54 protein-coding genes and 1 tRNA gene (2 of these 55 only partly in view) are annotated in these 57,671 nt (G+C 40.0%); 16 read left to right on the top strand and 39 right to left on the bottom strand.

The window, feature by feature from the left end:
• The 4 genes from IEY67_RS05575 to IEY67_RS05560 all read left to right on the top strand — a co-directional run.
• Positions 1 to 1,781: the 3' portion of a RagB/SusD family nutrient uptake outer membrane protein gene (locus IEY67_RS05575; RefSeq protein WP_122375696.1), read on the top strand. The gene continues 7 nt to the left of window position 1, outside the view; only the last 1,781 of its 1,788 coding nucleotides appear in the window; its start codon lies off the left edge, out of view; it ends in the stop codon at positions 1,779 to 1,781.
• 64 nt (positions 1,782 to 1,845) lie between these two features.
• Positions 1,846 to 4,278, top strand: a complete 2,433-nt coding sequence (locus IEY67_RS05570; protein WP_183669273.1) for a glycosyl hydrolase — start codon at positions 1,846 to 1,848, stop codon at positions 4,276 to 4,278.
• Positions 4,279 to 4,538: 260 nt separating this feature from the next.
• Positions 4,539 to 5,213, top strand: coding sequence for a DUF4136 domain-containing protein (locus IEY67_RS05565; RefSeq protein ID WP_122356244.1), 675 nt, complete (start codon positions 4,539 to 4,541; stop codon positions 5,211 to 5,213).
• A 30-nt stretch (positions 5,214 to 5,243) separates the two neighbouring features.
• The gene (locus tag IEY67_RS05560; protein ID WP_183669275.1) at positions 5,244 to 5,873 is read left to right on the top strand and encodes an outer membrane beta-barrel protein; all 630 of its coding nucleotides are present in this window, start codon (positions 5,244 to 5,246) and stop codon (positions 5,871 to 5,873) included.
• A 76-nt stretch (positions 5,874 to 5,949) separates the two neighbouring features.
• Here IEY67_RS05560 and IEY67_RS05555 read toward each other — a convergent pair whose 3' ends face one another.
• The 11 genes from IEY67_RS05555 to IEY67_RS05510 all read right to left on the bottom strand — a co-directional run bounded on the left by IEY67_RS05555 (position 5,950) and on the right by IEY67_RS05510 (position 18,467).
• Entirely contained in the window at positions 5,950 to 8,211 is a 2,262-nt protein-coding gene (locus IEY67_RS05555) for a Helicase associated domain protein (protein WP_183669277.1), read from the bottom strand.
• A 5-nt stretch (positions 8,212 to 8,216) separates the two neighbouring features.
• Complete coding sequence (locus tag IEY67_RS05550) at positions 8,217 to 9,323, bottom strand: Wzz/FepE/Etk N-terminal domain-containing protein (protein WP_183669991.1); 1,107 nt, start codon at positions 9,321 to 9,323, stop codon at positions 8,217 to 8,219.
• 15 nt (positions 9,324 to 9,338) lie between these two features.
• Positions 9,339 to 11,735, bottom strand: a complete 2,397-nt coding sequence (locus IEY67_RS05545; protein ID WP_183669279.1) for an SLBB domain-containing protein — start codon at positions 11,733 to 11,735, stop codon at positions 9,339 to 9,341.
• A gap of 24 nt (positions 11,736 to 11,759) precedes the next feature.
• Positions 11,760 to 12,149, bottom strand: coding sequence for a lipocalin-like domain-containing protein (locus tag IEY67_RS05540; protein ID WP_183669281.1), 390 nt, complete (start codon positions 12,147 to 12,149; stop codon positions 11,760 to 11,762).
• Complete coding sequence (locus IEY67_RS05535; RefSeq protein ID WP_183669283.1) at positions 12,137 to 13,600, bottom strand: capsule assembly Wzi family protein; 1,464 nt, start codon at positions 13,598 to 13,600, stop codon at positions 12,137 to 12,139. Before IEY67_RS05535 ends, IEY67_RS05540 begins: the two co-directional genes overlap by 13 nt.
• Positions 13,601 to 14,105: 505 nt before the next feature.
• Positions 14,106 to 15,632 (bottom strand): DNA primase, encoded by a 1,527-nt coding sequence (locus tag IEY67_RS05530; RefSeq protein ID WP_183669284.1) that lies wholly within the window; start codon positions 15,630 to 15,632, stop codon positions 14,106 to 14,108.
• Positions 15,629 to 16,801 carry a replicative DNA helicase gene (locus tag IEY67_RS05525; RefSeq protein ID WP_229800964.1) on the bottom strand — a complete coding sequence of 391 codons (1,173 nt, stop codon included), beginning with the start codon at positions 16,799 to 16,801 and terminating at the stop codon, positions 15,629 to 15,631. Before IEY67_RS05525 ends, IEY67_RS05530 begins: the two co-directional genes overlap by 4 nt.
• 13 nt (positions 16,802 to 16,814) lie before the next feature.
• Positions 16,815 to 16,952, bottom strand: a complete 138-nt coding sequence (locus IEY67_RS25120; protein ID WP_229800963.1) for a hypothetical protein — start codon at positions 16,950 to 16,952, stop codon at positions 16,815 to 16,817.
• 8 nt (positions 16,953 to 16,960) lie between these two features.
• Positions 16,961 to 17,257, bottom strand: coding sequence for a winged helix DNA-binding protein (locus tag IEY67_RS05520; protein ID WP_183669286.1), 297 nt, complete (start codon positions 17,255 to 17,257; stop codon positions 16,961 to 16,963).
• Complete coding sequence (locus tag IEY67_RS05515) at positions 17,185 to 17,460, bottom strand: hypothetical protein (RefSeq protein WP_183669289.1); 276 nt, start codon at positions 17,458 to 17,460, stop codon at positions 17,185 to 17,187. Before IEY67_RS05515 ends, IEY67_RS05520 begins: the two co-directional genes overlap by 73 nt.
• A 782-nt stretch (positions 17,461 to 18,242) precedes the next feature.
• Complete coding sequence (locus IEY67_RS05510) at positions 18,243 to 18,467, bottom strand: DUF4248 domain-containing protein (protein WP_183669291.1); 225 nt, start codon at positions 18,465 to 18,467, stop codon at positions 18,243 to 18,245.
• 222 nt (positions 18,468 to 18,689) lie between these two features.
• On the opposite strand from IEY67_RS05510, the gene IEY67_RS05505 reads away from it, so the two are divergent.
• The 3 genes from IEY67_RS05505 to IEY67_RS05495 are packed head-to-tail and all read left to right on the top strand — an operon-like array spanning position 18,690 to position 19,926.
• The gene (locus IEY67_RS05505) at positions 18,690 to 19,133 is read left to right on the top strand and encodes an HU family DNA-binding protein (RefSeq protein WP_122357375.1); all 444 of its coding nucleotides are present in this window, start codon (positions 18,690 to 18,692) and stop codon (positions 19,131 to 19,133) included.
• A 20-nt stretch (positions 19,134 to 19,153) separates the two neighbouring features.
• Complete coding sequence (locus IEY67_RS05500) at positions 19,154 to 19,615, top strand: glucosaminidase domain-containing protein (protein WP_183669293.1); 462 nt, start codon at positions 19,154 to 19,156, stop codon at positions 19,613 to 19,615.
• Positions 19,612 to 19,926 (top strand): hypothetical protein, encoded by a 315-nt coding sequence (locus tag IEY67_RS05495; RefSeq protein ID WP_122357373.1) that lies wholly within the window; start codon positions 19,612 to 19,614, stop codon positions 19,924 to 19,926. Before IEY67_RS05500 ends, IEY67_RS05495 begins: the two co-directional genes overlap by 4 nt.
• A 430-nt stretch (positions 19,927 to 20,356) precedes the next feature.
• On the opposite strand, the gene IEY67_RS05490 is transcribed toward IEY67_RS05495, so the two are convergent.
• The 19 genes from IEY67_RS05490 to IEY67_RS05400 form a co-directional block, all read right to left on the bottom strand.
• The gene (locus IEY67_RS05490; protein WP_183669295.1) at positions 20,357 to 21,493 is read right to left on the bottom strand and encodes a glycosyltransferase; all 1,137 of its coding nucleotides are present in this window, start codon (positions 21,491 to 21,493) and stop codon (positions 20,357 to 20,359) included.
• Between the two features lie 121 nt (positions 21,494 to 21,614).
• A complete protein-coding gene (gene wecB / locus IEY67_RS05485) occupies positions 21,615 to 22,766 on the bottom strand; it encodes a non-hydrolyzing UDP-N-acetylglucosamine 2-epimerase (RefSeq protein WP_183669297.1) in 1,152 nt (383 codons plus the stop codon).
• Between the two features lie 85 nt (positions 22,767 to 22,851).
• A complete protein-coding gene (locus IEY67_RS05480) occupies positions 22,852 to 23,934 on the bottom strand; it encodes a glycosyltransferase family 4 protein (protein WP_183669299.1) in 1,083 nt (360 codons plus the stop codon).
• Positions 23,934 to 25,085 carry an EpsG family protein gene (locus IEY67_RS25415; RefSeq protein ID WP_183669301.1) on the bottom strand — a complete coding sequence of 384 codons (1,152 nt, stop codon included), beginning with the start codon at positions 25,083 to 25,085 and terminating at the stop codon, positions 23,934 to 23,936. The genes IEY67_RS05480 and IEY67_RS25415 overlap by 1 nt, the downstream gene beginning before the upstream one ends.
• A 3-nt stretch (positions 25,086 to 25,088) precedes the next feature.
• The gene (locus IEY67_RS05470; protein WP_183669303.1) at positions 25,089 to 26,327 is read right to left on the bottom strand and encodes a glycosyltransferase family protein; all 1,239 of its coding nucleotides are present in this window, start codon (positions 26,325 to 26,327) and stop codon (positions 25,089 to 25,091) included.
• Between the two features lie 33 nt (positions 26,328 to 26,360).
• Positions 26,361 to 27,308, bottom strand: coding sequence for a glycosyltransferase family 8 protein (locus IEY67_RS05465; protein WP_183669305.1), 948 nt, complete (start codon positions 27,306 to 27,308; stop codon positions 26,361 to 26,363).
• Positions 27,309 to 27,316: 8 nt separating this feature from the next.
• The gene (locus IEY67_RS05460; protein WP_183669307.1) at positions 27,317 to 28,543 is read right to left on the bottom strand and encodes a glycosyltransferase family 4 protein; all 1,227 of its coding nucleotides are present in this window, start codon (positions 28,541 to 28,543) and stop codon (positions 27,317 to 27,319) included.
• 69 nt (positions 28,544 to 28,612) lie between these two features.
• Positions 28,613 to 29,680, bottom strand: coding sequence for a polysialyltransferase family glycosyltransferase (locus tag IEY67_RS05455; RefSeq protein ID WP_183669309.1), 1,068 nt, complete (start codon positions 29,678 to 29,680; stop codon positions 28,613 to 28,615).
• Positions 29,649 to 31,115 (bottom strand): lipopolysaccharide biosynthesis protein, encoded by a 1,467-nt coding sequence (locus tag IEY67_RS05450; RefSeq protein WP_183669311.1) that lies wholly within the window; start codon positions 31,113 to 31,115, stop codon positions 29,649 to 29,651. Before IEY67_RS05450 ends, IEY67_RS05455 begins: the two co-directional genes overlap by 32 nt.
• Positions 31,116 to 31,143: 28 nt before the next feature.
• Positions 31,144 to 31,830, bottom strand: coding sequence for an acylneuraminate cytidylyltransferase family protein (locus tag IEY67_RS05445; protein WP_183669313.1), 687 nt, complete (start codon positions 31,828 to 31,830; stop codon positions 31,144 to 31,146).
• A 2-nt stretch (positions 31,831 to 31,832) separates the two neighbouring features.
• Positions 31,833 to 33,365, bottom strand: a complete 1,533-nt coding sequence (locus tag IEY67_RS05440; RefSeq protein WP_221267767.1) for an aldolase catalytic domain-containing protein — start codon at positions 33,363 to 33,365, stop codon at positions 31,833 to 31,835.
• A 29-nt stretch (positions 33,366 to 33,394) separates the two neighbouring features.
• Positions 33,395 to 34,498, bottom strand: a complete 1,104-nt coding sequence (locus tag IEY67_RS05435) for an MraY family glycosyltransferase (RefSeq protein WP_183669315.1) — start codon at positions 34,496 to 34,498, stop codon at positions 33,395 to 33,397.
• Between the two features lie 391 nt (positions 34,499 to 34,889).
• Positions 34,890 to 35,564: a hypothetical protein gene (locus IEY67_RS05430; RefSeq protein WP_183669317.1), complete on the bottom strand. Its 675-nt coding sequence runs from the start codon at positions 35,562 to 35,564 to the stop codon at positions 34,890 to 34,892.
• The gene (locus IEY67_RS05425; RefSeq protein ID WP_122374204.1) at positions 35,545 to 36,375 is read right to left on the bottom strand and encodes a metallophosphoesterase family protein; all 831 of its coding nucleotides are present in this window, start codon (positions 36,373 to 36,375) and stop codon (positions 35,545 to 35,547) included. Before IEY67_RS05425 ends, IEY67_RS05430 begins: the two co-directional genes overlap by 20 nt.
• Positions 36,376 to 36,462: 87 nt before the next feature.
• Entirely contained in the window at positions 36,463 to 37,185 is a 723-nt protein-coding gene (locus IEY67_RS05420; protein WP_122355070.1) for an HAD family hydrolase, read from the bottom strand.
• Positions 37,186 to 37,189: 4 nt separating this feature from the next.
• Positions 37,190 to 38,107, bottom strand: a complete 918-nt coding sequence (locus IEY67_RS05415) for a CDP-alcohol phosphatidyltransferase family protein (protein ID WP_122355030.1) — start codon at positions 38,105 to 38,107, stop codon at positions 37,190 to 37,192.
• Positions 38,107 to 38,964: an ATP-grasp domain-containing protein gene (locus IEY67_RS05410; protein WP_183669319.1), complete on the bottom strand. Its 858-nt coding sequence runs from the start codon at positions 38,962 to 38,964 to the stop codon at positions 38,107 to 38,109. The genes IEY67_RS05415 and IEY67_RS05410 overlap by 1 nt, the downstream gene beginning before the upstream one ends.
• 89 nt (positions 38,965 to 39,053) lie before the next feature.
• On the bottom strand, positions 39,054 to 39,755 hold the full coding sequence (locus IEY67_RS05405; RefSeq protein ID WP_183669321.1) for a nucleotidyltransferase family protein: 702 nt from the start codon (positions 39,753 to 39,755) through the stop codon (positions 39,054 to 39,056).
• A 111-nt stretch (positions 39,756 to 39,866) separates the two neighbouring features.
• Positions 39,867 to 41,159 carry an inositol-3-phosphate synthase gene (locus tag IEY67_RS05400; protein ID WP_122355024.1) on the bottom strand — a complete coding sequence of 431 codons (1,293 nt, stop codon included), beginning with the start codon at positions 41,157 to 41,159 and terminating at the stop codon, positions 39,867 to 39,869.
• Between the two features lie 434 nt (positions 41,160 to 41,593).
• On the opposite strand from IEY67_RS05400, the gene rbp reads away from it, so the two are divergent.
• Both rbp and lpxZ read left to right on the top strand, forming a co-directional pair.
• Positions 41,594 to 41,839, top strand: coding sequence for an RNA-binding regulator (gene rbp, locus IEY67_RS05395; RefSeq protein ID WP_122355022.1), 246 nt, complete (start codon positions 41,594 to 41,596; stop codon positions 41,837 to 41,839).
• Between the two features lie 103 nt (positions 41,840 to 41,942).
• Positions 41,943 to 43,196 carry an LpxZ family protein gene (gene lpxZ / locus IEY67_RS05390; RefSeq protein WP_183669323.1) on the top strand — a complete coding sequence of 418 codons (1,254 nt, stop codon included), beginning with the start codon at positions 41,943 to 41,945 and terminating at the stop codon, positions 43,194 to 43,196.
• A 27-nt stretch (positions 43,197 to 43,223) separates the two neighbouring features.
• On the opposite strand, the gene IEY67_RS05385 is transcribed toward lpxZ, so the two are convergent.
• From IEY67_RS05385 to IEY67_RS05350, 8 genes are all read right to left on the bottom strand, one after another.
• Positions 43,224 to 43,598: a cyclic nucleotide-binding domain-containing protein gene (locus tag IEY67_RS05385; protein ID WP_183669325.1), complete on the bottom strand. Its 375-nt coding sequence runs from the start codon at positions 43,596 to 43,598 to the stop codon at positions 43,224 to 43,226.
• Positions 43,599 to 43,607: 9 nt separating this feature from the next.
• Entirely contained in the window at positions 43,608 to 44,633 is a 1,026-nt protein-coding gene (locus IEY67_RS05380; protein ID WP_122355016.1) for an FAD:protein FMN transferase, read from the bottom strand.
• 62 nt (positions 44,634 to 44,695) lie between these two features.
• Complete coding sequence (gene ilvD, locus IEY67_RS05375) at positions 44,696 to 46,423, bottom strand: dihydroxy-acid dehydratase (protein ID WP_183669327.1); 1,728 nt, start codon at positions 46,421 to 46,423, stop codon at positions 44,696 to 44,698.
• 12 nt (positions 46,424 to 46,435) lie between these two features.
• Complete coding sequence (locus tag IEY67_RS05370) at positions 46,436 to 46,999, bottom strand: manganese efflux pump MntP (protein ID WP_122355011.1); 564 nt, start codon at positions 46,997 to 46,999, stop codon at positions 46,436 to 46,438.
• 3 nt (positions 47,000 to 47,002) lie between these two features.
• Positions 47,003 to 47,527, bottom strand: coding sequence for a nitroreductase family protein (locus IEY67_RS05365; protein WP_122355009.1), 525 nt, complete (start codon positions 47,525 to 47,527; stop codon positions 47,003 to 47,005).
• Positions 47,524 to 48,474 carry a glycosyltransferase family 2 protein gene (locus IEY67_RS05360; RefSeq protein WP_122355007.1) on the bottom strand — a complete coding sequence of 317 codons (951 nt, stop codon included), beginning with the start codon at positions 48,472 to 48,474 and terminating at the stop codon, positions 47,524 to 47,526. The genes IEY67_RS05365 and IEY67_RS05360 overlap by 4 nt, the downstream gene beginning before the upstream one ends.
• A gap of 18 nt (positions 48,475 to 48,492) precedes the next feature.
• Positions 48,493 to 49,023, bottom strand: a complete 531-nt coding sequence (locus IEY67_RS05355; protein ID WP_122355005.1) for a DUF4199 domain-containing protein — start codon at positions 49,021 to 49,023, stop codon at positions 48,493 to 48,495.
• A gap of 112 nt (positions 49,024 to 49,135) precedes the next feature.
• A tRNA-Thr gene (locus tag IEY67_RS05350) sits at positions 49,136 to 49,209 on the bottom strand.
• 522 nt (positions 49,210 to 49,731) lie between these two features.
• Here IEY67_RS05350 and IEY67_RS05345 point away from each other — a divergent pair.
• From IEY67_RS05345 to IEY67_RS05315, 7 genes are all read left to right on the top strand, one after another.
• Positions 49,732 to 51,135, top strand: coding sequence for an amidophosphoribosyltransferase (locus IEY67_RS05345; RefSeq protein ID WP_183669329.1), 1,404 nt, complete (start codon positions 49,732 to 49,734; stop codon positions 51,133 to 51,135).
• Between the two features lie 174 nt (positions 51,136 to 51,309).
• Positions 51,310 to 52,530, top strand: a complete 1,221-nt coding sequence (pepT, locus tag IEY67_RS05340; RefSeq protein WP_183669331.1) for a peptidase T — start codon at positions 51,310 to 51,312, stop codon at positions 52,528 to 52,530.
• Positions 52,531 to 52,544: 14 nt separating this feature from the next.
• Positions 52,545 to 53,630, top strand: a complete 1,086-nt coding sequence (gene gcvT, locus IEY67_RS05335; RefSeq protein WP_183669333.1) for a glycine cleavage system aminomethyltransferase GcvT — start codon at positions 52,545 to 52,547, stop codon at positions 53,628 to 53,630.
• 77 nt (positions 53,631 to 53,707) lie between these two features.
• The gene (locus tag IEY67_RS05330) at positions 53,708 to 54,232 is read left to right on the top strand and encodes a GNAT family N-acetyltransferase (RefSeq protein WP_183669335.1); all 525 of its coding nucleotides are present in this window, start codon (positions 53,708 to 53,710) and stop codon (positions 54,230 to 54,232) included.
• A gap of 98 nt (positions 54,233 to 54,330) precedes the next feature.
• The gene (locus IEY67_RS05325; protein WP_183669337.1) at positions 54,331 to 55,293 is read left to right on the top strand and encodes a transporter; all 963 of its coding nucleotides are present in this window, start codon (positions 54,331 to 54,333) and stop codon (positions 55,291 to 55,293) included.
• 27 nt (positions 55,294 to 55,320) lie between these two features.
• Positions 55,321 to 56,055, top strand: coding sequence for a DUF5036 family protein (locus IEY67_RS05320; RefSeq protein ID WP_183669339.1), 735 nt, complete (start codon positions 55,321 to 55,323; stop codon positions 56,053 to 56,055).
• Positions 56,056 to 56,145: 90 nt separating this feature from the next.
• Entirely contained in the window at positions 56,146 to 56,583 is a 438-nt protein-coding gene (locus IEY67_RS05315; protein WP_183669341.1) for a DUF695 domain-containing protein, read from the top strand.
• On the opposite strand, the gene IEY67_RS05310 is transcribed toward IEY67_RS05315, so the two are convergent.
• Positions 56,580 to 57,671, bottom strand: the 3' portion of a protein-coding gene (locus tag IEY67_RS05310; RefSeq protein ID WP_183669343.1) for a MutS-related protein. The gene runs 222 nt beyond the window's last position; only the last 1,092 of its 1,314 coding nucleotides appear in the window; its start codon lies beyond the right edge, outside the window — the gene reads right to left on this strand; it ends in the stop codon at positions 56,580 to 56,582. The genes IEY67_RS05315 and IEY67_RS05310 overlap by 4 nt on opposite strands.

Raw genomic sequence — 57,671 nt, 5'->3', positions numbered from 1 at the left:
AAATATATAGTAAACATATCGCGTCGTCACTGTTGGCAATGTTTCTTTTCGTAGGTTGCGATGATGCAGGTTTTCTGAAAGAAGATCCGGAGACGTTTTATACAATCGACAATGTATTTTCTACCTCTGAACAGGTTGCCCAGGTTATAACGACCTGCTATCACCGGGTAAGTAATATCTACTGTCCTTATGATAATTCTTCCGAGTTAAATGTGTGGTCGTATAGTATGGGGAACGGCACCGATATCTTCGATGTTCCGACGATCCGTTTCAGCTACCGTTTCAATGATTACAGTATCATCAATTCGGAGAATGCCGTCTTCAAGGATACGTATGCCGCTTTCTATTACCTGATCAATTCTGCCAATACGGCATTGTATGCTGCAGACCGGGAAGACATCGTGTGGAATTCGGAGGCGGAAAGAGTGTATATCATCGCACAGGCCCGTTTCTTCAGGGCTTTTGCATACCGTAATTTAGGCGAATTATTCGGAGGTGTCCCGCTGGTTACCGAAAGGACGACCACTCCGCGATACGATTATGCCCGTTCTACCCGGATGGAAACATACCAGTACGCTATCGATGAGATGGAAGCCATATTGAATGACCTGCCTGTGACGACTGCCGATGCCGGACGTCTGGTGAAAGCGGCGGCACAGCATAACCTTTGCCAGTTATATATGGATAAAGGAGTCTTGCTGGAAGCCGAAGGAGGAGATGCCGCGACTGCCTATAATAAAGCGATCTCGTATGCCAATGATGTGATCGATTCAGGCACTTATAGCCTTATGACCGAACGGTTCGGATCGCGTAAGGATGAAAATCCTGAATTTTATTATGCTTCTTCCGTAGCCGACCAGACACCTGACCATACCTATACCTCTGCAGGCTATCCGATCGAAGGAAACCTGTATTGGGATTTGTTCCAGATCGGTAATCAGGATTATCAGGATGGAAACAAGGAGGCCATCTGGTGTGCCCAGTCTGACTATGAAGTCTATAAATCGGACGGAAATAAAGCCTGTCTGGATTATCCGGGTATTTACGGACCGGTATTCAGGGACCAGGGCGCTGCCCACATTACAGGCGACCGTGAAGATGTAGGAGGTTTCGGTATGTGCCAGATCACCCCGACACCCTATGCACGCGACCAGATCTATGCCGACAAATGGGGGGATGACTTGCGCAACTCGGAAGCGGTTTTGCACCGTACGTTCCTGGGAAATGTAAAGACCTCGGAATATTACGGAAAAAAAATCCCCTGGGATGTCCTGTACCGAATGGACGGAAGCGGCAAACCCGCCGATGCAGCCTATACGATGTTGTACCCTTTGTCTTGTAAGATCGGCCCTGACTTTTATACACTTGCTGCAGACGGAAGGACGTTACGCAGTATCTTCCGCGACGATTACCTGATCCGTCTGCCCGAAACAATTCTTTTACGGGCGGAAGCCAAGATGCGTGTCGGCAACAATGCCGGTGCGGCGTCTGATATAAACATGTTGCGCTCGCGGGCAAAATGTAGCTATCTGGTAACGGCTTCAGATGTGAGCATCGACCTTATATTGGACGAACGTGCCCGTGAACTGATCTACGAAGAAAGCCGTTGGAATACTTTATTACGTATGGGCGGAACGGTTGCCATCGACCGTATCAAGAAATATTCTTATTGGGATTATCCGCGTACGACATTGAACAAGGCGTTTAGCGTATGGCCTATTCCGCAATCCGTAATCGATACGAATAAAGATGTAGACCTGGAACAAAATCAAGGTTGGTAAATAATCGTATAAAGGGTAGTCATAACGGATTACCCTTTTTCATAATCAACAGAAAGAAGCACTTATGAATAAACTTATATATATACTATCAGTATCGTTCTTATTATCTTCCTGTTCCGCTTCCGGCAACCGGCAGCAGGAAAAGGACTTAACGATCAAAGAACTTGCCGGTATGTTCCGGCAGCCGCCTGTGGATTATCGCCCTTATGTCTGGTGGCACTGGATGGGCAGTAATTTCTCGAAGGAAGGAATAACCAAAGACCTGGAAGCCATGAAGGAGGCAGGTATCGGAGGCGCGACTATCTTCAACCTGACTTCTGCCGTCCAGGAATCGCAGGCCCCGATAGAGAATAATCCCTGGCCTGAACAGACATACCGTAGTGAAGCCTACTGGGAAGCCTTGGAACATGCCGCTTCAGAAGCAAAACGTCTGGGCTTGAAGCTGGGTATGCAGAATACCCCGGGATATTCGACGACCGGAGGTCCCTGGATCACCGAGGAAAGAGGCATGCAGACATTAGTCTCCAGCCAGACAAAGATAACAGGTGACCGGCTGGTCGAGCTCTCTTTGGAGAAACCTGAATTACCGGTGTATAAAGGGTGGGGGGCCAGTAACAAACAGGCCACCTATTACCGGGATATCGCCGTCATGGCTGTTCCGGATAAAAAGAATGCGGCGGTCGGTGAAGTGATAGACATATCCGGTTCCATGGATGCAAATGGTTTACTGAAATGGAATGCTCCGGCGGGAACATGGACCGTTTATCGTATCGGGCATGCCCCGACGATGGCGAACCCGCACCCGCTGCCGGACGACCTGATCGGAAAAGTTCTTGAAGCGGACAAGATGAGCAAAGAACAAAGCCTGTATCACTGGCAAAATATCCTGGACCCTCTGGTCGAACATCTGCACGATTATATAGGTACGACTTTCACCCATATCCTGATCGACAGTTATGAAGCGGGCGACCAGAACTGGACACCCGGATTCAGGGATGACTTTATCCGGCAGAAAGGATACGACCCGCTTCCGTGGATCGCCTTGAAACAATCCTCTGAAGAAAATGAGCAGATCGGGAAGTTTGACGAAGATTTTAAAGAGGTCGTCAACCGTTTGTATGTCGACAATGGCTGGAAGGTAGCCAAAGAAATGATAAATAAAGCCGGTTTGCAGTTTTATTGGGAGCCTTACTACGGGCCTTTTAATACGGCGGAATGTGTCTCGATCCCGGATTTGCCTATGGGAGAATTCTGGACCGGTGGGGATGGGGCTATTTCTCCGGAAATAACAAATGGCGCAAAGGAGGCCGGAAAAAGATTGGTTGGCGCCGAGGCATTTACCGGACGTCCGGAGATCAGTCAGTATACGGAAGATCCGGCTTTCCTGAAACATTCGACGGACGGCAGTTTCCTTTCCGGCGTGAACCTGTTATTCTTGCATCATTGGGTTCATCAGCCTTTTGACGACCAGTATCAGCCGGGTATGGGCATGGGCTGGTGGGGTACTCATTTTGGGAGGAACCAAACCTGGATCAAACCGGGAAAAGCCTATTTTACTTATCTCGCCCGTTGCCAGATGTTGTTGCAAGAGAGTGCCTTTGTCTCTACGAAGGAGAATGTGCTGCACCGGAGCATGCCGGACGCAGAGATCTATTTTGTGATCAATCCGGCAGACACGGATTTGAATGGTCGTTTTGCCTTTGGGGTGAAAAACAGGGTTCCCGAATTATGGTATGCCGACCGGGGGATTATCCGGCGGGTACATGACTGGAAAGAGTCGGGCGATTCCACTTATGTCGATCTGACCCTTCACCCGGATGAATCCGTCTTCGTTGTTTTCCCGAAAAATAAGCATGGCGGTTATCCGGATTTGGTTTTACCGGCTGTCGATGTAATACAGGAGTCCGGCCGTGTGCTGGAAGGGAATTGGAAAGTCCGGTTCGAGCCTAAGCTGGATGCCGCTTTCGAGCAGGATTTTTCAGTGTTATCCGATTTTAGCCGTCATCCGGATCCTTCGATAAAATATTTCTCCGGTACGGCGACCTATACAAAAGAGATCGAAGTCGACGCTTCCTCGATAGGCGGGAATAAACGGATCATCCTCGATTTAGGTGAATTGAACGATATCGCGGAAGTAAAGGTCAACGGAGAAAATGCCGGTGTCCTGTGGTATCCTCCTTATCAGACAGATATTACCTCATGGCTGAAACCCGGAAGTAACCGGTTGGAGATAGCGGTAACCAACAATTGGGCAAACCGTCTGATCGGAGACGAACAGTATCCGGCCGATTTTGAATGGGGGCAAGATCGTGGCGTAGAAAAGGGGAGGGCAATGAAAGCATTCCCGGACTGGTTCATCCGGAAACAACCTCGCCCTTCCAAAGAACGGAAAGCCTTTTATATATGGTGTTACCATCGGAAAAATTCTCCCCTTCAGCCTGCCGGACTGGTCGGTCCCGTACGGGTGGTAGAGCAAAGTCTTAAGGTTTACGACTAAAAAAGTCCGTATTGAAAAAAGTGGATGACGCAGACGGAAAACACCGTGTGGGTCATCCATTTATCTTTCCAGACCTTTATTATTCAATATTTTCATTCGTAGTTAACTATCGTTTACGAGCGTTCATAAGTCTTACAACAAGTTAATTAACACGGCCAAAATAACATCAAAGAGAACCTTTTTTTATTATTTGCTGTTTCATGTGTAACTTATATATAAGCACAAATAATAGTATAAACTGTTTTAAACGTTAAAATGAGATGAAAAAGATTATTCCTTTTTTCTTGTTGATCCTTTTACTGGCGTCTTGTCAGAAAGATCCGGATATGTCAAAGCTGGATAATGATTTCGTGGTGTACACAAACCATGATAGCAAAACGGATTTCAAATCGTTCACCACATTCTATGTACCTGATAGCGTGTTGGTAATCGGTAGTAGTGAAAAACCTCAGTACTGGACAGCAACAGAAGCTGATAATATTATTTCTACAGTGATCGGCAATATGGAAAGTCGTGGTTATACACGCACAATGGATAAAGAAGATGCAGATCTCGGTTTGCAGGTTTCTTTTGTAGAAAATGTAAATTATTTTACAAATTGGTATAATGATTATAACAACAACTACTGGTGGTGGGGTTACCCAGGATATTGGGCACCTAATTACTGGAGACCGGGATGGGGACCGACATGGGGTTACGACTGGCACGATTGGTATTATCCGTACCCTGTTGTTTACAGCTATAGCGTAGGTTCACTGCTTGCTGAAATGGTAGATTTGAAATCTCCGACTCCTAAAACAGCAGATACTAAATTACCGGTTGTCTGGACTGCTTATATGGCAGGTTTATTGTCCGGTTCGGATAAGATCGATACTCAGTTATCAATCCGTGCGATTGATCAGGCATTTGTTCAATCACCATATATCAGGAAATAATTAAACGCGAATCAGTAAAATTTGAGTCTTATGAAAAAGATAAATAAATCAATAAAATTAGTCGCTTTACTTATCGCCTGTTTAGCGATTCCTTCACTGGCTGGCGCCCAGGTTGTAAACAACATGTATTTTAATATTGACTGGGATCTTAACACTCCGTTCGGAAACAACTTTGCCGATAAGACAAGCGGTTGGGGTGCTCATGGTGAAGCCGGTTATTATGTAGTTCCTAATTTCGCAGTAGGTGCGTTCATTTCTTATCATACGAACAATAAATATATTGATCGTCAGACACTTGATATCAGCGGAACATCTGCAATCACTTCCGACCAGCAGCATTCTTTGTTCCAGTTGCCTTTCGGTGCGGCATTCCGTTACAGCTTTACCCGCGAAGGTCAGTTCGAACCTTATGTATCAGCTAAGTTAGGTGCCGAGTACAGCGAAATGTCGACTTATATGAATGTATTGAAAGTATACGACCGCCAGTGGGGATTCTATGTAGCTCCTGAAGTCGGTATGAATATCTTCTTTACTCCGGAAAAGAAATTCGGTTTACATGTAGCCGCTTATTACAACTATGCAACAAACAAAAGCAAAGTCCTGACTTATACCATGGACGGTATAAATAACTGGGGCGTACGCTTCGGTGTTGCATTCTAAAATAGAAGTTTGTTCTTTTAAGTGTTTTATGTAGTTTATTAGAAAGCGGGGAGCTGCAGCGGCGGCTTCCCGTTTTTTATTTCAGTGTCCAGGGGAATGCGATCTTGTCCAGGAGATCTTTGCGGGTAGGGGATAACTCGCCTTTTTTCAAGGCTCTCCGTTGTACGAAGCACCAGCTGCCCAATTTGTTTTCACGGGCGGTCGGCCAACGGTTGTTTTCAAGGAAGAATTGTTGTAGTTTTCCATAGTTCTCCATCCAGACGTCGTCGATGGTCCAGATGAAACCTTCGGCATCCATCAGGGCGATACGTTCAGCCGAAAGCAGACCTTGCTTCCGGTTTTTTCGTTGTGTGTTACACCAGGCACCGGCTTTCCCTTCGTTGCTTTTCGGCCAGCGTTTATGCTTTTTATAATAGGTAAGTACCTGCTGCCAGTTCTCCATCCATAACGAATCCAGGTCCTGTTCCCACCAGAAGCCTATCGAATCGAGCAAGCGGATCCTTTCATTCGGCAACAGACCTTTTTTACGTGCCTGTCGTTGGGTGTTGCACCAGGTATTCAGTTTGTGTTCACCCCGCTTGGGACAACGGTGCTCTTTTGCCATAAAGACTTTCAGCTCCTCGAAACAACTCATCCACCGGCTGTCCTGTACCTCCCATTCAAAACCGATCTGTTCCAGGTGCGAAATATAATCTTTCGATAACGTCCCTTTCTTATACGCGATCCGTTGCGTGTTACACCAATTGCCCAGTTTCCCTTCGGCAGCCTGCGGCCACCGGCCTTCCCGTTCTTTGAATTCGACCAACCGTTCGTACATGACGGGCCAGGCATCCAGTTCGGCCAGCATATCATCCACCTGGGCGCGGATATCCGACAGGAATCCGGTCACCTGAAACTCGGTATATCCTTTGAATGTCTTCGGCGCTCGGATAGCCGGCCGGTAAGCCAGGTCTCTCGTCATCACTTCATACACGGAACGTCCGGAAAGGTTGTTGACAAAGTCGAGCACGACCGGGTGATGGTTGGAACCGGCTTTCAGGCAGCGTCCCAACTGTTGCAGGGCAACTACGTACGATTCGGTACGGCGCAGGAACATGGCGGCATCCACCCCTTCCACATGCAGTCCTTCGATCAGCATATTGATAGAGAAAAGAACATGCAGTTTACCTGTGTCCTGCCGGAAATTCCGGAGTATTTTTTCGTTGGCCCGGTTGCTCTGTCCGTTGTGGATCTCGAATGTTTCCGTTTCGAGTCCTGCCTGGTTTAGCCAGCGGGATACTTCGGGGATCATATTCTTCAAATCCTCTTTATCCTTGCAGAAGACAAGCATCTTTTTGACCTCTTTCGGCAGATACCGCCTGATCAGTTCCGAAGCACTCCATGAACCGCGGAAGTCCAGGCGGGCGAAGTCTATCTTTTCCTGGATATGTTGCCTTCTTTCGGAGGTGCAGTCGCTCCGGTTCAGTAGTTGCTGCACCTTATCCAACTGATTGTTCAGGTCGAACACACTTTGTACGAGAACAGGGACAGGCAGGATTTTGTAATACCAGGCCATCGAGAGGGATAACTCATGGAACAGGTTGCCTTTAAAATAGACCTCTACGGTGTCGAGCATCTCTTCAGGCCGTATCGGGGTGGCCGACATTCCCAATACGCGGGCTTCCGGATTGGCATCGATCACATCCTGTACGGCTTTTCCCCATACCTCCGCACCGAAATGATGGAACTCGTCGATAATGATATGGTCCGCTCTGAGTTGTTCGCTGTCGGCCTTGTTCAGGACCAGTGCCTGGAAAGTGCGGTAGGTCACATGCTGCATGGTTCCTCCGACCGCTTTTTCGATCTCGGCAATGATCGTCACGTTAGGGGCAATGACGAGGATCGTATCTTCCAGATGATTGATGATATAACGTGCGATCAGGTAGGATTTACCTGTCCCGGTAGCCTGCACGACAGCTCCGATACGGTTCTTTTGAAAGCCTTCTTCAATAGCTCGGTAAGCGGCTTCATTATGGGAGAAGAGTTCGATGTGTTTTCCGCTTTCCAGGCTTTTCAGATAGCTTTCGTCGGATACTGTCAAACCATGCAGTTCAAAAGAAAGAGCCTCCGGCAAGTATCCGCCATGTGCCAGGATGCGGAATTGGTTGCAGCTGCACATTTCTCCGACCTGTTGCATTTCAGCGTACAGACCGTCCACATCCGCCAGGCAAAGAGGTTCTTTATTCCATATCTCTTTCACAATGAAAGTTACAGAATCTTCCCTGAAGCCAACCAGCAGACAGCCGGATTCTTCAGTTACAAAGTAATTATAAGAATGGTAAAGATCGCGAAGGGACATTGAAATCATTCAATATCGAAAACCTCATTTTCTTCTTTAGGTTTGAAGAGGTCTTTGATGAATAAATATCCTATAGCACCGAAGATGGCTAAGAATACAAAGCCGATCAATATCAGCGGTTTGTTTGGAGATGCCGCTTTCAATGGGACAGTGGCAGGCTGTATGACGGTATAAACCGGTGTTTGCTCCTGTACCCGAAGTTTGTCCTGTTCCAGCTTCTGGGCTAATGTGTTGTAGACATTGAAGGTCAGTGTCATCTCATTCTTTAGCCGTTCCTGTTCTGTCCGGTAGCTGGCGGAGATGATGTTCTTATTGGCATCTTCAAAGGCTGCATACGCACGTTGTGCTTTGTAATAAGATTCGCGTGCTTCACTGAATACTTTTTCAGTAAACTCCAGGTCCTGTTTGGCTTTCTGGGTACGGTAACTGGTGATATAACTCTGAAGGTTATTCAAAACTACCTGGGTGATGTTAGCTGATATCAATGGGTCCTGCATCTGAACGGATACGGTAATGATCGATGTGTTTTTATCAATAGATATTGATATACGTTCTTGCAAACCATTAATGACATTTAATTGTCTGGGAGTTAGGCGGAAATAAGAAGCTTTATTGTTGCTTTTTTCATCTTCTTTAGAGAATATATCTTTCAGTACACCCACTAATTTGAATGGAGCCTGTAAAATATAACTCCACCACGCACTTCTTTGATGCTCATCCATATATTCATATAAAGAAGTAGAAAGTGTCCCGTTTTCATCTATCACCTCTACCGGAAATAACTCCAACAAAAAAGGAATACTCTGTACCACATCCGGGTACAGATCCGGAGAAATAGCATCTGTTCCGGATGAAGTATTCAGATTAATACCAGCCATCGCTGCCAAACCTCCCAAATTTCCCATCTTCTTGGATGGGTCAGAAGTCTCGGGTGCTAGTTTTACAGTTGTACTATATTCTTTCGGAATACTGAAAGCTATCACCAAACCAACAACAATTGCTACTCCGCAGCATTTAAAAATGAATTTGCGTTCCCCCCACAGCCGTTTGGCAAGTTCAATCAAGTCTATCTCCTGAGTATTATCCGCATCAGGAGTATTCATTTGAATCATATCCATGTTGCTATATTATTTCATTGAATTAATAATAGAAGTTACCATAGCAGCCATCGAAGTCGTTGAACTGGCAATACTCAAGACTTCCGCCAGACTGGTCTTCCGATCGCGCTGTGTCTTGGTTGGAACTACAATTTCACAACCGGGTTCTACCTTCGGATAACGTTTGAAGAAGATAAAAGTCTTTTTCGTGGTTGCTACCTTTCCGTTCATATAGATCACGATCGGATATTTACGGGCGATATCATTATAACCTCCTGCCTGAGATAGGCATTTACCCACTGACATACCATTAGTATAAGTGACACTGTTCGGGTAAGTAACTGCCCCATTGATCTTCACAGTACTTTGCAATTGTGGAATATAAAGTTTATCTCCATCACGAAGTACTACATCATGTGCACTTCCCGGATGAGCCAATGCCTTTTCCAGATCGATACCGACTGAATAATCTTTGATATTTGCTAGCGATAATCCAACCGAGTCGCGGCTTTGTTTATTAGAACTCAATTCCATCAAAGTTTCAAGACGGCGCATTTCATCATCTGTTAGTTTACGTTTCAAACTGGCTCCCTTTACATAAGCATCCGGGGTTATTCCTCCGGCTTTAGCAATGATATCACTCAGACGGGAATTCTTTTCGGCCAATACATAATCACCGGCAAAAGTGATTTCTCCATCCACCTTTACTACCTGTTGTTCCTGATAACCCGGAGAGAAACGAACATATACTTCATCAAACGGTTCGAGAGTAAAAACGTTTTCAGAAGTTGTTCCGTCTGCTGAAATTAATCCCAGATCATCATTCAGTGTAAAATTGAATACTTTAGCAGTGATATTACTATTCTGTTCTGCTTTCGGGTCTTTGATCCGTCGAGCTACTTCTACATTGACTGTAGCAGCCGATTCTTTCAAACCGCCAGCCATGATGATAGCATCTTCTATCGTCAGACTGTTGCGATAGGGGAGTACCGTGTCTGTAGAATTGACCGCTCCGCTTATTTTGATCGTATAAGGTTCACGAAGATCGAACAAAGACGGTATGTTGAGTTGGTCTTCCGGTTTGAGTTCTATGTCCGGAGATGTACCGTTGAGTATCCCGCGGATATCCACAGCAATAACTGTTGTCGTAAAATCCGGATTCAGACGGGTGATCTGGGCACGACCTGCAAATTCGTCTCCCTTCAGTCCGGCAGCTTGTTTGATCAGTTCTTTTACGGTGTGTACTGTTGAACTTAGCTCGTATTCACCCGGACGCCAGACTGCTCCTGTGATAGTCAGACGATTCTCATAGAAAGGAATAACAGAGTCGACCATCAGAGAGTCCGCATCCATCATGGTAAAGGTTGGATATTTATCTTCCGTAACAGTGGCGATCTGATACCGGCTGCCTGCTTTACGTTTTACACGGACATCTTTCGTATAAGCATCCCCGGTAAAGCCTCCTGCCATGTTCAACACTTGCTGTAAAGTTTCCCCCTTTTTTGTTTCAAAAATGCGGTTACGTTTTACTTTACCTTGTACTACCGCCAGTTGATCGTATGGAGGGATAATAATCATATCATTTTCTTCCAAGCGGATATTAGTTTTATATTTTCCGTTTAATAAGTAATCGTACACATCGAGTTGTGCTACTTCTTTACTGTTACGATATACTTTAATATTACGAAGAGAACCGATCTCATTTACTCCACCTGCTGCATACAAAGCATTGAAGAGAGTAGCAAAGGAAGGCAATGTATATGTCCCCGGCGCAACGACTTCTCCGACAATATTTACTTTGATACTACGTATTTGACTCAGGCTGACGGATACGAACGTATTACCGCCATCCGTATTACCGGATAAAGTAGCCATGATACGTCCCAGTTCCTGACGGATACGGCTTTCCGCAGCTTCAATGGTTAGCCCGCTAACGGATACCGGTCCCAGGTTAGGGATCAGGATTGTCCCTTCCGGAGAAACTTTCAGTTTCAGATTCAGTTCGGAATCGCCCCAGACATTGATCAGTAATTCATCTCCTGCTGATAAAACATAGTTTTTTGGAGTCGGTATATTCAAATCAGGTTCAAAAGACAGGTTTTTATTTGAAAAGATTTCCCGTCCGAAAACAGTTTGTTTCAAATCGTTTTCCGGGAGATTCATTTGGCGTTGTTCTTCTGGCGAGATGCTGTCTTTACCCGGTTTTGTTGTGACGACACGGTCAGAAACTACTGCATCTGAAGCCTTTTGGCTTGCCTGTTCTGCCCCTGATTGTCCCATTCGTTTATTTATCTCCTGCCGGATCTGATCTTCTGTCATACCAGCAGCTTTCGCTTTGTCAATCACGTCCTGGGATACCTGTGCCGACAATGGTACAGCCAGCCACAGCAATCCCCCTAATAAAACATTTCTGATTACGGTATTCATATTGTTATTTGTTTTTTGTTATTCTCAAAATTTCCGAAACTCTAGCCGGGCATAATCTGATTGTAATACCAGATGTTTTGATGTTAATTCTTTTACTCTGAAACGTTGCTCCGTCCCGTTCATGCCGAAAGGCAATAAATCTTCAATTTTACTGACCGGCATTTCGACAAATAACGAATCTCCGGTATATTCCATATTTCCTGTCTGGCTCGTTACACCTACTTGCATCAGGTTGATCGTATGCAAAGCCACACTATAATAAGCCCGCTCCGGTGTTTCTTCTTCTCCGGAAGCATATTCTATTTTCATGATCTGCCAACGACCGTCCAAATCTCCATTAATCGGTGTTTTCCCGCAAGCGCTAACTATCAATATTAGCAGCACGGCTATTATATATCTTTTCATCGTATCCATCCTGTTTTTCTGATTGTTAACATACCACCAACACTTTTACCCAACATAGCACCCCGGTCTATACCCAATGATGCGGTAAAATCCCAGCCTTTCAATCTATGGGGAGTATATTTTAATTCGACCAACGCATTTCCATTCTTTTTGATCTCATAAAATGGTAAATCATAAGTACCCCAGTTGCGAGTAACTGATAAGAGAATACGATATTGCAGATCGGCACAAGGATTTCCCATTATTCCAAAATGATGTCCCTGTATACGATTACTTTTAAAAATAATTTCTCCATTGTCATTATAAACAGGAGACATCACTAAAGGATTTCCGATACCCATTCCCCAATGTTGCCAACCGGTATAGATATAGTGGTTGTAATAATTATCTTTACCGCTTACCTGTTCAGGTATCTCCGGAGTATGATCCCAATAGACAGGACTTGTCTGATCCTTTGTTGAAATATATTCGTAAACGAAACTGCTAATAATTGGATTTTTAGGGAACGTTATTTCTATTCCTGCCAGGCAGTCCTTCCAGCCATATTCCCCAAACATTTGTGAATGATCTTCAAAATAATGTTCATAATAAGGGCGAACCGTCCAGTCCTGCTGAGCATACCAGGTGAGTGAAAAATTCCAACTACCTAAATGGTTCCCGTAAACATTTGTTTGTTCCCCCGTTGGAGTCTCACTACCACCTCCGCTCGGAATAAACACTTTAAAGAAATCCTTTATCCCATTCGGCATATCTATCTTTTCATTCCCAATAAATGCATTTCCTCCGAACTGAGCAGCCATTTCCAGTCCTCCTTCAAAGATCAGTGGGAATTTCTCCCGATTGCCAACCTTCACATACAGATCTTTGGAATGATAAAGCACATGTTCCGTATATTTATTTCCCGGAGCTACAAAATTCTTCTGCCAACCATCATCCGTAAACATGCCATAAGCAATATGTCCTTTGAAGGCCAGCCACCCTTTTGTCCCCGGCACAACAGTATATTCCGGAATACCGATACGCACTTGTGGAATCGGTCGGGCATTCCCTGAAAACGTCAATCCTCCGCTACTTAAAAGCGGATTATTAAATTCACTATACCGTTCCTTGCTGCCGATACTCAGTCCCAGGCAACGATATTTCAAATCGGCATATAATTGCTGAACAATGAATGTCGACGTAAAATTATAGGCTACAGCCAGATCTGCTCCGAAAGCATACGAAAAGCGTTTATCCTCTTCCATCTCCCGAAAAATCCCGGCACGCAGATAACCGTTATTCTTTTCGATAGAGGAAAGCCCTTGTTTGTTCGCAGTCAGCCAGAAAGGTGTATGTTCCCCTCCGCTAAAGCTAATCCCAGTTTCTGCCTGATAACTCAGCCCTTTGGTAAACTGAGCATACGTATTCCAGGGAAGCAGTAAAATACCTCCCCCAATAATTAGTTTAGATATAAATTTCATTTATTATTTGATTAGAAATAATTGAACTACTTTTCCCTTGATGGAAAAGTAGCCAAAAGATCAAGGCTTAACCGGCTTCACTGCTTCGGCGAAAGACTCCGCTGAAAAATCCGAAACTCGCTACGCTCAGACAACGGATTTTTTTAACCGCTTCGTCTTCCCCCTTCGCGGACGTTCACCCGCTTAGGCCTTTCATAGGAAGCTCCGCTTCCTTTAAAGATTGCCGATACCGACACCTATATAATAATATAACAGTACTTTCTGTTTTAACAGGCAGTGTCGGCAATCACAAAAGAACGCTTTGCGTTCTCTGAAAGGCATCAGCTGGTGAGCGTTAAACGCAGCAGCCGTAGAGAGCGTCCGGAGCATCCGCTGTTTGAGCGCAGCGAGTTTCGGAGGCGACAGCGAACGTAGGATGCGAAGTAGCGAGGCAGGTGCAGCCTTGAACTTTTGGTTACTTTTCTTTCAAGAGAAAAGTAACATTCAATTTTGATAAATACTGAATCTATTGCCATCCCCATTGGCATATTGGCACAATTACCGCCCCGGGCCTATCCAGATTCTCCGAGACATGCCGTAACTGTTCACGGCGTTTGGCAATATGGATAAGGATGGCGAGGCGTTTCTCTTTATTTTCGGGAACAGTTTCCAATAACAAGCGAACCTGTTTTTGTATATCCCGGAGGATACGGTTTTCCGCATACAAAAAGAATAACCGGATCAGAAACATCTCCATCACATTGGCAGCTTCGGGATAAAGTGAACCGAACTGCTCCTTTTCCTGATAGATCGCCTGATCGTATTCTGCATGCAACTCATCCGCAACCCTTTTCAATACCGGTGACAAACCTGACTCCGGATGGCCTTCCGCCAAATGAGCCAATATCGCCCGGTTCTCTTTATTCTCCAAAAGCAGGTCGTCCGTTCGGAGAATGCTGTTCAATAATTCGGTAAAAAGACAAAGCGAACCTTTGAACATATAATAAGTTTCCTGAAACAACAGGCAAGCCGTCAACAACAATTCTTCCGATAAATGAGGCTTCGACTGATACCTGCCGATCAGGGAAACAAATGCCTCTTTGCCACATCTGCGAAAGAGAGAATCAGGATCTTCCCCTTCCGGCAGAAAAATCGTCTGTACCTCCATCGAAACCGGATCGAGCGACAAGGATATTTTACGTGCCGCCTCCCGTCCCGGCTTATCCCCGTCCAGTAACAGACAAATCCGGTTTGTATATTTTTGCAGCAAAGCGATCTGTCCGGTGGTCAGTGCCGTACCGCATAAGGCAACCGTATTGGTGAAACCTGCTGCATGCATGGCGATCGCATCCTTGTAACCTTCCACCACAAAAACGAAACCCTGTCTGGTAATAGCCTCTTTTGCCTGGTAAAGGGCATACAGGTTTTCACTCTTTTTATATCCATTGGCTGTCGAAGTATTGATATATTTCGGTTCATCCGGATTGTCATCCGTTAATTTACGGGCAGCAAAAGCAATCAGCTGTCCGGCTTCGTTACGGATCGGGAAAATGACACGGTTACGCATGGCATACCATTCCTTCGGAACGTTTACAGGAGATTGTCCTACTTCAAAATCCAGATACGCAGGTGTTAATTCTGAGTTACCGCAAGCATAAGGCAGAAGGGAGGAAAAAAACTGCAAGTTTTTTTCAGTTGAAAGTTGACAAGTGACAGTGGACAGTTGCTTCGCATCGCTATTCTTGTCGACAGGCTTTATCTTTCTCTCATTTATTTTCAATTCTCCATTTTCAATTTTCAATTTCCCCACTGCACTCATAAAAGTGCAATGTTCCATCTTCTGTATAAACCCGATCGCATCCCCATGCTCTCCACAGGCAAAGCAATGAAAAGTTTGTTTTTCAGGATTCACCATGAGCGACGGATGATGATCTTCGTGAAACGGACAAAGTCCCATATAGTTATTCCCCTTCCGTTCCAGCGTCACATACCCCTCGACTACCTCTTTGATACAGACAGACGATTTCAATTGTTCTATTTCCAACTTTGTCATGATCGTCTGCCGGTATTATAGTTAGTGATGCGGGTGTAACTCTCATTATAGCGATAACGGGCAATCCCGGTTGACCCGTTACGTGTTTTCCTGATATATAATTTCCCTACCAGATGCAGGCTTTCTCCGGTGATTTCATCCTTCTCGATTCCATTCCGTTCCGGTATATAAACGAAGTACACACAATCCGCCACCTGTTCGATCACGCCTGAGTCGCGCAAGTCATGCAGGTCTGGGATATGAGCTTTATCCGTCCGGTTCACACTGTTACGGTTCATCTGCGAAAGAACGAGTATCGGAATATCGGCATCCAACGCCAGTTGTTTCAGTCCCTGTATATTGCGCCCTATCATCTGATCCATCGTCTCCTTTCCATGATTCTCTATTTTCATCATGTGTAGGTAATCGACCACTGCCAGGTCACATTGATTTTTACGTTTCTGAAGCATCACCTGGGCACGGATATTTTCCACGCTGTTCGCCGAGGTATGGTCAAAATATAACGGCAGGTTCTGGAACTCATCCGCCATTTTCTCCATCTTCGTCAAATCCGCCGGATTAGCGCCGTCAATACGCAAATGATTGGCATCCACACCCCCGTAACCGGCAAACAAGCGGTTCATCGTCTGCAAAGCCGTCATCTCCAGGCTGAAGAAACAAACATGCTTCCCTGCCAGGGCCGCATTCATGGCAATCTGCATGGCGACAGCCGTTTTACCGTCACCGGGACGTCCCGCCCCAACAGTAAGCTCCCCTTTGTAAAGGCCTCCGGTCACGTAATCGAATTCCTCGATGCCTGTCCGGACACACATATTATTGATACCGCTTTCCAACCTGTCGCGGTGCATCTTCAAGACTTCATTGGCCGTTTTACCGATCCGGCAGATCTGTTTGCCTGCAATACCGGTTTCCCGCAGTGCCATTAAAGACGATTCAGCTTCTTCAACAAGAGCCATATAAGAAGAATCGAAACAGTTGGCTTTTGCTTGCAACGTAGAGAATAGCGTGGCGAGCAAACGAAGCATATACTGGCGTTTCACTTCTTCGACATATTGTTTCAGATTTCCGGTATGCCGTATCTGCGTCATGGCCGCATTGATCACCGTGATCCCGTTCATCTCCTTCCAGCGTTTTTCATTCAGGCACCGCATCTCGATGTCGGTAGTCACCAGATCCGCTTTTTCACCCCGGCTGTTCAGCGAACAGATTGCGGAGTAAACAAAGGAGTATCGGAGCCACCTGCCATATGGCAGATTCGGAAGATAGGAGTGTACAAATCACCGCTTCTTCCACCTGGTGTACAGATTCTATTGCTTCCATAATCGTCATTAGTTAGGTAAGTTTGTAGAATCCTGCATGCTTCGTCCTCCCATGTTTCTTTCAGCTTCCGCCATTTGGACGGCTGCATCTGTGGACGGTGTATTCTTTTGAGTCTCTTTGCTTTCCTGTATCCAGGTAAAAACAGTATACCCCTTCACTAATATACGGCTTCCTCCCGGTATATGGGTGACGGAGATCAGTTGTAATTTCACCATTTTGTCGATCAACCGGCTCAGTGACCCGAGGCTGATCCCTGCGGCTTCGGCCAACTGGCGTTGTGTACCGACATATTCCCCCGTCGGCAACTGACTTTGCGATTGTCCAGCATCACATAACCGTCAGTGTGATAACACAACCCGAACAGACATAAATGCAGACGGGCCATCTGGCGTTCAACCAACCGGGTACTGTCTAACCGGTCCATTATACTTCTGGGAATCTTTATAAAGGCCTTTCCCATGTAGTCTAATGCAACACTTTCATTTTCAATGATTTTAATACCTTTCATGATACTAATTTTTTAGTTAATATTCTTATTAGCGCATGATTACGGATTACTTCCTTTAATTGGTTGATTACAAATGGTTTAATAGGTGTCCATATTTGACTTCGATGACGGCTTTATTTTTCTCTTTAAATATAGAAAGAATATTCTTTATAAAGAACTATAAGGCCTCCGGCATTTTTTCAGCTTTTAAAAGGAATCAAAGAGCGTATTTCATTTTGCTGATACAAAGGTAAATATGAACATCCCCGGATTGTAGTACCAATTTAACCCGTTTTGTATTTCTTAAAATGTTGTTTTACAGCTGGTTAATAAATTGTTATTTCTTCCCGGTTGGTTTGGCTTTGTTTTTTATAATTGTTATAAATTCTTGTATTTCAGTATAATAGTCTGAATATTTGTCGAATAGTTTCATGTTTTTGCAAACGGTACTCGCTGCATACTTAAATTTGAAAAACGGATTTATGAATTCGGTAATTTTCTTGTATGAATAACCACCGAACAGACCGTTCTGCTTCAGCCCGGCAAAGAGTGCGGTCATAAAAGTCACATACTCTTCAGGAACATGTTTATCATCCTTTTTTTTTATTCTTATTAATCGGTTTACGCATAATTATTGAGTATTATGCTGCAAAACAACATTCTATGTTAGCTAAACCGACCTCCTTTTCCTTGAAGCATATATCTTTCACCTTTAAAAGTCCCTTATTTCATCTTCAAAACATATATCTTTCGCATCCAAAATAAGGGACTTTCAAATTTTTAATCTTCAATTCTCAATTTAATCACGGTTCCCCTAAAAAATCGACAATCACCCCAACCTGTTTCGGTGTCAGTTTCCGTTGTCGTTCGCAGAACCCGACTGCTCTTAATGTTATAACCAGTTTTTCGTTTCTTACTACCCAACGATGTAACAAGCGTGATGCCGAGTTTGGATGCAGATTCGGATTATAACAAAGTGCCAGTTCCGTCCATCCGTAACTGCGGATTTTAAATTTTTCTTCTTCCATTTCCATATGTATTAATTACCTCTAAGATAAGGAATAAATCTTATATAAAGAAATGAAAATCAAGGTTTATGTGTGTTATTTGTATATTTATTCTCCCTTATTAAACTTTTTATAACCGCTAACATCATTTCATGTCACAGCCGCTTTTCTGGGTTCATATCTTTGTCATGTTATCGATAACCAATCAGTAATTTTCAATTATCAACTTTCAATTAATAAATTATGGCTTTAAGTTTCCACTTAGTAAAACGCCCCGACATGCGCAAAGACGCTGCCGCCGGTTCTAAATTATTTTATGCACAGGTCCGTTCATTGAAGAAACTCGATTTCAACAAGCTCTGTGATCTGATTGCCGTTCGAAGCACCGCTTTTATCGGTGATGTGATGCTCGTCATCGAAGGTCTTCTTTCCGTCATGGAAGAACGCCTGGAAGAAGGCGATGTAATCCAGATGGGCCGCCTGGGTAACTTCCGTATGGTTGCAGGCAGCAAAGGAACTGAAAACGAAAAGGACTTCAATGTCTCTCTCTTCAATAAGGCTCGTATCGTCTTCTCACCGGGTACCATGCTCAACGAGATCCGCAAAAATGCCAAATACGAAAAGATGGATACCGAAACCGTCACTCCGCCTACAGGAGGTGGTTCGGACCGTCCGGAAATCGAATAGTAACGTATCAATCATCCGTCATGTTAAAACAGGAATTTATCAAACTATATCACTCTCCCGCCCAAAAGGCGGGGGGATGTTTCGGAATCAATCCGGTCGTTATCCTTGCCCAATCCGCCATCGAAACAGGGTGGGGGGAAAGCACCTTGGCAAAGGAGTATAATAATTTCTTCGGTATCACAGCTTATGGCCGTTCCAATGCTTTCTGGAAGGGAGTAAAAACGAATTTGTCCGGAGATGATTCCTCCAAAGTCTCCCTCTGGTATCGTTCTTACGATTCACCTGCAGATAGTTTCATGGACTTTGCCCGTTTGATCCATACCGCTTATCCGGTAGCAGCTTCGCTCAGTGATCATCCTGCCGCTTATGCTAAAGAGATCGCTTACAGTAAGTACATCAGTGAAGTAAACGGCGATAATCGTGCGGCTTACCAGCGGATGTTAGTGTCAATTTGCAAAAGTATTAATAATCAGTTATCATGAATATTCTTGAAACCATACTCAATTTTCTCACCACCCTTGCCCGGATCATCTTTCCCCGCAAGCAAAAGCCGGCAGCCGGTGACTGTCCCTGTCCTGATCCCTTTCCTGGTCCTCTTCCTGATGGCGATCATCGTCCTCTCGCTTCTCCTGAAGGAAACGGAGGTAACCCTGACTGCGATCGGAGCGATACTCTCGCTTTGCACCAGAGCGACCGGGGAATAAAATCAGATATCGAGCCCATAGATATTGCCGGTTATTGCCTGATGGCGGTCGGAGGTATCGGTTGCCTGTATAAACTGTTCGCTGTATGAGCTGGCATGATAATTATTACCAGATGATACGGCGGAACAAGGCAACAGGGTTTGCTATCTATCATTGTTTGTTGCAGGCTTATCAAAAGTATTGTTACCATAAGTTCTGCCCATGATATTTCTTGGAGCAGCAAAAATATTAGTTAGTGAAGACTGGGTTCTTCATATTCTTTGTAAATACCATCTGTTCTATGTTATGATTGAAGGATATTATCCAAAAGAAGAGGAGAAAGAACAGAAAGATATTTGAAAATAAATACCTATTATCGTATTGTATGACGATAGGTATTTTTATATAAATATAGAGAATCTTCTTATTAACTCACTTATACGACTAATTTTTCTGTAATCTTATAGGTAAAGTAAATATTTCTATTTATAATTAAAGCCAAATGTAAAGAATATATGGATATAGATGATTTTGAGAATTTTATATTTCTTTTAGTAAAGTAGAGTAGATGAATTCTATTTTATTCTTAATAGTTTCCATAGTGAAATTATCTTGTACTCGTTTATATGCATTGTTGGCTAATTTTGATCTCAATTTGTCATTCTTCAATAATAGATCAATAGCTTTACCAAATTCTTTTTCATTTCTGTTTTCGACTTCAATTCCTGTTATATTATTTATATTAACCCAATTTACTCCAGAACCTTTTATAGTAAAGGTTACAGGTACAGCTTTTGAATACATCGCTTCAGCTAAAACAACACCGAAAGCTTCATTCTTTGTTATTGAAGGAAATGCAAATACAGATGCTGCATTCATGTATATTTTTATATCTTCATCTGTAATGCGACCAATGAATTTTATTCTGTTAGAATTTGTTATTTTTTTTAATTGAGGAGTTATAGGTCCTTCACCTGCTATTAGAATTATACAATCTGATTTTATATATTTTTCTGATTTTATAAGATATTCAATTCCTTTATAAGCTACATGTCGTCCTAAAAAGAATACTATTTTTTTTCTATCATATGAAGAAATCAGTTTGTTGATTTTCTCTTCAGATTCTTTATCTAATCTCATTTTTTCCAATGAAATCATATTCGGTATAATGACTGTTTTCTTATGAAATTTGGATAATGGTTTTGAATCTTCCAGATACAGTGGACTTGTAACTAAAATCTTATTTGCTCTTCTTAATAAATATTGTTCAATTGGTGAGAATAATCTGTATATATTCTTTTGTGCAACAATATCAGAATGCCAATGAAGTAGTAATTTTACAGATTTAGGTATTAATATGAGAACAAATAAACTAATTAATGGATTAGGAAGATGTAGATGAATTATATCAGGATTGTATGTTTTGATATATTCTTTTAATATTCTATAAAAGGAAATAGATATGGGTTGATTTGCTATTTTTTTTAAAATTCCGACTCGAACGATTTCTATTCCATTTATTTTAGTTACCTCATTATGATTATTGTTATTGAAACAAATAACATTTTGTTCAAAATGGTTAGATGTATTATTTACAATATTATAACAAACATCTTCAATGCCACCACGATATGGCGGATAGTATTTTGAGATATGTAATATTTTTACTTTTATCATATGATTAAATATTCATCAATAATTAAAGACAGTTTATGTTGTTAATTAATGTATTAGATATTATTTATCTGAGAAATTTTCAAAATAATTATATCATTTTGTAATAAAAGTTGGCTATAGTTTAATTATTTACTATTTCTTTTATGAATATATTTATAATTCTATCACAAGCAAATCCATCTCCATAGGGATTGATTGCTTTACTCATATGATTATAATAAATTGGATCATCTAGTAAACGAGATGTTTCTTTCACTATCTTTTCGTAATCTGTTCCTACTAATTTTACTGTCCCAGCTTCCACTGCTTCTGGACGTTCTGTTGTATCACGCATTACCAATACTGGTTTACCTAGCCCTGGTGCTTCTTCTTGAATGCCACCACTGTCAGTTAGTACTATTGTAGAACTTTTCATTAAATATATAAAGGGTAAATATTCTAAAGGTTCTATAAAGAATATATTGGGTAGATTGGAGTTTCCGAAAATTTCATAAATAGGTTTACGTACATTGGGATTTAAATGCATAGGATATACAAAATCTACACATGGATATTTTTCAACAAGAGTTTTTATTGCTTTGCATATTTGAATAAAATTTTCTCCAAAGTTTTCGCGGCGATGACCTGTAATAAGAACTAGAGGACGATCTTTTATTTCATATCCTGCATTTTTTAATTCTATTATTAATTTATTTTTTAATTCTTCGCTCTTTTTTATTTTATCAATAGCCATATACAACGCATCAATTACTGTATTTCCTGTTATAAAAATGGAATCTTTATTTATTCCTTCATTAAGAAGATTTTGATGGCTTAATGTTGTTGGTGCAAAATGCAATGTAGCTATTCTTCCTGTTATTAAACGATTCATTTCCTCAGGCCAAGGACTGTAGATATTATGCGTTCTAAGTCCAGCTTCAACATGCCCAACAGGTATTTGCAGGTAAAAAGCTGCAAGTGATGATGCCATCGAAGTTGTTGTATCACCATGTACAATAACTGCATCTGGTTGTGCTTTTTTCAAAATATCGCGCATACCTGTTAACACTTTAGCTGTAATATCATATAAATCCTGTCCTTGTTTCATGATATTTAGATCATAATCAGGATGTATGTCAAATATATTAAGAACTTGATCTAACAATTTACGATGTTGGCCTGTTACACAGACGATAGTTTGAAACTGATCTGGACACTTCTGTAATTTCTTTATTAGAGGTGCCATCTTTATTGCTTCAGGGCGAGTACCGAAAATAAACATTATTTTCTTCATGAAATTATCGTATTATGTTGTTTGTAAATATATATTGAGAGAAAAATGTGTTTTGAATAAACTTTGAAAACATCAACACTGGTGCTTAAAAGTCTTGTTGTTGCTCTGAAGAGCTGAATAAAATATCCCATTTCTTATATATGATTTCCTCGGAATATTTTTGTTCAATTATTTTACTCTTTTTTGCATATTTAATTCTCAAATCTTCATTGTTTATTAATTCAGAAATTGCATTCTTTAATCCATCAATATCTCCGTTTTTGACTAATATTCCCAAATCTGGAGATAAAACATCACTAGGTCCATTAGGACAATCAAATGAAATAATAGGTAATCCACACACTGCAGCTTCTACAAGAACTAATCCAAAACCTTCAAAACGAGATGACATAACATATATGGATGACTTTAAGTATTCATTTTTTATATTTATTGATTTTCCTCTCAAGAATATATTATTTTGTAATGATAAATCTTCAATTTGAGATTTTAATTCATTAAAACATTTACCTGTTCCATAAATGTTTAGTTCCCAATCAGGATGTTCTATGAAAATATCTTTAGTTGCATTGATTAGTATATCATATCCTTTTTGTTTAACTAGTCTTCCTACTGATATTATTTTTTTATTTTTTAAATCTGATTTTTTATCACTTTTGAATAAATTGATGTTTGGAATTGCATATACATTATTTATATGTTCGCTAAATTTTAATTTATCTTTATCTGTTAAAACAACTACTTTGTAAAATGATTTGTATATATATTTTCTTAGTATTCTTATTGCTTTTGGATAATAATTATAAAATATATGTTCACATGCGATTATTTTGTGAGAAATATTACAAAAATACAGAAGAAAATTTATCGGAAAACTTTGTCCTATAATAATATCAAGGTTATTATTTTTTAATATCTTATTTAATCTATTTATTATTTTTATTCGATCTAATGTCCAATAAATTATTTTATTCTTTGGTTTATTTTTGTTTATATAAATTATTTTTGCCTTACTTGATACTTCATAGGATATTTTTTCAAATTCTTTATAACAAGATATAATAACTACGTCATGCCCTTTTTTTATAAAAGTGTTACATAACATAATCGTAATTCTTTCTGTTCCTGCAGCAGGAGTTATATCATTAATTACAATTGCTAATTTCATTATTGGTAAATTCGTGGATAAGAACTATTGTTGTCATTATAGTAATAACGATAATAATAACTAGGTTTCTCTCTAAAAATGTAACTTAGATAACTAGAGTATGGTATATATCTACTATCTTTAGTTATAGAAGACCATGTGATCATTGTTATAATTAGTAATAGATATAATTGGTAAATTATTTTTGATTTATTCTCTAAGTTATAAAGAATATATATAACAGAAATGCTATATATTAAAGCAAAATACATTGCAATTCTCATGAATACATTAAAACTAAGTCCAAGTCTAAATAAAAAAATGTATAAAATCGATGAATTAAATATGAGATGTCCGTATTTAATTGTTTCAATTTTTTTTCTGCTAAGTAATAATATTATAAAGAATATATTATGTATTAAATATCCAAATGAAATAATTTTACCACTTTCTTCATTTATATTTTGGGAATAAAATACAATTTTGTTTGTTATTATTGGAAACCAACTGAATGCAGTGTTAATTATTGAAAATAATATTTTTATATCTAAAAAGATTAAACTGAATATTATGTAAAATATAATTATTGTTTTTGATTTTATTCTTGATGATAAAATCCAATATAGTGGAATTAATAATATTGACGAATAATGGAATGTTATAGCTATAAATATAATAGAAAAATATTTCCATTTATTCTTTTCTAATATGGCTGGTATACTTAGCAAAAAAATGGAAAATGCTATCAAATTCCTTAATGGGTTGTCAATCCAAAAATATAATCCATATAAAGTTACAAAGAATGTCATTATAAGAAAATAATAACGTTTTTCACTATATTTATTTAAAAACCAGTAAAATATGCTGAATGTTAGTAATTTTGTAAATATTAAATATATCCAAAAATCAATTTCTAATAAGTGAAATATAGCAGTGTAAATTATGAATCCAGGTTCCCAAAATAGTATAATTGAAAGAAATTTATCAAATGTAATCCATTGATAACTATTTTCATAAGTCCTCCAGTCTGTTCCTGTCATATAACCAAAACATAAAAAAATAGCAATAAGTAATGTTATTGTACTTTTGAATGTGTTTCTTAAATTTTCTCTTATACTATTTTGTATATAATGTGCCAAGAAACAGATTGTTATCAATAAATAGTATTCCATTAATTATTGATTATTTTCAATTATATTAAATATTTTTTTGTATAAATTTAAAATGTAATCTTGCTGATATTCTTCTATTATATTTCTTCTTTGAAAATGACTTTTCTTAGTAAGATAATCAGAATAAATTATTTTTAAAGAGTCTGCAATACTTTCATGTGATGAAACATCTGAAAAGTATAATATACTTCTGTCTTTGTATAAATCATTTGCTTCACCTGTTTTTGGACTAATTGTCCATATTGGTAATCTGCATTGCATGTAGTCGCCTAATTTGGTCGGTAAAAATATGCCTTCTTCCATATTTGCTTCAATTAATAGAGCTAAATCAAATTTGGACATTATTTCTAGGTTTGTAATATAATCTTTAGGAGTAATGATATTTATATTGTCATCAAGATTGTAATTTTTTATTAGATTTGTAAAATTCTCATCTTGTTTTCCAATAAAGGTTATCTCTATATTGGCGTTGGGAGCTTGTTCTTTAAATAAATTAAGGCCTTTAAATAGCGATATTGGAGAACGAGGGTATGTTATATTTCCAGAATGAATTATACGTAATATGGATGATTTTTCCTTTTCTTTATAATTAAATAGGTTATCTATGCATGCGTGTGGTATTATAAAAGTACTATTTATATCTTTTATACTCATGTATTGAAACATATAGTCTCTTAGCCTCTTGGATGGAAAAGTATGAATATTAGCTTGCTGTGAAACCTTTTGTAATAATTTTTTTTGTAAACCTCCTAGTTTTGCCTTAGGACCATGTCCATAGGGAGGAGGATAACAAATATCAGGATAAGGATCGTTCCAATTGGCGATCCATTTAATTTTGTATTTTTTAGAAAGATATAAAGCTGCTAATTCAGCAGAGGGACTTCGAGACATTATTAAATCATATTTTTTATCTTTTATTAGTGTTTCAGAATGATTTATAGCATATAAAGCCCAATGTGCTCCCTTGTATACATATCCAGTTTTTATAAATACTTTGATATGATCAATAATTGTTTTGATATTTATTTTGTTTTTTAAAATGAACTGTTTTATATAAAAAACATTTTCAATAAAAATATTGTCATTGGTATTAGGTATATAAACATGATTATTATTTTTACTTATAACATCAATCTCATATCCTGCTTCGCTTAATATTTTTAATAATTTAGCGTTACATATTGCTTCAGGATTATTTACTGGAACACTGTATGGGGCTAAAAATAATATTTTTTTTATCATTTGATTATTACATAATGGTTATTGTACATATTATCATATCTGATTATTATCCTTTTGTTGGATGTTTATAAATAATGTCTTTTTAATTCTTAATAAAACTAATATGTTTCTAATGATTATTTTAATGTTATCCTTTGATATTGTTAGTTTAGGATTATAATACTTCCATTCAGTTTTTTCTAAATATGTGAAATATAAATTTTTTAGTGGGTGATTATTTCCCCAGCACCAAGGTTTGTTTTTTGCGCAATAATGCACAATTATTGGATTAGTTATTTCATTTATTATTTCTATTTTATTCTTTTTATTTAACTTAGTATTTCTGTAAAAAGATGTATGAAAATAACCTTCTAGAGCATTCCACCTAATAGGAAGTCTAAGCCAATTGTTGTGTAATACAGCATTAAGGATATCTTGATCATGCCAGCGAACTCTCTCAGGATATTTTATTAAATAATCGCGAAAGCGATCAATCAATTGATGTGATCTCCAGTATTCTAAATTGATGAGTATGACTCCTGCATTAAAATATGAGTATTTACTATCATACTGTAACCGTTTATAGTTTTCAGGTTGATAACTTGTAGACTCAGGAACAGCAGCAATTGGAGCTGTTAACTTTATATCCCATAAGGGTTTTAAAGAGCCTGTTATTATTATATCAGAATCTAAATATAATATTTTTGATATTTTGTTATCTATGATATCTGGTAATAATAATCGAAAATATGTAACAATAGACACATGATCACCAGGAAATAATGGAAAATCATTTAAAAGTGCTATATTAATATTACAAATTTGTATTTTGCATTTATAAATTAGTTCAATATTCTTAATATATCTTTGGCTAATTTCTTTCAGTCCTTCTGTTAGTAAGTAGACTACGATATCTTCTTTCTTATTATTTTCGAATAAAGATGTCAACATTACACTGCAATGTTGTATAAAATTATCGTCTGTTGCACATGCAATAATCATTATATTAATTATTTAAAATAAACAATGTCTGAAAGTAATTCAAGAAAATTTCTATAATAATTTGTATCTGTGAACATTTGAGCTCTCGATAGAGCTGCTTTTTTCATTTTTTCTCTTTTCTCCTTATCATTGATTAAAACATATATCTGTTTAGCTAACGTTTTGCTGAATTCCTTTTTTCTATCAACTATAATGGCAGATTCTTCGTCTACAACTTCAATCATTCCTCCCGAATCTGATATTATAAGTGGACATCCAGATGCTAATGCTTCTAAGCAAGTTAATGAAAAAGCTTCTTCACAGATTGATGGAACTATAACTATATCTGCAATTTGATAATATTTGTGTATATATTCATTGGATATATATCCTGTGAAACAAATATTATTTTTTATTGGATATATCATTTTTTCAAGCTCTTTGATATATAATGTTTTTTCTTTGCTCGAAAAAAAAGATGCTCCTAATATTAATAGTTTTAGATTGCTTTTAGGTAATCTTACAAATGCTTCTATTAATTCTTTTACACCTTTTGTTCGATCTATTCGACCTACAAATAATAAGATTTTATCTTTTTCGCTTATAGATAATTTGTTTTTTAATTCATTTTTTTCATTTATACTTATTTGTGATTTAAATCGATTGATATCAATACCATTGTATAGGACAGATATTTTACAGTTATATTTTGAATTAACTGGAATTGAACAAACACGTTTTTTTATATAATTACTTGTACTCCAAATATGCGATAAACTTTTTATGATGTTTTTAGCCTGATATGTATTGGCATATAAAATATCATTATGTAAATGTAGATTAATTGGTATATTGTATTGTTTTTTTAATAGTAATGCATATAAAGGTGTATTTTCAATGATTATTGTATCAAATTTGTATTTGTATTTCATTATTTTGATGCATGAAATAATAAAATCATCTCCAATATATGGAATGTTGAATTTATATCTATTCCAGAGTAGGTCTAATATCCTATTATATGTTGTTAAAAATTTGTGCCTAATTGTGTTTCTGTGGATATATTCAAATTTGCTATATTTATATTTACGACTTTCAATTATTGCATTTCTATCATAGATAGTGAAAACAACATATTCTGCGCAAGGATTCACTTCATTTTTGTTTAAATAAATTTCTATGAGAGTTTCTACAGCTCCTCCTTTTAATGCCGGTATAGGTAAAAAACAGGGGCTGATTATTGCTATTTTATTCATATAATACTATTTGTGATAATATAATTGTATAATACTTTTAATATGTTAAATTATCTTTTTATTGTTGTATTAATTGATATTTATGAAATTTATTTTATTGCCTGATGTGTTGATTTGTGAGATGTCTATTTCTCCTTCTTGATCAAAAATTTTTGGATGAATTTTTGAACCAAACCAATCTATTTCTATTTTATATGAAAAATCAAATACAGCAGAAGTACAAATTGTAACAGCCTTATCAAATCTAATACCTAATAGATCGAATAATTGTGATGGAATAATTTTGTTGAAACATGAAATATTGTTAAAATATTTTTTGTAATCTATCTTATCTCTAGGGTGTGGTTTAATTAAGATTTTGTTTGAATCATAATATGAAATTATTTTTTTATAGATTCTTATTTGTTCTTCTTCTGTTAATATTCCATCTGTAACAAATCTTTGTGTAAGTATTATTATTGATTTACTTTTTAGCTCTTCTATATCTTCATTTGTAATATTATATATCTTATATATTAACTTTTTTTTTTCTTCTGGGCTATTACTCCAAATTTTAAAAATATCAATAATCGTTATTTTTTTATTTGTCCAAAATGGTGCTATATCTTTAACTGAAAGTATTATTTCTTTGCAAGAATTACTGAGTCCAACTGGCTTTTTATATGTTTTGCCAAATATATAAAGATTTATTTTTTTTATATAATATCGATCATTCCAGTACTTGATTTTATTATCGAGCCAATTATTAGCTTTTATGATAGAATAAATATATGGAGCATCTTCAATATATGAATAAGATTTATTTCCAACTAATGGAATGGAATAGGGTAAATGATCTTGCGAATATATTAAAGAATCTTTTATAAATGGCCAACGAATGTATTTGAATATTCTTAATCTAATTAAGTCATATATTTCTGATATTAAATTCGGTAAATGCTTTTTTTTATAGATATATTTATGTGTTAAATTGTTTTGAATAGATGGATGTATACCTTCTGATACAAAGAAATAAGTATCATGAATATCATTTATATCTGATTTTAATAAATAAATTAATAAAGCATATACAGTATCTACTATACATACATTTTTTATATTAAATTTATTCTTTGAAGTTTTTTTGAATAGATTCATTTTGGATTTGTTTTTTATTTTGATTAAAATGTAATATTAGATTATTGTATAGATCTCTAATAACAGATTTGTTTGCTAGTATTAATATTGATAAAAAAATGACTATTGAAATTGATTTTATTAATAAGTTGTCAATTATACAAACAGATATCGCAATTATAATATTGATACCAATCATTATCACATATGAAAATAAATTTTGTATTTTGACATATTTCCATGAATATATCGTTCTTGAAATGAGAATTATAAAATTTGCTAATACCATTGATATTGCAGCACCATATAATCCATAAGTAGGTATTAAAGTGAAATTGAAAACTATACTAGATATGGCTCCCCATATACCTGAATAGAAATAATACTTACTCTGTTTTACTGCTGAAAATGTAGCGCCAATAAAATTTGATATATTTGAGAAAAGTATAGCTAATGATAAAATCGGTATGTAGATCCAGGCATCAATAAATTCAACACTTGTCAATAGAGAAATTATCCATTTACTTGTTATACACATTAAAGATGAAATAAAAACTAATCCAAGAACAATAAATCGACACACTCTATTAAAGAAATATGTATAATCCGAGTTGTTGAATTCTTCAAGAACTGAAATTTGCCAAGATGTACCAAACATGTTATAGAAAGCTCCTATCATATTAGGTAGTTTACATGCAACAGCAAATAGCCCTACAGCTTTTAGTCCAATATAGCTTTCTATAACAGGACGATTAAAACTTAATATAAGCCACCAAATTAATGCATTAGGAATTAGAGGTAGTGCATATTTTAGCATTTCTATGTATTCCCTTTTTTGTATGTAACTCCAATTGATAAACTTATACATTTTTCCAAATAGAAAGGTATATATAGTAGATATTGCTAAAGATACTATTTGGGCAATTAAAAATCCATATACTCCATATATTGGTAACAAGATAATAGAAGAAATAGCCATTGATGCTGTATAAATGATACCGCATAATGCATATATATTCATTTGATTAAGACTTCTAGAGAACTGTTGTGTGTAAGTTTGGGTAAAAGATAAAAATATAATGATATATAAATACAAGGAATATGTAGTGTAAAAATTCTTAACATGGTTATTAACTAATATGAAATGAAATATGAAAGATAATATTCCTGTTATTGCAAATAAAAGGATAGTATAATATATTCCTGAAGAAAAATAAGTTGTTTGTTTTTCCTTTTTTTGTCCCTTTGGAAATACAAAAATAGATTCATAAATGCAGCATGAAATAATACTTAATATAAAAGATGTATAAACTTGAATTAAATCAATAATTCCATAATCTTTTACTGATAGCCATGTTGTATAAAAGGGTAACATGAAGAATGAAATGAATCTACTTCCTATATTCCCTACTATTATTAGACCTGTATTTTTTCCTAATCTACTATATTTATTCATATAATATATTACCAACTATGTGATATCCTTATTTAAAGATATTATAGATTATTTCTGCTATTTTAAAATCTTCTTCCCAATCAATATCAAATGAACTTATTTTGTTCATTTCAAATAGATAAGGTTTTTTTCCAATACGATTTAATTGTTCTTCATATATATGTCGTTTGGCTAAAAAAATAGAGTGATTGATTTCATATAATTTTTCTAGATCTTGAGTTCGTGGCCAAGGTAGTGAGGTTGTATTGTTGATAATCTCTCCTTTATTATTTAATAGAAAGTTCCTAAATCCAACAACTCCAACTAGTGAGTCATATCCTAATTCTAGATTCGATAGATATAATTTGACAGCCTGGTCATATATATGTGCATCTACCATTGGAGTTGTTACATGTCCCCAAAGAATGTGCTCTGCATTTGTAAGTGTTGGCACATAGGCTATTAAATCTTGTAGATTAGTTGAATCTAAACAAAGCTTTGTTGGGCGAATATCTATTTTGATTTTTTCTGATTGTGATAGAAATTTTTGTGCAATTAAAATACAGTCTTCATCATTAGTTGATAATATTATTTCATCAATGTTTTTGGTTTGTATAAGTTGTGATATTTTATTTTCAAATAGTCCTCCTTTTATTTGAGCAAAAGGACGAGTATTTTTATTTTTTACGCGTTGACTACCTTTTCGTGTAGGTAGGAAAAATGCAACTTTATCCATGATTAAATATATTGATATACGGATCTGACTTCTATTTCTTTATATAATGAAGGAGTTAATGACATTATTTTTTTTCCTGTAGTTTGATAAAAATCTGTAAATAAATTTCTATTTTCATTAGTTAAAGCCATTTCTTTTTCTGATAAGACATTATCTGGATATCCATCATATCCTATCATGTACACTTCTTCTGCTTTTAATTCGAGAGCTGTTTGTAGGGCTATTGCAGTACATGAATCTAAATAGTTGTCCGTGAAACAGATTTTTTTTAATTCAAAAGTATTACTCTGAACAAACTCAGGAACATCAGTCCCCATTATTCTTGGATAAGGTGGAAGAATACATGTTCCATTAAAAGGATAGGCACTTAAATTTTTTGATAAACGTTTACCTTCTGTTCCTACTAAACAATAAAATTGTGGAACATTGATATTTTTATAATGGAATGCATATCTTGATGTTGCATGAATGATAGCTATTGAATGATTTTTTTCTATAAAGGCATTTATGCCTGCTAAGTGTGCTAGGCTATTTTTACCACCACCAATAATTAAAACTTTTTTGAAAATATTAGTTTTTAGTAATGGGTATTTTGCATTGTCTAATTTTTTTTCTCTTTTATTATCTAAAGCACGAACAATACTATTGAAAGAATATACCCTATTATTAACCCAATCCATGATATTTTTTTGAGGAAGTGAATTAATGCCAGAAAGCATATAGGGTAAATTTGTGCCCCATTCATATTTTTTATGTAATTCTTTGAAATTTGATATAACTTCTCCTAGTACATTAAAGTCAACTTCTATTCCTTTGCTTTTATTTAAATAAGTAAGGATAAGTTCCATTTTTAAATTTCCAGCCCCTCTTCCCATTCCTAAAATTGTAGCATCAATATAATCAATATCACAATCTATTGCGGTCAATGAATTTATTAATCCCAATTCTAAATTGTTGTGTCCATGAAAACCTATGGAACAATTTATTTCATTTTTAATTATGGATATAGTCTCACGAACTTCATAGGGGGTTATTCCTCCATAAGAATCTACCATGCAAAATAAATCTGCTATGCCATTTATATTTCTTAATTTTGGAATAAAATCATCATATTCTTTCCATCTTGACATGTACATAGTATTAAACCCGACTTCAAATCCCATTTTTTTTATTGATTCAGCCAGTTGTACTGCGCGATCAAAATTTTCTGGGTCAACAGCCAGTCTAATCATATTAATGAATTCTTTTATTGGACTTAGAAGCTTCTTTAAATCTATTTGATTTACATTTTTCTCATTTAGCATAATTGCTAATTTTTTTTTTGATTTTTTTCGTAAATCCTCTAATTCAAAGATAGGACAATAGCCATATTTACCTAAATATTCTTTAGAAGGATTATTTCGATATCCTATTTCTAGGTATTCTATAGGTAAAATATTTGTAGCTTCTATATATGTATTAACAAGATCCTTATCAAAATCCCAATTGGTATAATAACCACCATCTCTTAGCGTACAATCGAGTAATTTTATCATTTTGAATTTATTTTTTTGAATCTTAAAAATTAATTATTTGTATTTTTTATATTTCGAATTTTGTCAAACCACATATTTAATCCGGTCCAAATTGAAATATCCGTGAAAAATAATATGTTATTGTTTACATATGGCATTAATAAAATATTTGTAATACTGAATCCTGCAGCCATTACTAATATTAAAATCATACTTTTGCGTGGGCTCAATCCCATGGCTAAGAATTTGTGATGAATGTGGTTTTTATCTGGCTGAAATAGATTTTTCTGAGTTCGTGCACGGAGTAACACTACACGAATTACGTCAAACATCGGAATAATTAAAGTAGAAAAAGCTACAATAATTGCTCCTTCTGAATAAGGTGCGACTTGAGGATTATATGAAGCATATCGTATGGCAAGGAATGCAAGAATATAACCAAGTGTCAGGCTCCCGGTATCACCCATAAATATCTTTTTACAGCGATCTACTTTTCCAAATACATTATAATAAAAGAAAGGAAGCAATACTCCAAGAGTGGAGAACGCAAGTGTAGCGTATATCCATTGACTATAATAAACGTATATGCTACCCAGAGTTAACAGCGATATACTGCTGAGTCCTGAGGCTAATCCGTCGATGCCATCGATCAGGTTGATTGCATTGACGATAAATACAGTTAATAGGATTGTAAAAGGGATTCCCAGCCAGGGGGTAAGTTCGTTAATGCCGAAGATACCGTATAAGTTGTTGATCCATAAGCCGGATAGGGGAATGAGGCTGGCGGCTATGATCTGTATGACGAATTTACTTCTATAGCGTAGTCCTACTAGGTCGTCTTTTATACCTGATAAATACAATAACGTCAGGCCACAGGCCATGAAATAAAATTCGGGAATTATGAAATGTAGACTCTCTGAAGGGATTTCATAACCGATTAAATAACGAAGACCGGTCGTGAAACAGAGGGCAAAGAGGATAGTGGGGACAAAAGTGATACCGCCTAAACGGGGAATTATGCCACTATGGACTTTCCGTTCATCAGGTATGTCAAATAACTTTTTTCGGAATGCTACTACCAGAACACGCGGAATTATCAGTGCTGATAGGAATATTGATATAAGTAAGGATATAGCTATAAGTAGGTAAGCCATTATTTAATACTAGTTGTTTTTATACGACAAAGTTCGTCAGTCCCAGAGGTAGGGTGACGAAATAGTGACTAGCCAAAATGATCGTTTTTTCTAGTCACTATTTTGTTCGCTTTAACAATTAGGATTATTTTTATGGATCTTTTGATTATTAGAATCTTACTACTTTTTCTTTGTTGCAGATATAAATAAAATGTATACCTTTGCTGTGACTAAAAAAAACGATCGTTTTTTTTAGTCACTACTTTGTATCTTATATCTATGTGATATAGCTGTTTATCTATTAAAATGAATACTGAGTGTCGTTACAGTTTTGCGGTTTTTCGGAGAGTGTGATTATGTGTTAAATATTACAATAAGGAGCCGCTTTTTTATATATATTAAAAACTTCTTTTTACAGTATCTGAAATTTTAACCCAAACGATAAACTTAAAAAATCTTTCGGCTTTAGATATTTGTTCCCGATTTTGTTCAATATGTATAGGTCGCATGAGCTGAGTTCATAAAATAACGTGACAGATTTATGCCAGCGTCCCGGATTATTGAACTTGAAAGTGACACGTTCGCCCAAAAAGATATGGGTTCGTATCCGGGTTGAAAAAAAATAATATCCTTCGGGATATTTGTCCGGGCTATGGACCCAAAACTGCCTGTTGAGCAGAGTGTTTATGTATAGTCCTGTTGTTAACGGTTCGAAATCGATGTTTTTGTGCAATGGGACTCTCCAGGGGATATAATTTTGCTTTAATGTAAATGTAGCCATGGCATGACGCTTTTTGGCACTTTCTGCTTTCAGGTTACGGGTGGTTTTGGGGACAAAGCCGAATAAAAGGTCTGTTTCCCAATGATGGCGGTAATAGTTCCAGCCGACTCCGAAGGAAAACATTCCCATCGATCCGGCAAATTGTATTTTGCTGTATCGGGGAATCAGATGATCCCATAATGACGTGTATCTTTCTATGCGTTTTTCATACCCTGTTATTGCCGGAATACTGTCCTGAGCTGTTGTGTAAAATGATAAAAGTATGAATATGAGTAGTAAGGATGTTTTAAAATTTAATGATTTCATAGGAGTAGCTATCTGGTGTTACGGTAAAGAGTAAATAGGTACGTTTGCCGATATTGTCGCAGCAATAATAAATAATCCCGTCGTTGAATAACTCGCGGGCGGCAAAGTTATGATCATGGGCATGCAGGCAAAAAAGAGGGTTGGGGAATTCCCGAATCTTTTCCTGGAAGATATCTGCCACATTATTATTGAATTGCTCGCTTCCGGGTGGGACATGCATGACAAAGATCGTACATTTATCATCTTCCGTTGTACTGTTCAGTTCGCTCTTTATAAAGGAAAAATCAGGTACGGGGATAGAGTAATCGTATTCGAGGGCATTCGTATTCAGGCAGATGAAACGAAATGCGGCTCCTCCGCCATAACTATGTGAAGGTCCGACCCGGAACGAAAAGTTTTTGGGACCGTACATGTCTTCGTATACCAGTTCCCCGTTACCAATAATATCATGATTACCGATCAGGGCGACATAAGGCATTTTCAGTTTGGACAGGATCGAATGTTGCCAGATATATTCTTTCTTAATACCGAAATCGGTCAGGTCTCCTCCATGAATGACAAAATCGATGGAATCTTGTTGATTGATATGCTTCACGAAATCGTTTGTTTCGTCCAACCAGCGTTGTGTGTCGCCTGTAAAGGCAAAACGAATGGTGTCTTTATTTTGGCAGGTATTCTGTATCTTAAAGATATTCGTTTCATTAATATCTTTATCTTCTTTGTACGATATTCTTCCGTCGTACGGATGGTAGTCTATCAGATCGCATGAGGTGAGTAGAACGAATAGTAAAAAAACACATCTTTTCAACATAATAAAGCCCTATCTTTTTTATATGCAAAGATAGGGCGGCTTTTATTTTCTGAAAGGTTCTTATTGAACCATTGATGGTCAAAATGTCTACAGGGCGAAAGCCTTTTCCAGCTCAGGGAAATCCGTAATAACGAGATCAGCAGTTTCATTTCCTTCGTAATCGCTCCAGCCGATGCTTTTCAACCAGATTGTTTGGCATCCGATAGTAGTGGCCGGGACAATATCTTTGTCGTAGGAATCGCCGATAACGACGATCTCTTCAGCAGGAAGCGATAACTCTTTTACTCCTAATCCGAATATGGCAGGATCGGGTTTGCGGATACCGACTACGGCCGATTCGACAATCGACTGGAAATAGCTGTCCAGATGGAAGTCCTTCAGGACCGATTCGATGTTTCCGTAGAAATTGGATACCAGTACCAGCGGGTATTTCTGCGATAAAGCCTCGAGTATGGGACGGGCTGTGTCGATGGATTTACGTGCATACGCGTAACACCAGTCGGCAAGCCGTTGTTTTAATCCGGATGTTGCGTATGCTTCCGGGATAAAATCACCTGCTTTGAGCCATTCGATCTGTATGTCTGTTTTCAGGCGCAGCATGTCGAGGAAAGTATGATGGGGTTTTACGATCGGATTTTTACCTAACGTCCGTTCGCCGTGCACATAAGCATTCCGGAAAGTTTCTTTACTGACCGGAACTTCCTCTGCCTGGTAAGCCATCCAGATCACTTCGGCCCAGTGCATGCCATTGCTGTCGATGGTGCCGCCGTAATCGAATATGATTCCTTTTATCTTGTCTGGTTCGAACATATATTTATGATTTTGATTCAAGCTCTTTGGTGAATGCGGTACATATATGTTCGTGTTTGACGATCATATATGCCAGCATAATATTCAATACTGTCATTTCAAATACGAAATACAACCACGGCATGTCGATGAACAGACTGACAAATAGGGCAATGACACGCGTGTTGAAAGATAGCATATTGGTGTATTTCATCAACGGCAGACTTTTTTCACGGAAGGCTTTACGGAACCATTCCGGCGCTTCGTCGTGATATTTGGTGCGGATTATGTGCATCATTTTCTGAAACCTGGGCGACAGCGATTCCTGTCCGACCGTATAGTTGATATAAAATGTTTCAAAAAGTTTGTAGATGAAATCCTTTTTCCAGCTCATGGTCTTGTATTTCTCTTTCAGGGCAGGAGAGTGGGAGAGTTCGCTGCCTGCCTTTCCTTTCAGGAAGAGCAGGTGGATGTTCCGGTAATAATCTGCCATAGCAGCCTGTTTACTGTGGAAAAATCCGGTGATGGCTGCAAATATCCAGATCCAGATGCCCCATTCCGGTGTCAGGCGAAGGCAGATAGCTGCGTAGATGGCTATAAACCAACAGTCTCCGGCTGTCCCGTCCAGGATACGTCCAAGAGGTGTTTTTTTACCGGTCATACGTGCCAGCTGACCGTCGGCACTGTCGTATGAGTTTGCCCAGATCAGCAGCAGCATACCTATTATATTAATAGTCAGGCTCTGGTAATAGAAGCAGATACCGGCGGCGATGCCGATGAATATGCTGGCGACCGTGATCGCATTGGGAGATACTCCCAGTTTATTGAAGAATAACGCCCAACGGTAACCGATCGGGCGATAGAAATGGATATCGATGAACTCTTCGGTATCCAGGGATTTGAGTGTGGACTCTATATCAGGTTTCTTTGTTGTCTCTTCCATTATTTGCTGATTAAATTATAGATACGGCGGGCAATGTGGGGGGCAGCCTCGTCACGGCAAGGGGCAAAGCTGGGCCAGTCGTTAAAATCGATCAGACGGATCGAACCGTCTTCGGATATAATGCAGTCGCCTCCGTAAATATGTATATTCAGTACTTCCGCAGCCTGGCTACAAAGCTGCTGCAGCTTTGGCTTGTCAAACGGAATGCCTTTGGCTGTTCCGTTTATTTGTTCTAAACCGAACTTGCTGTGATGCTGGTTAGACGGATAGAACCAATAAAAGAAATCTGTTCCCGTCACGCCGTAAAATTTGACCAGGTCGCCGACCAGGTGTTCGTTGATCACGGCTGTTTTGATTCCGCGGATCGCGTATTCTTTCAGGATCGTTTTGGCTTCTTCCGGATTTCTGACGTAAGTGACGTCTTCCCGGTGGATGGCATGAAAGTCACCCCGTTTGATCCAGCTGTTGAAAAATCCCGCTTCTTCAATGGCGGCAGTCGGATCTTCGTCGGTCGGAAGGATCAGGCTGGCAGGATGTGAGATGTTGTTCGACATTAACAGGCGGGTCATTTTCTCACGTGTACAGTTCTCAATTCCATAACCGGAGTTGATAACCGTATAGCCCCGGTCTTCCATTTGCTGGAGTTTATGGATAGAGGTCCAGTTCCTTACCATATTGAAAATGGCTGATTCCTGGAAATGACGGACTATCAGGTCTGATTCTATGTATTCGTTTACTTCACATCCCAGATCGCGCAGGTGCTGAACGGTCAGGGCAAAGATGGCGGCATCGTTCCCGATATGATTGGGGGAAAACTGATTTTCCCGACGAATACCTGCTATAGTTAGTTTGCTCATTACTTTTTTAGTTGACAGTTGATAGTTGACAGATGACAGATGACAAGTGAGAGTTACCGAACGAACTGTCAATTGTCACTTGTCAACTGTTAACTGTTTAAAAACTCTTCGGCTTTTTGGATATCTTCTGCATGGTCTACGTCTACGATCTTGCTGAAAGGATATGCCTTTAGCTTTAATCCTTCGGCTATCAGTTGGCGCTGGTAATTGCGCATGCGCGACATGCCTTGTTCAATGGCATTGTTCAGCACTTTCAATCCGGAACGCCGCAGGCAATAGATGCCGCCGGATATGTAGGTGCATGCCGGTTCTCCCTGTTTGTCCAGAAAGCCGCGGATCGTTAGATCTTCATCGGTATCTACGTATAACGGCTTTTCGTCGTCGATGAAATCCGTTACAGCCATCAAACCGTCCAGTTGGTTGTCTTTCAGGAATTCACGGATATATCCGCCGAATTCTTCTTCCCTGAAAATGGTATCGACGGTAGTCAGGCAGACGCTATCGCTGTCCAGATAGTGACTTAGCTCGTAAAAGCTGTGCATGGAACTGGGCGTGGACTTTACCAGCAGGTAAAAGGGAACGGGTAGTTCCATCTTACGCAGGTGTTCCTGTACTTCCGTCATTTCTTCATTGACGATAATACTGATAGACGATGCGTCGTTTTTCAGAAAAACATCGATCAACCGGTCTATTAATGTCGTACCGTTCAGTTGTACCAGTGGTTTGGGGCATTTTACTCCTTCTTGCACCAGCCGGGAACCCTCGCCTGCCGCAATGATTGCATAATCCATATTTTATCAGAAACTATTTGAATAAAGATGATTGATATATGAAAAAGAATTTCTTCTATCCGTGGAAAAACTTTTTGAACGGATAGAAGAAATCTTTCTTATATGTGTGTATCAATCCAGATAGCTAGGTGCTTTTTCTCCGATCATATCACGCAAGGTCTGTTTAACCATTCTCCACTGCTGGAACAGGTCGTGAACAGGCTGGTGTTCGAAGTCGTGCATCGGGCTCTTGCAGAAGAATGACAGCCAGGTCTGGATACCAGACATGCCGGCACGCATGGCAAGATCGCTGAACAATACCAGGTCGAGGGCGATAGGAGCAGCGAGGATGGAGTCGCGGCAAAGGAAGTTTACCTTGATTTCCATCGGGTAACCCATCCATCCGAAAATATCGATGTTATCCCATGCTTCTTTGTTGTCTTTACGGGGCGGGTAGTAGTTGATACGTACCTTATGATATACGTCACCGTACAGATCCGGATATTTTTCAGGTTCGAAGATGTTGTCGATCACTGACAGTTTACTTACTTCTTTTGTCTTGAAGTTTGCAGGATCATCCAATACTTCACCGTCGCGGTTTCCTAAGATGTTGGTAGAGAACCAGCCGCTTACACCCAGCATACGTGTTTTGAACATCGGAGCCAGTACGGTCTTCATCAGTGTCTGTCCGCTCTTGAAGTCCTTACCGGAGATAGGGACATTCATCTGTTTGGAGAATTCCCACATAGCAGGTGTATCTACGCACAGGTTAGGAGCACCCATGATAAACGGAGCACCTTCTGCAATGGCTGCGTAAGCATAACACATACTCGGAGAAACAGCCTCGGTGTTGTTTTCCTTCATGGCTTTCTCCAATGCGGCAAGCGACATGTGTTCTTCTGACAGCGGAATGTAGATTTCCGTACTTGCTGCCCACAGAACTGCCATACGTTCGCAGTTATTTGCGGCTTTGAAGTCGCGGATATCCTGGCGCAGTTGTTCTACCATTTCCCAACGGGTCGCCGCTTTTTTAATGTGCGTTCCGTTTAAGCGTTTTGCCCAATTGTGATCGAATGCAGCCGGCATCGGTTTGATAGCCTGCAATTCTTCTTTCACGTTGTTCAGGTCTTTTTCTTTCAATACTTCTGCATACATGGCAGCCTCGTATGCATTATCGGGGAATATATCCCAACCGCCGAATACAATATCGTTCAGATCAGCCAAAGGCACGATGTCTTTGATTGCTTTCTCTTCTCCGTTCTCCAAACGCATAGTCGCCATCTGCGCGATCGAGCCGATTGGTTTTGCTACCCCCTTACGAGCAGCCAGAGTACCTGTAATCATGGTGGTTGATACTGCTCCACCTACACCCACAACGAGAATGCCAAGTTTACCTTTAGCTTCTTTTACTTCGATTTTTTCCATGTCAATTTAAGTTCAAAAAATAATTGTGCAAATTTAGCCCTTCTTAATCGGATTAAAAAGGAAAAATATGCGATATAATTGGTCAAAAATACTATAATTTTCAATAACTCGCCAATGTTGAAGGCAAATGGTTACCGTTTTTAGTTCTAAAGGCTTGTTTTTTGAGCCTTCTGCACGATGAAAAAATATTTCCTCCCTTGGTTATTTGTTACAAAAATATAAAAAGAGATTCGATTGACAAATAATTTAGGTGAATATAGTTGGTTATCGAATAAAAATACTTTCCTTTGCGACGTGTAAACAACATAGTTTTCAGAAATAGTTCTTTTATCTCAGATGTAATATTCAACAATGAATTTATTTTGTAGTAATCGACCTTTCCAAGATTATTTGTTACAAGTTTTTTTTATTAATTATTTTATATTATTTTTTGTATGAATATTTACATTGGTAACCTGAACTATCGGGTTAGAGAATCTGACTTACAGCAGGTTTTGGAAGAGTATGGCGTTGTAGAATCAGTTAAGTTGATCATCGATCGCGACACAAACAGATCTAAAGGTTTTGCATTCGCTGAATTCACAAACGAAAATGAAGGCAGAAATGCAATCAACGAACTGAACGGCGCAGAATACGAAGGTCGTCAGATGGTTGTTAAAGAAGCTACTCCGAGACGTTGAGATAGTTTTGACAAATAGCATAGGAAGGGATATGGAAGTTAAACTCCATGTCCCTTTTTTTATTGACGATTATTTCTTACGTTTGCTGCAAATTTTAAAATAGATGAAAACTCTTCTTATGAAACCTGCCCGCCTTCTTTTATCGGGCGTATGTCTCTTGATTATAAATCTGTTTATCATATCTCCGGTCCGTGCACAGATACCCGACCTGGTCTTTAAGTCGGACCATCGTATCGATCCGGAAAAGAAAGGACAGTTGCTTGTCGAGGTGGACAATATTAGTTTTTTTAAAGATAATGAATATTCTGGTTCTATTATGAAGGGATATTCGTTGCCGGGCTTCTGGTTACAGCCGAAAGCTGTCTTTTATCCTTTGAGTAATATTAAACTGGAGTTGGGCGTACATATGTTACGTTATTGGGGTGCCAAAAAATATCCGGCTTTGGCATATCAGGATATTGCCAGATGGAAAGGCGACCAGTTTCAGCATGGTTTTCATGTGCTTCCTTTTTTTCGTGCGCAGATAGCTTTGTCTGATCATGTGAATATCGTTCTCGGAGATATTTATGGCGGGGCTAATCATAATTTGATTGAACCCTTGTATAATCCGGAGCTGAACCTGACGGCTGATCCGGAAGCGGGGTTGCAGTTATTATATGATTCACGCCGGTTCGATCTGGATGTGTGGGTGAATTGGGAGAGTTTTATTTTCCGTGACGATACGCATCAGGAGGCATTTACCGTGGGGTTGTCGGGACGTTATAAGCTGAATGATCCGGATGCCCACTTTCATTTTTATGCGCCGGTGCAAGGGTTGGCCCAGCATCGGGGAGGGGAGATCGATACGATCTTTACCAATTCGGTACAGACGCTGATGAATGGTTCGGTGGGTGTAGGGACAGTCTGGAATACGGGAAATCGGGTTTTCCGGAGCGTGAACCTGGAGTTTGACGTGACGGGCTATTATCAGCAGGCCGGAAAGTTATGGCCTTATGGTAGTGGTTCCGGTTTTTATGCCCGGGCTTCCGCGGATATTTATGATTTCCGGGTGAAAGCATCTTACTGGAACAGTAATAAGTTCATATCGATGTTTGGAAGTCCGTTTTACGGGGCGGTGTCGACTTCGAAAGAAGGGGTTTCTTTTGACGGACAGAATATGGTTTATTTAGGACTGGAATATTCCAGGAGTTTCGGAAAGGGATTTTCTTTGGGAGTAGATGTGGATGTGTATCAGCATTTGTCGGTGAATAAGTTCGGTCCGGCTGCCGGTGAGGTCGGGAAATCCGGTAGTGCGACCAGCTTCTCTGCCGGTGTTTACCTCCGGATCAATCCGTCGTTCCTCATTAAGCGTTTCTGATCGGAAACATAGAAAGTAAATAAAGGTCTAATTTAAATTAGACCTTTTTTCTTTCTGATAGGATTCAAGCAGGAAAATCGTTTTTGCTAATGATGGAAAAGTGGGTAGAACCACCGGACGTTCCGGGTTCCATTCCGGGTCTTCCGTGATCATTGTCGATAATGTTCCTGCATGCATAAGTACCGTTTGTACATCTGTGATAGCCGTTACGATATGACGTTTTTCTGCCGGTAACAGGACGAAATAACCTTCATTGACTTCTACTACCGGCGTTGCTATCGAACAAATAAGAAGTTTTCCTGCTGTGACAAAAAGTAATATGTTTCCCATTTGTTCTGTGTCATATACTACTTCACCGGCTTTTACTTCTTTACACTCAAATTGATTAATAAAATTCTTCATAAAAAATTGCTACTCGCTCAGTAGTGCTTCGATCTTCCTGTTCGGAAGGAATTGGAGCATACCGGTAGAGTATTCTATCTGATGTTTACCGTTTTCGTCGGTGTAGATAACATAGTATTCGATTCCGGGGATATTCTTTGCGGCTTCGCGGGCTTTTTCGAGGCCCATAGCCATGAATGCTGTGGCATAAGCGTCTGCGGTGATACAGTCGTCTGCAACAATCGTCGCACTTAATATGCTTTGTTCGGATGGATAGCCCGTACGCGGATCGATGGTATGGGCATATTTCTTACCGTCTTTGATATAATAGTTACGATAGTTGCCGGAGGTAGCTACGCCTCCTTTTTTGCATAATTCGACCACTTCGCCGACATCGTTCTTTATTCCTGTCGAATCGTCTTCAGGTTTGTTTATGCCTATACGCCAGCATTTTCCGTTCTGGTTGACACCTTTCATCGTGACTTCGCCTCCGATTTCGACCATGTAATTTTCGACTCCTTCCCGTTCGAGTAGGCGTGCTATCACGTCGCTGGCATATCCCTTGGCAATGGCGGAGCAGTTCAGCAGGATACGGGGATCGTCTTTTATTACTTTCCGTCCGTCGAGCCTGACTTTCTGATAACCGACAAATTGTTTGATGCTGTCGATCATCTGAGGGGTTACGCTGTCCATTTTGCTGAAACCGAATCCCCACAGGTTGACGAGCGGGGCGCAGGTTATGTCGAAGACTCCTTCCGAATGATCGGATACTTCCTTGGCTTTGTTGAATACCTCGATGAACCAGTCGTCTGCTTCGACAGGTTCGTTCTGGTTCACTTTCGATATGATTGAGTTCGGATTGAACGGGTTCAGAGAAAGATTGAATTTCTGAAGTTCGGCATCGATCTTTTCAGTCAATAATTCAGAACCTTCATATTTGATATGATAGATTGTATGGAAAACGGAACCACTTTCTTCAAAATATTGTTTCTGTTTTGTACAGGCTGTGAAAATGAGTATCCATAAGCTGAGCACCAGGTAAATCTTCTTGTACATCTCTTTAAATTTTAGCGCTGCAAAGATACTAAAATTTATTGTAATTCAACCAAGGTCAATGGTTAAGCCTTTCTGTTTTCCATATAGGCCCCTTTCATGGGAGACGCACAATTGTGTGTGAAAATGTCCAGGATGCCGTTCGTATGGCGGGATGCGGGTTGTATCCATCGCTTCCGGCGTTCTGACAAGATGCGTTCTGTTTCTTCCGGGAGCAGTTGCTGTCCGTTTGTTCCGATGATGTCGAGCTTGCGGGCCGGGATGTCGATACGGATCAGGTCGTTGTCTTCCACCAGGGCGATAGGGCCACCCTCGTAGGCTTCCGGTGAGACGTGGCCGATGGCGGGACCACGGGTGGCTCCGGAAAAACGTCCGTCGGTAATGAGGGCGATGCTTTCCGCGAGTTCGGGATCGGAGGCGATTGCTTCCGTCGTGTAGAACATTTCAGGCATACCGCTGCCTTTCGGACCCTCGTAGCGGATAAATACGGCATCTCCCGGGTGGATATCTTTTTGTAATACGGCTTGCAATGCTTCCTCTTCGCTGTTGAATACACGGGCTGTCAATGTTGCCTGCATCAGGTTGGGAGAGATGGCGGCGTGTTTGACAACGGCTCCTTCCGGGGCGAGATTGCCTTTTAATATGGCAATGGCTCCTTGTTTCCGGATCGGGGTTTCAAAAGATTTGATAATATCTCCGGATTTTACTCCAAGCGGGGATAGGTATTTGTTGCATCCTTCGTAGAAGCCGTTTCTTTGCAGGGTTTCGAGGTTTTCTCCGAGGCATTTGCCGGTGACTGTCCGGACATCCAGGTTTAGTACGCCTTTTAGTTGTTCCATAATGGCAGGAACGCCGCCGGCATACCAGAAGTATTCGCCCGGCCAGAATCCGCTCGGACGGATATTCAGCAGGAATGGGATCTGCCGGTGTATTTCATCGAACAGTTCTGCCGGAAGTTCGATGCCTAGTTCGTGAGCGATGGCAGGCAGATGCAGCAGGCTATTGCTGGAACCGGCGATGGCGGCATGTACCATGATCGCATTCCTGAAAGCATCGATCGTCAGGATGTCGGATGGCGCTAATTCTTCTTTAGCCAATTCGACGGAACGTTGGCCGGCATAGCGGGATATCTCTTTTAAATAATGTATATGAGTCGGGATCAAAGCTGAACCGGGGAGCGCGATGCCTAGTGCTTCAGCCATGACCTGCATGGTGGAAGCCGTTCCCATGAATGAGCAGGCCCCGCAAGTAGGGCAAGCCTCTTTTTTGTAGGTGAAGAATTGTTCTTCGGTAATCTCTTTCCGTTCATATTGGGCACTGTACGTTCCGATCTGTTCCAATGTCAGCAGATTGGGACCGGCTTTCATAATGCCTCCCGGTATGAGAAGGGCCGGCATATTCAGGCGGGCGATTGCCATCAGGTGAGCCGGGACCGATTTATCGCAACTGGTGATGAAAACGCCTGCATCGAAAGGAGTTGCTTTGACGTGTATCTCCATCATGGCTGCCATCAGGTCGCGCGATACGAGTGAGTAGTTCATTCCGTCATGGCCTTGTGCTTCACCGTCACAAATGTCAGTAACATAGTAATTGGCAGCCCGTCCTCCGGCGTCGTTGATTCCTTTTCCGGCTTCTTCCACCAGTTTGTTCAGATGGGCGCTTCCGGGATGGCTGTGCCCGTAGCTGCTTTCAACGATGATCTGTGGTTTGCTCAGGTCTTCGATGCTCCAGCCACTGCCGAGGCGAAGCGAGTCGAGTTCCGGTGCCAGCTTACGTAATTCCTGACTTTTCATATATTTCCTTTATTAGCTTAAGAACAAGTGTTCTATTAGTATTTTTGCTCCGATACCTATCAGGATCAGTCCGCCGAGCAGATCGAGTTTCAGGTCTACTTTCCGTCCGAAGCGGCTTCCGAAATAAACGCCGAAGGCCGACATCAGGAAAGTGACGATACCGATCAGGGATGCCTGGATAACGATATCCGATTTCAGGATTGCCAACGAGATACCGATAGCCAGCGCATCGATACTGGTGGCTATGGATAGTCCGAACAATGTTTTGTTGCAGAGCGGATTCGTTTTGCAATCCTCATCTTCCTCCTGGGTGCTGTCGTAAATCATCTTGCCGCCCAGGTAAAGCAACAGGACAAATGCGATCCAGTGGTCGAAGGCTGTAATGTATTTCTGGAATCCGACGCCAGCCAAATAGCCTAAAACCGTCATTGTGGCTTGTGTGATACCCATAAAAGAGCCGATCTTAACCATATTACAAACGGTGCAGTTCCGGATGACGGCACCGCCGGTTACAGACACGGCTAAACTGTCCATCGATAATCCGATGGCTAGTAACACTATTTCTATAATTGACATAAATTAAAATGTTTCCCTTTTGCTAACCTCGTCCGTCGCTTTCCTTTTCTTCGGAGTCTTAGCGAACAGATCCGGGTTTTCGGGGTAACCTATCGCCAGGATTACCACCGGTTCTACCGTTTCCGGCAGATTGAAATGTTTCCGGCACAGGGCCGTATCGAAATTACAAACCCAGCAACTTCCCAAACCTTGTTCGGCAGCTGCCAGGCAGATATGTTCCGTAGCAATAGCTACGTCGATGTCCATGTGATCTTTACCGTCGGATTGCCGTTTCCACGACTGGCTGTGGTCTCCGCAAACCAGTATCAGCAACGGGGCCTGTTTGAACCATTCCCGCGGATAGCATTCCTGGAGTTTGCGGCGTCCCTCGTCTTCCTTTACCACCAGAAAATACCAGGGTTGGAAATTAACAGCCGAAGGGGCCAGGCGTGCTGCTTCCAGAAGGTAGTCTATTTTTTCCTCTTCCACCGCAGTGGGTGCATATTGGCGGATCGAACAGCGTTTCTGTATCAGCTCAAGTGTATTCATATTTCTGATTCTATCTTATAGTTGTTTCTGTTGGGCGAGTTCCTCGAGATCAGTTCACCGATAAATCCAGCCAGGAACATTTGTGTTCCGAGGATCATCGCGGTAAGCGAGATATAGAAATACGGGGAATTGGTCACCAAAGGACGCAGGTCGCCGGAGAACATAGAGATCAGCTTCATGGTTAACACGAAGACCAGGGCGATAAAGCCGATGAAGAACATCACGCTACCCCATAGTCCGAAGAAGTGCATCGGCTTCTTTCCGAATTTGGAAGTGAACCATAGTGTGATCAGGTCGAGATAGCCATTCACGAAGCGGTTCAGCCCGAATTTGGTGGTCCCGTATTTGCGTGCCTGGTGTTGTACGACTTTTTCACCGATCTTGTGGAATCCGGCTATCTTAGCCAGATAGGGGATATAACGGTGCATATCGTTATACACTTCGATATTTTTAATCACGACACTTTTGTAGGCTTTCAGTCCGCAGTTGAAGTCGTGCAGGTTGTCGATCCCGGAAAATTTGCGGGCTGTAGCATTGAACAGTTTGGTCGGGAGTGTCTTCGACAGCGGGTCATACCGTTTCTTTTTCCATCCGGAGACAAGATCGTATCCGTCTTCCTTAATCATACGGTACAGTTCAGGTATTTCATCCGGGCTGTCCTGCAGATCGGCATCCATTGTGATGACGACATCGCCTTTTGCCCGTTGGAAACCGCAATGCAATCCGGGGGATTTACCGTAATTCCGGCGGAACTTGATGGCTTTGATGCATGAGTTCTTTTGTTGTAACTCCTGGATCACTTCCCATGAATTGTCCGTGCTGCCGTCGTTTACAAATATTATTTCGTAAGTAAAGTTATGTTCTTTCATCACCCGCTCTATCCATGCTTCCAATTCGGGTAGAGACTCGGCTTCGTTGTACAACGGAATAACTACTGATATGTCCATTATTTGTATTGTTTCTCCTTATTGTTCTTGTCTGATTGCACCGGTTTCATTGTTCCTGCACAAGATGGCTGCTACCGGTATCGATAGTATGATTCCGTAGAATATATTATTGAAAATACCTTGAATAGCCATATGGATAGGAGTGAAATTGGTTTTTCCTATTGCTTCCATTACTTCGGTGCTTACCTGTGAATCTTTCAGAACATCTATCATCTGGTTGACCGAATTACTCAGGAAATCAGCCGGAGCGATGAACTGGAAGAATACGAAATGTTCCAAAGCGACGATCAGTGCGGCAAAAAAGTACAACATCGTACCGAAACGCCAGGCATGAAAGAAACTGATCTTACCACCGATATCCTGCTTGTAACGTTTCGTCAGATAATAAGCGATGAACGGTACTGTCAGAGTGAGTACTATATATATAATGTTAAGCGCAGGAACCGTGTTGCTGAAAATAAAGAACAGATATTTTATCACCCAAAAGATTCCCATGGCTAATCCATAAGTCATCGCGCTTTTTAATAATAGACCTTTATTTTCTTCCATTATATTGCTGTTTTAAAGTTTCTATCAGCAAAATTAATCCTTTTGTTATAATATACAAGGTATATAATAATAAAAAAGAGGAAGCTTATTTAAATAAACTTCCTCATTTCTGAGCCTCTTGTCGGATTCGAACCAACGACCCCGAGATTACAAATCACGTGCTCTGGCCAACTGAGCTAAAGAGGCAGGTGGGTAAGCTTACTACATCGCGCCGCTACAACCAAGTACCCTTGCTGCGGTCAAGCCCTGGGGGATTCCGAGGGAGCATGCCGTGTAGGACTTACCCGGGTGCAAAAGTAGATATTATTTTTTACAATGCAAGTGTTTTTATGCTCCGGAGCATATTTTTATTTATAAATGGCTGTATTCCTTAATGTTTTATCATAGTTAAAAAATGTAATTAAACTAAAGGGCGGAAAGACGGGGTAGTAATGACCTTCTTTTTTCGATTGACAAAATGATATTTCTATAGCGGGAAAATAGGATTACTATACCGGATAAATAAAAATACTCCCGCGGGTAATATATTTTAACGTATCAAAAAGGACCGATTAGGAGAATTTCTGCGTCAAAATGAAAATGTGGTTGACATCTATGCGGAGAATATTATTTATAGGGTGGTTCTGATTGTATGCGATCTCTTTTAGTATATTCTAAATATTCTTGTAACTTTGTGCCCTAATTCAAAAATCAAAAACACTAAGGACAATGGGTGGTTTTTTCGGAACTATTTCTAATTCATCCTGTGCCACCGACTTATTTTACGGCACAGATTATAATTCCCATCTGGGAACCCGTCGAGGCGGTATGGCAACTCTTTACAATGGCGTCTTCAAACGCTCGATCCATAACCTCGAAAATTCTTATTTCCGTACTCGTTTTGAAAGTGAACTGGAGAAGTTCCAGGGAAATTCCGGTATAGGTATCATTAGTGATACAGATCCTCAACCAATTTTCATTAATTCTCATTTAGGCAAATATGCAGTAGTAACGGTTGCCAAGGTGAATAACCTGGAGGAGCTGCAGAATGAGTTGTTGGATAAAGGTTGTCACTTCTCGGAAATGAGTTCAGGACAGATCAATCAGACCGAATTGATCTCGTTGCTGATTTCCCAGGGTAAAACTTTTGTTGAAGGTATAGAAATTGTATTCGAAAAAATAAAGGGGTCTTGTTCGATGCTTGTCCTGACGGAGGAGGGTATTCTTGCCGCCCGTGATAAGTGGGGACGTACTCCGGTGTTGATCGGAAAGAAGGAGGGGGCCTATGCCGCTTCGAGCGAACCTTGTAGTTTCCCGAATCTGGGTTATGAGATTGAATATAATGTAGGGCCGGGCGAGATCGTTATGCTTACTGCAGACAAGATGACGCAGTTGCGTAAGCCGAATAAGAAAATGCAGGTTTGTTCATTCCTGTGGGTTTATTACGGTTATCCGGTGTCTGAATATGAAGGGGTGAATGTAGATGCTTCCCGTTATGCGAGCGGTATGGCGATGGCGAAGAAGGATGAGGTGGATGCTGATTTCGTTTCGGGTATTCCTGATTCCGGTATCGGTATGGCTCTGGGGTATGCCGAAGGAAAAGGTATTCCTTACCGTCGTGCTATCGTAAAGTATACGCCGACATGGCCTCGTAGTTTTACTCCGGCCAACCAGGCCGTCCGTGATCTGGTAGCCAAGATGAAGTTGATCCCTAACCGGGAGCTGCTGAAAGGTAAACGGGTTATTTTCTGTGACGACTCTATTGTACGCGGTACACAGCTTCGCGACAATGTCAATATATTGTACGGATATGGTGCGAAAGAGGTGCATATGAGAATCGGATGTCCTCCGATCCTGCATGCTTGTCCGTTTGTCGGTTTCTCCGCTTCTAAATCACATCTGGAATTGATTGCCCGCCGGATCGTTAAAGAGCTGGAAGGCGACGATGCAAAGGATCTGGATAAATATGCAACGACCGGAACCGAGCAGTATAATCAACTGGTAGAACGTATCCGTGAAAAACTGAATATTACTACATTGAAATTCAATACGGTTGAAGATTTGATCGCATCGATCGGCTTGCCGAGGGAATGTGTTTGTACGCATTGCTATAACGGCAATGGTTGTTTTTAACTACTTTCCCTGATGGAAAAGTAGGCAAAAGATCAAGGCTGCACTTATATATTATAACAGGTGCAGCCTTGATCTTTTGGTTACTTTTGGATCAAGCCAAAAGTAACGTTCAATTTATTTTGTTATTCGTTGCTCTTTATATACTTTTATGGTTTAAATATAAAAGTATAACTTATGACCGTATTAGATAGATTTCTGAAGTATGTCACGTTCGATACCCAGTCGAACGAAGAGACACGTACAACGCCGAGTACTCCGGGACAGCGAGTATTTGCAGAAGCATTGGTAAAAGAACTGGAAGAGTTAGGTCTGGATGATATTTCTTTGGATGACAACAGTTACCTGATGGCCACCCTTCCTGCCAATACAGATAAAAAAATACCGACTATCGGTTTTATTGCCCATTTGGATACCAGCCCTGATATGTCAGGTAAAGATGTGACCCCACGCATCGTAAATTATAAAGGCGGCGATATCGTATTGTGCGCTGAAGAGAATGTGGTTCTTTCTCCGCTGATGTTCCCCGAACTGAACGATTATAAGGATCAGGATATTATCGTGACTAACGGTAAAACTTTGCTGGGTGCCGATGACAAAGGAGGCGTAGCGGCTATTATCGGAGCGATCCAGTATCTGAAAGAGCATCCGGAAATCGAACATGGAAAGATTCGCATCGGCTTCACTCCCGACGAGGAGATAGGAGAGGGGGCCAATCATTTTGATGTAGAGAAGTTCGGTTGTGAATGGGCCTATACCATTGACGGCGGACAGATCGGTGAACTGGAATACGAAAACTTCAATGCCGCCGTTGCCAAAATAACATTCAAAGGTCTGAATGTCCATCCGGGTTATGCGAAAAACAAGATGCTGAATGCTTCATTGCTGGCTATCGAGTTCGCTTCCTGGTTGCCTGCATCGCAACGTCCCGAACATACACAAGGATATGAAGGGTTCTATCATCTGACCAATATGTCGGGTACGGTAGAGGAGGCTTCTTTATCTTATATCATTCGTGACCATGTACGCACTTTGTTTGAAGAAAAGAAGAAACAACTGGACATGTGGGTGAAACGTATGAACGAGATTCACCCGGGCAGCACGACATTGGAGCTGCGTGACCAGTATTATAATATGCGTGAGGTGGTTGAACCGAAGAAACATATTGTAGACCTGGCATTCGAAGCGATGGAAGCAGCCGGTGTCAAACCGTTGGTTAAACCGATTCGTGGCGGTACGGACGGGGCACGTCTGTCGTTTATGGGATTGCCTTGTCCGAATATTTTTGCGGGCGGCCTGAACTTCCACGGACGTTATGAGTTCCTTCCGGTTAACTCGCTGGAAAAAAGTATGCAAACAATCATAAAAATAACCGAGCTGTTAGCTCAAAAATCTTAAACGAAATTAATAACATGAAGACGACTCCGTTTACCGATGTGCATATCGCATTGGGAGCAAAAATGCACGAATTTGCCGGCTATAACATGCCAATCGAGTATACCGGCATTATTGATGAACACATGACCGTTGTGAATGGCGTAGGTGTATTCGACGTATCTCACATGGGTGAATTTTGGGTGAAAGGTCCGAACGCACTGGCTTTTATCCAGAGTATTACTTCCAACGACGCGTCTGTTCTGCCTTTAGGCAAAGCACAGTATACTTGCTTCCCGAACGATAAAGGTGGTATTGTGGACGACCTATTGGTTTACCATTTCGAACCGGAAAAATATCTGTTGGTTGTCAATGCCGGTAATATCGCAAAAGACTGGGATTGGTGTGTAAGCCATAACACTGTCGGTGCAGAACTGGAAAATTCTTCCGACCGTACCGGTCAGCTGGCCATCCAGGGACCGAAAGCTGTGGAAGTGCTTCAGCGCCTGACTCCGGTCGATCTTTCTTCCATACCTTATTATTCTTTTGTAACAGGTGAATTTGCTGGTTGCAAGAACGTGATCATTTCCAATACGGGTTATACCGGTGCCGGTGGTTTTGAATTGTATTTCTACCTGGATGATGCCATGACTATCTGGAATGCTATCTTCGAAGCCGGTAAGCCGGAAGGCATCAAGCCGATCGGTCTGGGAGCACGAGATACGCTTCGTCTGGAAATGGGCTTCTGCCTGTATGGTAACGACCTGGATGATACGACATCTCCGATCGAAGCCGGATTGGGTTGGATCACTAAATTTGTAGACGGCAAGGACTTTACTAACCGTGCGGAACTGGAACGTCAGAAGAAAGAAGGTGTGACACGTAAATTGTGTGCATTCGAATTAGTAGATAAAGGTATTCCCCGTCACGGTTATGAGATCGTTGATGCGGAAGATAACGTGATCGGTGTGGTTACATCCGGAACTATGTCTCCTGTATTGAAGAAGGGTGTCGGTATGGGCTATGTGAAACCCGAATATGCGAAAGTCGGTTCTGAATTTTTTGTAAAGGTTCGTAACCGTAACCTGAAAGCACAGGTTGTGAAAGCTCCTTTCCGTAAATAAAATAATATCATAGATAAGAAGAAGTTAGCCGGATAGAACTATTCGGCTAATTTTTTGTAAAGCAAAAACGTGCAGGGATGAAACAGATAAGAGTGGCAGATAAGCAATCTCCTTTATATGCAGATTTTGAACAGTTATATCGGATTAGTTTTCCAATCTTCGAGCAACGGACGGAGGAACAGCAGTTGTTGGCTTTCTCTTCTCCTTTTTATCATTTAGTTGCTTATGTGGAGGACGGGACGTTTGTCGGTTTTATTGCTTATTGGGAATTTACTCATTATTTATATATCGAACATTTCGCTATTCATACGGATCTGAGAGGAAAAGGATATGGAAGTGTTGTGCTGAAGGCCTTGCAGGATAGTTGTGATAAAAGGCTTTTGCTGGAAATTGATCCGGTAACGGATGATGTTTCGGCCAAACGGCTTCATTTTTATGAATTGAACGGTTTTTCTGCAAATCCGTATCCGCATATCCATCCGCCGTATCGCGAAGGATTTCACGGTCATGATCTGGTTGTCCTGACAACGAAAGGGAAAATAACCCAGGATGAATATATGCAATTTGCCAGGGATTTGAAAGAGATTGTGATGTGTTTTTAGTTTGCTCCGGAGAGCATTTGTCGGATTTCGGTGACATTATAGTCAGAAAGTAACAGATGTTTTGTAAGTTTGCAGCGGAATAAAATAGAATAGGTCTCATGTTGAAATTTCTGAAAAACTGGACATTGCCTATTGCAATGTTGGCCGGTGTGTTAGGTTATTTTGTGTTTGCCAACTTCACATTTCTGGAGCCGACAAAACCGTTTGTCAATACTTTCGTTGCTTATATTACCCCTTTCCTGATCTTTGCACAGTTACTGTTAACCTTTTGTAAGGTAGACTGGCGGGAATTGATGCCTTCACCCTGGCATGGATGGTTGTTGCTTTTTCAGATTGTTTCGGCTTCGGTTTTGGCTGCTTTATTGATATTCATCCCGATGGACGGTTCTTACCGGGAGGTGTTTGAGGCTGCTATGGTATGCCTTATCTGTCCGACGGCAACAGCAGCAGCGGTCATTACGGGGAAACTGGGCGGAAGTGCTTCCAGCCTGACTACATATACATTATTATCTAATATATTGGCGGCAGTAGCTGTCCCCTTGATCTTTCCATTGGTAGAGCCGCATGCGGATATTACTTTTTTTACTGCATTCCTGAAGATATTGGGTAAAGTATTTCCTTTATTACTGTTCCCGTTTTTCCTGGCTTTGTTTTTCCGGTATGTCCTTCCGAAAGTTCATCATTTCCTGTTGGGCTTTCATGACCTGGCTTTTTATTTGTGGGGAGCAGCGTTGGCTATTGTAACAGGGCAGACGGTGAAGTCTTTGATGACCAGTGAGGTGCCGGGGAGCGTACAAATACTGATTGCTTTGGCCGGTTTTATCACTTGTGCCCTTCAATTCTACCTGGGTAAACGGATCGGTACGATCTATAAAGACCGTATCAGTGCCGGTCAGGCTTTAGGACAGAAAAATACTGTGTTGGCTATCTGGATGGCTTATACCTATCTGGACCCTGTTTCATCGGTGGGCCCGGGTTCTTACGTACTCTGGCAGAATATTTTTAATAGCTGGCAGTTGTGGAAGAAGCGGAAAAATGAGATTAAATCGGGTGAGTTTTAAGTTTGAATTAATTAAATAAAAGAGAGTATGAAAGTTAAACATTTATTCGGAATGCTATCGTTGTTCCTTTGTGTATTTAATTTGGTGAGTTGTGGTGATGATGAAATCAAAGACCCGGATGATGCCGTTACGCTGAATATGTTGAACGAGGAAGGGGATAAGACGATGTTAGGTAATTCTGATGTTTATATCAACAAATCCAACAACTTTAAAACTTATTTGTGTTACATTGCCGATGCAGGAGAAACTTCCGGACTCGGGGTGGATGTCCAGTTGCAATTGAATAATCTTGCTCGGGAGGTAGCTGTTGTTCCGGGGCATTTATATCAGATATATGACCGGGATGTTTTGCGTGAATTTCCTTCGGGAAAGTGTGCCGTTTTGGTAGGATCAGGTTATTATAAGGCTTATGTGGTTTCTCCGATAGTTAATGAAAATGTGATGACAGGTGCTACTGTTAAATATGCATTGACCTATCCCGAAGCTCCGGAACTTCCTGAGTATGAAAAGCTCATCGGTTATATAGATTATGTGGGAGAAAGTCTTGAATATACGTTGCCTAAAGATGTGGAATGTGTTTTCAATGCTCATTTGGACAGCGAGAAGGATGCTTTCGATATACAGATTAATGATCGAAAATTAACTATTACATTATTGAAACCGGTTGATAAGAACTATGGTCCGTATGGAACCTATGGAATGTATCTTCGTTTAGGATCAGTATTTACGACTGTAGAATTTAATGTTGGCATGGGTCGGTAAAATACGACTTTCAGTAAGTTTTTTACTGAAGGAGTTTTATAAACCAGTATCTTTGTCATCTAATACAAACAGGAAATAAAATAAATACATATGAAATTAAGCAATGAGTGGTTTACTGCGCTTTCGGAAGATGAGGTGGGGCATTTGGTTACGGTTAGCGGGCGTGATGAGTTGACGGAGTTTATCCAGTCGGGAAAATTCAAGGAACGTGCTGAGATCACCTGGAAGTATGAAGGAGATGATAAAGGTATGCCGGAGGATGAACTCGCTGAGAAAATGGAAACCGTTCAGGAAACTTTGCGGAAGGCGATGGAGAAAGATAAATTATCTATTCTGACAGGTGTTTATACCGGGGCAGGAGAGAAGGTGTGGGTTTATTATACCCGTACGGTCCGTGTCTTTGGCGAACGGTTGAATGAAGCGCTGGCACCGTTCGAATTGCTTCCGATATCTATCTATACAGAAGTCGATCCGGAATGGGAAGAGTATCTGGATATGTACGAGATGAAGCAGTGGGCGGTGGATTAATCTATGGTTAGTTCTTTTTTAACAAGCCAGCTGCCGATGCGGGATTCGGAGATTCCTTCTTTCAACTTGTAGCTACAGATGAAACGATCATCTTTTATTTCAGATTCCATATAGTTGAACTGACATGTCTTTTCATTATAAAAAGTCTCTGCAAGTTCTATGATATGAGTGGAAAGGAGGAATTTGCTCTTGGTATGTTTATTCAATAGGCCAAGTACTATTTCCGATGCTTCGTAGGCATCCCGGGCGTTTGTTCCCCGGAAAAGTTCGTCGAATACGATGAAGTATCCGTTTCCATCCCTTACCTTTTCCAATATACTCTTGATCCGCAGAACTTCTGCATAAAAATGACTTTCTCTCTTTTTTAAAGAGTCCGGTAAATTTATGGAAGTGAAAAGGCCATTATATACCGGGCAAAGCATTCGGCTTGCCGGTACCGGTACCCCCGCATGCGCTAGCCAGATGGCCGATGATAATGCTTTTAGTGTAGTCGATTTACCCGCCATATTGGATCCAGTGAAAATATTTATGTGTTTTTCTTCCAGATTCCAACTGTTAGGTACAGCCTTCGGCAATGCGGGGTGAAAGAAGTCGTGTATGACTAACCTGGAACTGTCGGAATACAGTTCCGGATAACAGTAGCCTTTTTCGCAGGCTATTTTATGTGCTGATTGGAATGCATCCTGTTCATATACTATATCGAGTATTCCCTGAACTGCCACTTTACCTTTATTACGGAAAATATAATCGAGTTGGTCTGTTTCGTAGCAACTACATGCAGTCTCTTTGTCAGGAATAGAAACGAATGTACTACTTTCCATATAAGAACGGATCATTCGTATGGTTCGTCTGACTGCATTCGGTTGACCTGCTTCATATTCAGCAGATGATATTTTTCGCAATTCCCTGATCAGTTCGCATAAGTACAAACATCCCCGTTTTTTTATATAATTCCATGGATTATTCTGGAATTTGTTTTTTAGCCATTGATAGTAAGAGATAACTTCCAGTGTTGTTATAGGAGGCGGCTCGTCGTAATTCAAATAATATTCGATAAAATCCAAAGAATCACCATCTATTTTCAGATC

The sequence above is a fragment of the Parabacteroides faecis genome, from assembly GCF_014647375.1.
Taxonomy (GTDB): domain Bacteria; phylum Bacteroidota; class Bacteroidia; order Bacteroidales; family Tannerellaceae; genus Parabacteroides; species Parabacteroides faecis.
This window is presented reverse-complemented; position numbering and strand designations above follow the sequence as displayed.

What these genes read in the sequence shown, in the direction of transcription:
- IEY67_RS05540 (WP_183669281.1), bottom strand. Translation starts at nt 12,149, where the DNA reads ATGGATACGATGAAAAGATATATAATAGCCGTGCTGCTAATATTGATA.
- IEY67_RS05465 (WP_183669305.1), bottom strand. Translation starts at nt 27,308, where the DNA reads ATGATTATTGCATGTGCAACAGACGATAATTTTATACAACATTGCAGT.
- IEY67_RS25120 (WP_229800963.1), bottom strand. Translation starts at nt 16,952, where the DNA reads ATGGAAGCAATAGAATCTGTACACCAGGTGGAAGAAGCGGTGATTTGT.
- IEY67_RS05315 (WP_183669341.1), top strand. Translation starts at nt 56,146, where the DNA reads ATGAAATTAAGCAATGAGTGGTTTACTGCGCTTTCGGAAGATGAGGTG.
- gcvT (WP_183669333.1), top strand. Translation starts at nt 52,545, where the DNA reads ATGAAGACGACTCCGTTTACCGATGTGCATATCGCATTGGGAGCAAAA.
- IEY67_RS05415 (WP_122355030.1), bottom strand. Translation starts at nt 38,107, where the DNA reads ATGGAAGAGACAACAAAGAAACCTGATATAGAGTCCACACTCAAATCC.
- IEY67_RS05550 (WP_183669991.1), bottom strand. Translation starts at nt 9,323, where the DNA reads ATGATTCAAATGAATACTCCTGATGCGGATAATACTCAGGAGATAGAC.
- IEY67_RS05480 (WP_183669299.1), bottom strand. Translation starts at nt 23,934, where the DNA reads ATGAAATTAGCAATTGTAATTAATGATATAACTCCTGCTGCAGGAACA.
- IEY67_RS05410 (WP_183669319.1), bottom strand. Translation starts at nt 38,964, where the DNA reads ATGAGCAAACTAACTATAGCAGGTATTCGTCGGGAAAATCAGTTTTCC.
- IEY67_RS05325 (WP_183669337.1), top strand. Translation starts at nt 54,331, where the DNA reads ATGTTGAAATTTCTGAAAAACTGGACATTGCCTATTGCAATGTTGGCC.
- wecB (WP_183669297.1), bottom strand. Translation starts at nt 22,766, where the DNA reads ATGAAGAAAATAATGTTTATTTTCGGTACTCGCCCTGAAGCAATAAAG.
- IEY67_RS05560 (WP_183669275.1), top strand. Translation starts at nt 5,244, where the DNA reads ATGAAAAAGATAAATAAATCAATAAAATTAGTCGCTTTACTTATCGCC.
- IEY67_RS05330 (WP_183669335.1), top strand. Translation starts at nt 53,708, where the DNA reads ATGAAACAGATAAGAGTGGCAGATAAGCAATCTCCTTTATATGCAGAT.
- IEY67_RS05420 (WP_122355070.1), bottom strand. Translation starts at nt 37,185, where the DNA reads ATGTTCGAACCAGACAAGATAAAAGGAATCATATTCGATTACGGCGGC.
- IEY67_RS05320 (WP_183669339.1), top strand. Translation starts at nt 55,321, where the DNA reads ATGAAAGTTAAACATTTATTCGGAATGCTATCGTTGTTCCTTTGTGTA.
- IEY67_RS05435 (WP_183669315.1), bottom strand. Translation starts at nt 34,498, where the DNA reads ATGGCTTACCTACTTATAGCTATATCCTTACTTATATCAATATTCCTA.
- IEY67_RS05425 (WP_122374204.1), bottom strand. Translation starts at nt 36,375, where the DNA reads ATGTTGAAAAGATGTGTTTTTTTACTATTCGTTCTACTCACCTCATGC.
- ilvD (WP_183669327.1), bottom strand. Translation starts at nt 46,423, where the DNA reads ATGAAAAGTCAGGAATTACGTAAGCTGGCACCGGAACTCGACTCGCTT.
- IEY67_RS05440 (WP_221267767.1), bottom strand. Translation starts at nt 33,365, where the DNA reads ATGATAAAATTACTCGATTGTACGCTAAGAGATGGTGGTTATTATACC.
- IEY67_RS05500 (WP_183669293.1), top strand. Translation starts at nt 19,154, where the DNA reads ATGTTAAAACAGGAATTTATCAAACTATATCACTCTCCCGCCCAAAAG.
- pepT (WP_183669331.1), top strand. Translation starts at nt 51,310, where the DNA reads ATGACCGTATTAGATAGATTTCTGAAGTATGTCACGTTCGATACCCAG.
- IEY67_RS05400 (WP_122355024.1), bottom strand. Translation starts at nt 41,159, where the DNA reads ATGGAAAAAATCGAAGTAAAAGAAGCTAAAGGTAAACTTGGCATTCTC.
- IEY67_RS05445 (WP_183669313.1), bottom strand. Translation starts at nt 31,830, where the DNA reads ATGGATAAAGTTGCATTTTTCCTACCTACACGAAAAGGTAGTCAACGC.
- IEY67_RS05405 (WP_183669321.1), bottom strand. Translation starts at nt 39,755, where the DNA reads ATGGATTATGCAATCATTGCGGCAGGCGAGGGTTCCCGGCTGGTGCAA.
- IEY67_RS05545 (WP_183669279.1), bottom strand. Translation starts at nt 11,735, where the DNA reads ATGAATACCGTAATCAGAAATGTTTTATTAGGGGGATTGCTGTGGCTG.
- lpxZ (WP_183669323.1), top strand. Translation starts at nt 41,943, where the DNA reads ATGAAAACTCTTCTTATGAAACCTGCCCGCCTTCTTTTATCGGGCGTA.
- rbp (WP_122355022.1), top strand. Translation starts at nt 41,594, where the DNA reads ATGAATATTTACATTGGTAACCTGAACTATCGGGTTAGAGAATCTGAC.
- IEY67_RS05345 (WP_183669329.1), top strand. Translation starts at nt 49,732, where the DNA reads ATGGGTGGTTTTTTCGGAACTATTTCTAATTCATCCTGTGCCACCGAC.
- IEY67_RS05490 (WP_183669295.1), bottom strand. Translation starts at nt 21,493, where the DNA reads ATGATAAAAGTAAAAATATTACATATCTCAAAATACTATCCGCCATAT.
- IEY67_RS05570 (WP_183669273.1), top strand. Translation starts at nt 1,846, where the DNA reads ATGAATAAACTTATATATATACTATCAGTATCGTTCTTATTATCTTCC.
- IEY67_RS05505 (WP_122357375.1), top strand. Translation starts at nt 18,690, where the DNA reads ATGGCTTTAAGTTTCCACTTAGTAAAACGCCCCGACATGCGCAAAGAC.
- IEY67_RS05470 (WP_183669303.1), bottom strand. Translation starts at nt 26,327, where the DNA reads ATGATAAAAAAAATATTATTTTTAGCCCCATACAGTGTTCCAGTAAAT.
- IEY67_RS05460 (WP_183669307.1), bottom strand. Translation starts at nt 28,543, where the DNA reads ATGAATAAAATAGCAATAATCAGCCCCTGTTTTTTACCTATACCGGCA.
- IEY67_RS05535 (WP_183669283.1), bottom strand. Translation starts at nt 13,600, where the DNA reads ATGAAATTTATATCTAAACTAATTATTGGGGGAGGTATTTTACTGCTT.
- IEY67_RS05355 (WP_122355005.1), bottom strand. Translation starts at nt 49,023, where the DNA reads ATGGAAGAAAATAAAGGTCTATTATTAAAAAGCGCGATGACTTATGGA.
- IEY67_RS05455 (WP_183669309.1), bottom strand. Translation starts at nt 29,680, where the DNA reads ATGAATCTATTCAAAAAAACTTCAAAGAATAAATTTAATATAAAAAAT.
- IEY67_RS05385 (WP_183669325.1), bottom strand. Translation starts at nt 43,598, where the DNA reads ATGAAGAATTTTATTAATCAATTTGAGTGTAAAGAAGTAAAAGCCGGT.
- IEY67_RS25415 (WP_183669301.1), bottom strand. Translation starts at nt 25,085, where the DNA reads ATGGAATACTATTTATTGATAACAATCTGTTTCTTGGCACATTATATA.
- IEY67_RS05380 (WP_122355016.1), bottom strand. Translation starts at nt 44,633, where the DNA reads ATGTACAAGAAGATTTACCTGGTGCTCAGCTTATGGATACTCATTTTC.
- IEY67_RS05450 (WP_183669311.1), bottom strand. Translation starts at nt 31,115, where the DNA reads ATGAATAAATATAGTAGATTAGGAAAAAATACAGGTCTAATAATAGTA.
- IEY67_RS05510 (WP_183669291.1), bottom strand. Translation starts at nt 18,467, where the DNA reads ATGGAAGAAGAAAAATTTAAAATCCGCAGTTACGGATGGACGGAACTG.
- IEY67_RS05360 (WP_122355007.1), bottom strand. Translation starts at nt 48,474, where the DNA reads ATGGACATATCAGTAGTTATTCCGTTGTACAACGAAGCCGAGTCTCTA.
- IEY67_RS05495 (WP_122357373.1), top strand. Translation starts at nt 19,612, where the DNA reads ATGAATATTCTTGAAACCATACTCAATTTTCTCACCACCCTTGCCCGG.
- IEY67_RS05365 (WP_122355009.1), bottom strand. Translation starts at nt 47,527, where the DNA reads ATGAATACACTTGAGCTGATACAGAAACGCTGTTCGATCCGCCAATAT.
- IEY67_RS05430 (WP_183669317.1), bottom strand. Translation starts at nt 35,564, where the DNA reads ATGAAATCATTAAATTTTAAAACATCCTTACTACTCATATTCATACTT.
- IEY67_RS05370 (WP_122355011.1), bottom strand. Translation starts at nt 46,999, where the DNA reads ATGTCAATTATAGAAATAGTGTTACTAGCCATCGGATTATCGATGGAC.
- IEY67_RS05530 (WP_183669284.1), bottom strand. Translation starts at nt 15,632, where the DNA reads ATGACAAAGTTGGAAATAGAACAATTGAAATCGTCTGTCTGTATCAAA.
- IEY67_RS05515 (WP_183669289.1), bottom strand. Translation starts at nt 17,460, where the DNA reads ATGAAAGGTATTAAAATCATTGAAAATGAAAGTGTTGCATTAGACTAC.
- IEY67_RS05565 (WP_122356244.1), top strand. Translation starts at nt 4,539, where the DNA reads ATGAAAAAGATTATTCCTTTTTTCTTGTTGATCCTTTTACTGGCGTCT.
- IEY67_RS05555 (WP_183669277.1), bottom strand. Translation starts at nt 8,211, where the DNA reads ATGTCCCTTCGCGATCTTTACCATTCTTATAATTACTTTGTAACTGAA.